The following is a 57,315-nucleotide window of genomic DNA, read 5'->3' as shown; positions in this document are numbered from 1 at the left end:
GGGACGGCTTCATCACGGCCGCCGAGTACAAGCACGTGATGGCCGAGATGGGCGACTTCCACGTGACCGAGACCGTCGCCGAGGCGCTCATCAAGCAGCGCGACGCCAACGGCGACGGCAAGCTCTCCTGGGACGAGTTCTGGTCCCACCTCAGCAAGGCCTGAGCCGACCGGGGCACGGGCGGGCGGAGCCGTACGACCACGCGTACGTACGTGAGCCGCCGTCCGTCCGGCCCCCGGTGACCTCACGGGGCGCCCCTCCCTCCCTGACGCGCGACGATCCGTCAGCGGGAGGACAATGGGAGTGACCCCACCCCCCTCACCCCCCCCATGTCCACTGCCCTGCGGTTGGTACGTCGATTGCTGACGGCGGTGCTCCTGAGCGCGGCGATCAGCGTGGGGCCGGTCGCTCTCTCCCCCCTGACGGCGCTGTTGCCGCGGGCGGCGGCGGCCTCCCTCACCCTCGACCCGGCCACGGGGCCGCCCGGCCGGTACGTGACGCTCCACGGGTCCTTCCCGGCGTGCGGGGAGGCGACGGTCACCTTCGACGGGGCCGGGGTCGGGGGCGCGGTCCACGACCCGGACACCCAGGAGCTCGACGGGTCGTTCACGGTCCCGCAGGACGCGCAGCCGGGCCCGCACCCGGTCACGGTGACCTGCCGACCGGAGGGCACGTCCGCCTCGGCCTCCTTCACGGTGACCGGCGAGCCGGACGGAGGCGGCACGACCACCACCCCGCCGCCCGCCGGGGACCTGACGCTCCGGCTCGTCCCCGACCACGCGTCGATCGGCGACGTCATCGACGTCCAGGGCACGGGCTTCGACGCGTGCTCGCCCCGGACCGTCGACCTCTACGTCGTCGACGGGCCCGACATCGCGTCCGGGATCGAGGTCTCCGAGACCGGCCACTTCTCGTACCAGGAGACCGTCCCGGACCGGACCGCCCCCGACACGTACACCTTCCGGGCCGCGTGCAGCGCGGACCCGTCCCTGTACGCGGACGCCGACCTCGTCGTCGGCGCGCCCGCGCAGCGGTCCCTCGCCCTCGACCCGGGCCAGGGCACCGTGGGGACGACGGTCACGGCGAACGGAAGCGGCTTCTCCTGCCCGGAGGTCCAGCTCCTGTGGGACGGCTCCGAGCAGCTCGCCACCACCCTCGTCGACGCCTCCGGCACCTTCGGCACCGACTTCCCGGTCCCCACGGGCTCGGCCGAAGGCGCGCACCCGGTACGGGCGGTCTGCACGGACGATCCGGAGCAGTACGCCGACGCCACGTTCACGCTCACACCGACGGGCGGGGGGACGGACAACGGGGGCACGCAGAACGGCGGCAACCAGAACGGCGGCACGGACAACGGCGGCACGGACAACGGGGGCACGCAGAACGGCGGCACGAACAGCGGCGGTGGCACCGACGGCGGGGGCGGAGGCGGTGGCGGCGGCTCCGCCACCCCCGTCGGGGTGGTCGTCGGGTCGACGACCGGTGCCGCGTTCGCCCTGGCCGCCGCGGCGGCCGTGTACTTCGGGCGGCTGCACCGCGGGCCCCGCTGGGTGCACAAGCACGTGCGCGCCGCCCTGCGGCCGGCGGGCGGTGCCACGGAGCTGATCGAGGACCGGGGCCCGGGCGAGCCCCCGACCCACACCACCCGGCTCGACCCGCACCCGGACCCCGGCCGGCAGACCCTCGACGAGGAGGAGCGATGACGACGACCACGACCATCCCGCCCCTGACGGCGCCGACGACCGTCCGCTCGTTCCTGCTGGGGCCGGGGGAGGGCCTCGACGGCCCGCTGCGGGCCCGGGGCACGGCGGGGCCGCTGCTCGCCCCGGTCCGGGGCCGCACGACGCCGGCCGCGGACCGGGCCGTCGAGCACGAGCTGGCGACGGTCGTGGACGACTTCCTGGGACTCGACGTGATCGATCTCGCGGCCGGCGGATGGCGCGGCCACTCCGCTCTGAAGGCCGCCGCGCGCCGCACCCGGGACCTGCCGGGCAGCGAGGAGGTCGTGGCGCTCGCGCGCCACCGGATCACGTCGACGCACCGGCCCACCGTCGACCTCTACGTGGACGGCGCGAAGCTCGGCACGGTCGCGGTGGAGCTGAACCTGGTCCTGTGGGTCTCCGGGCTCGTCTGCGTGGTCCGCGACGCGTGTCTGACCGGGGTGCGCTCGGGGGACTGCGCGGTGGACGTGAGCCTCGCCGTGCAGGGCGCGACGGTCGCCGAACGCAAGGGCGGCCGTCTCGACCTCCCCGGGGCCCTGGCCCCCCGCGGCCCGGTCCCCCTCCTCCGGGACGAACCGAGACCCCAGGAGACCCCGACCGTCCCGGGCGCCGGCCTACGGTGACCGGCGCGCGGTGACGGGAGTGCGGTGACCGGCGCGCGGTGATCAGTACGCGGTGACCGGTACGTGCTGATCAGCGCGCGGTGATCAGCACTCGATGATGTTCACCGCGAGGCCGCCGCGGGCCGTCTCCTTGTACTTCACGCTCATGTCCGCGCCGGTGTCCTTCATGGTCTTGATGACCTTGTCGAGGGAGACCAGGTGGCTGCCGTCGCCGCGCATCGACATCTTCGCGGCCGTGACGGCCTTGACCGCCGCCATGCCGTTGCGCTCGATGCACGGGATCTGTACCAGGCCGCCGACCGGGTCGCAGGTCAGGCCCAGGTTGTGCTCCATGCCGATCTCGGCGGCGTTCTCGACCTGCTCCGGGCTGCCGCCCAGGACCTCGGCGAGGGCGCCGGCGGCCATCGAGCAGGCGGAGCCGACCTCGCCCTGGCAGCCGACCTCGGCGCCGGAGATGGAGGCGTTCTCCTTGAAGAGCATGCCGATCGCGCCGGCGGCGAGGAGGAAGCGGACCACCCCGTCCTCGTCGGCCCCGGGCACGAAGTTCATGTAGTAGTGCAGGACCGCGGGGATGATGCCGGCGGCGCCGTTCGTCGGGGCGGTGACCACGCGGCCGCCCGCCGCGTTCTCCTCGTTCACGGCCATCGCGTACAGAGTGATCCACTCCATCGCGTGCGCGGCCGGGTCGCCCTCGGAGCGCAGCTTGCGGGCCGAGGTGGCGGCGCGGCGGCGGACCTTCAGGCCGCCGGGCAGGATGCCCTCGCGGGACATGCCGCGCGAGACGCAGGCCTGCATGACCCGCCAGATCTCCAGGAGGCCCTCGCGGATCTCCTCCTCGGTGCGCCAGGCCTTCTCGTTCTCCAGCATCAGCGAGGAGATCGACAGACCGGTCTCCTTGGTGAGGCGGAGCAGCTCGTCACCGGTGCGGAAGGGGTACTTCAGGACCGTGTCGTCGGGCACGATCGGGTTCTCGCCGGCCACGGCGTCCTCGTCCACGACGAAGCCGCCGCCGACCGAGTAGTACGTCTTCTCCAGGACGAGCGCGCCCTCGGCGTCGTACGCGAAGACCGTCATGCCGTTGGCGTGGTACGGCAGCGCCTTGCGGCGGTGCAGGATCAGGTCGTCGTCGAACGAGAACGGGATCTCGTGGGCGCCGAGCAGGTTGATCCGGCCGCTCTCCTTGATCCGCTCGAACTCGTCGTCGGCGGTCTCCACGTTCACCGTGCGCGGCGAGTGGCCCTCCAGGCCGAGCAGCACCGCCTTCGGGGTGCCGTGGCCGTGGCCGGTCGCGCCGAGGGAGCCGTACAGCTCCGCACGTACCGCGGCCGTGTGGGCGAGGAGCCCCTCGTTCTTCAGCCGGCGGGCGAACATGCGGGCCGCGCGCATCGGGCCCACCGTGTGGGAGCTCGACGGACCGATGCCGATCGAGAACAGGTCGAAGACCGAGATGGCCACGGGGGACTCCTTGTGGGGCTGGACGCCGTTGTCTGCCGGGGTGGTGCAGAACAGCAGGAAGAGCGGGAAGCGCGGAAAAGGGGTGGGGCACCGCGCTCACTGTCCAGTGTGCGCGGTGCCCCGGAGCTTTCGTACGAACGTGCGTCGTAACTAAAGCGTACGAAATTACTTCAGGCCGGGGTACAGCGGGTGCTTCTCGGCGAGAGCCGTGACCCGGGCCTTCAGGGCCTCGGCGTCGAAACCGGGCTTCAGGGTCTCGGCGATGACGTCGGCGACCTCGCGGAAGTCCTCGGCCTGGAAGCCGCGGGTGGCGAGGGCCGGCGTGCCGATGCGCAGGCCGGAGGTGACCATCGGCGGGCGCGGGTCGTTCGGAACGGCGTTCCGGTTGACCGTGATGCCCACCTCGTGGAGCCGGTCCTCGGCCTGCTGGCCGTCGAGCTCCGAGTTCCGCAGGTCGACGAGGAGCAGGTGCACGTCGGTGCCGCCGGACAGGACGGAGACGCCGTGCGCGGTGACGTCGTCCTGGACCAGGCGCTCGGCGATGATGCGGGCGCCGTCCAGGGTGCGCTGCTGGCGCTCCTTGAACTCCTCCGAGGCCGCGACCTTGAAGGAGACGGCCTTGGCCGCGATCACGTGCTCCAGCGGGCCGCCCTGGAAGCCGGGGAAGACCGAGGAGTTCAGCTTCTTCGCGAACTCCTTCTTCGCCAGGATGATGCCGCCGCGCGGGCCGCCGAGCGTCTTGTGCGTGGTGGAGGTCACCACGTCCGCGTACTCGACCGGGTTCGGGTGCAGACCTGCGGCGACCAGGCCCGCGAAGTGGGCCATGTCGACCCACAGGTAGGCCTCGACCTCGTCGGCGATCCGGCGGAACTCGGCGAAGTCCAGCTGGCGCGGGTAGGCGGACCAGCCCGCGATGATCACCTTCGGGCGGTGCTCCTTGGCGAGGCGCTCGACCTCGGCCATGTCGACCAGACCGGCCTCGTCCACGTGGTACGCGACCACGTTGAACTGCTTGCCGGAGAAGTTCAGCCGCATGCCGTGGGTGAGGTGGCCGCCGTGCGCCAGGTCGAGGCCGAGGATCGTGTCGCCGGGCTGGGCGATCGCGAACAGCGCGGCCTGGTTGGCGGAGGCGCCGGAGTGCGGCTGGACGTTGGCGTACTCGGCGCCGAACAGGTCCTTGATCCGGTCGATCGCGATCTGCTCGGCCACGTCGACGTGCTCGCAGCCGCCGTAGTAGCGGCGGCCCGGGTAGCCCTCGGCGTACTTGTTGGTGAGGACCGAGCCCTGGGCCTCCATGACCGCGACCGGAGCGAAGTTCTCCGAGGCGATCATCTCGAGGGTGGACTGCTGACGGCGGAGCTCGGCGTCGACGGCGGCGGCGACGTCCGGGTCCAGCTCGTGGAGAGGGGTGTTCAGAAGCGACATGAATCGATCCCTAGGGGGTCTCGGTTAGCCGGCGGTGAAGGCGGTGTACTCGTCGGCGGTGAGCAGGTCGTCCGGCTCGCCCGCGATGCGCACCTTGAACAGCCAGCCGCCCTCGAACGGGGCGGAGTTCACCAGCGACGGGTCGTCGACGACGTCCTGGTTCGCCTCGGTGACCTCACCGGTCACCGGGGAGTACAGCTCGCTGACGGACTTGGTCGACTCCAGCTCGCCGCACTCCTCGCCGGCGGTCACCGTGGCACCGACCTCGGGGAGCTGGACGTACACGATGTCGCCGAGGGCGTTGGCCGCGTGCTCGGTGATGCCGATCGTGGCGACGCCGTCCTCGACGGCCGACAGCCACTCGTGCTCCTTGCTGTACCGCAGCTGCTGGGGGTTGCTCATGGGGCTGATTCTCCTGGATCGGGGGAGTGCTGATGTACGTGGGTCTTGCGGGGTGAGACGTGTCCTGAGACGAATGCGTCACGTCCGGCGCCGGCGGTGCCGACGCCCCATGATCACTTCTGGCGCTTGTAGAACGGCAGCGCCACGACCTCGTACGGCTCGTGCGCGCCGCGGATGTCGACGCCGACACCCTCGGTGCCCGGCACGGCGAAGGCGGCGTCCACGTACGCCATGGCGATCGGCTTGCCCAGGGTCGGGGACGGGGCGCCGGAGGTGATCTCGCCGATGACCTCGCCGTTCGCGACGACGGACATGCCGGCGCGCGGCACCCGGCGGCCCTCGGCGACCAGGCCGACCAGCTTGCGCGGCGGGGCGGACTCGGCGCGCTCGGCGGCCTTCTCCAGCGCCTCGCGGCCCACGAAGCGGCCCTCGTTCGTGGTCTTCTCGAACTTCACGACCCGGCCCAGGCCGGCGTCGAAGGGGGTGAGCGCGGTGGTCAGCTCGTGGCCGTACAGCGGCATGCCCGCCTCCAGGCGGAGCGTGTCGCGGCAGGACAGGCCGCAGGGGATCAGGCCGACGCCCTGGCCGGCCTCGGTCAGCGCCTGCCACACGCCCTCGGCGTGCTCCGGCTTCAGGAACAGCTCGAAGCCGTCCTCGCCGGTGTAGCCGGTGCGGGCGATCAGCGCGGGGACGCCGGCGACGGTGCCGGGCAGGCCCGCGTAGTACTTCAGCCCGTCCAGGTCGGCGTCGGTGAGGGACTTGAGGATGCCGGGGGACTCCGGGCCCTGGACGGCGATCAGCGCGTACGCGTCGCGGTCGTCGCGGACCTCGGCGTCGAATCCCCCGTGAGCTGCCGCGCGGGCCACGAGCGCGTCGAGGACGACCTGGGCGTTGGAGGCGTTCGCGACGACCATGTACTCCGTCTCGCCGAGGCGGTAGACGATCAGGTCGTCGAGGATGCCGCCGTCCTCCTGGCAGATCATCGTGTAGCGGGCGCGGCCGTTGCCCACGGTGGAGATGTTGCCGACCAGGGCGTAGTCCAGGAGGTCCACGGCCTGCGGGCCCGTGACGGTGATCTCGCCCATGTGGGAGAGGTCGAAGAGGCCGGCCCGCGTGCGCACGGCGTTGTGCTCGTCGCGCTCGCTGGCGTAGCGCAGCGGCATGTCCCAGCCGGCGAAGTCGGTCATGGTCGCGCCCAGCGAACGATGCAGCGCATCGAGGGCGGTCAGACGGGGGGCAGTGCTCATGGGGTGGCTCCCGGGTCCCAGGGCGTGCAGGGCACGACGTGCATGACGGTGAGGACGATCCTCCCCATCTGTCATGGAACCTGAGAGGTTCACCGAGGGCATCCTCGGCTTGCACCTTGGGTGGGGACGCGACAGGGCGACCCGCTTTTCAGATCTGCCTCATCCACGCGGTACGGGGCCTGAGAGATTCAAGGGAGGTGCTTGCTCCTTCGGCGCCCGGGCGCACGGTGTGCCCCGGGACTCTCCCGCGCGGATTCGAGCGGCCGGTATGCGGTTGTGGGCGCTCGTGCGAGCGCCTGGCGCGCTCATCATTGCACGGCGGGTCCGCGCGGCAAATCGCTTGCGTCTCATTACCGTTTCTTTACACTTTATGGGCAAGGGTCTTTCGCGGACCCGACGGGGGGAGTGAGCGATGACGATCCAGCGCACCGGCGCCTACGCCACGAGTGCGGGCATACCCGTCCAGCGCGCGGGCGCCCGGGCCCGCGCCCGCACCCGCCGCCGCGTGCGGCTGCTGCGCGACCTGCGCGAGCGCGGCGGACGCAGTCCCCGGGTGCTCAGCTTCGCGGCCGGCGACGTGGTGGTGGTCTCCGGGCTGCCCGGGGCCGGCAAGTCGACGCTCATGCGCCGCGCCGCCGAGGGCCGCGCCGTCGACTCGCAGGACACCCGTGAGCGCTGGGAGGCCCGGCTGCCCCGCCTGCTGCCGTACGCGGTCTACCGCCCGCTGGCCCGCCTCGCCCACTACGCGGGCCTCCGCCGCGCCCTGCGTTCCGGCGCCGGCGTCGTCGTGCACGACTGCGGCACCCAGGCCTGGGTGCGCGGCTGGCTCGCCCGCGAGGCCCGGCGCCGCGGCGCGGCCCTGCACCTGATCCTGCTCGACGTCGACCCCGAGACCGCCCGGTCCGGCCAGCGCGAGCGCGGCCGGGGCGTCTCCGGCTACGCCTTCGCCCGGCACCGCCGGGCCGTCGGGCGCCTGGTCCGCACCGCCGAGGCCGGCGCCCTGCCGCCCGGCTGCGCCTCCGTCACCCTGCTCGACCGGGACGCGGCCGACACCCTGCGGAGGATCGGCTTCCGCGACGTGTCCTGAACCACTCCCGCCCTTTCACGCGTCCTTTTCGGTCACGGAGGTGCCGAGCCGCCGTTAAGGTGCTGACCGCACCGAGTGCCGGAAGGGGACGACAGAACCGTGGACGTGACGTGGCCGGGCAATGAGCTCGAGGAAGTACTGGCCGCCTCGCTCGGCAACCCCGGCGCCGGCGCCAGGCTGGTCGAGGTCCTCGGGCGCAGCCCCGTCTGGGTGCCCCTGCCCAACGGCGGCGGCCCCGACAGCCCCGAGCTCGACCTGCCCACCCTGGAGATCGAGGGCTCCCCGTACGTGCCCGTCTTCAGCTCCGAGCAGCAGTTCCTCGCCGTCGCCGGCGAGCACATGTCGTACACCGTGGCCCCCGCCCGTGACTTCGCCCGCGGTCTGCCGCCGCAGCTCGGCATCGCCGTGAACCCCGGCGGCACCGTCGGCGTCCCGCTGCCCCCGCCCGCCGTCGCCGAGCTCTGCCGGTCCGGCCGCACCGCCCTCGACGGGCCCGCCAGCGGCGGCCGCGTCCGCCTCTTCGAGCCCGACTGGCAGGACGACCCGGTCGACTTCCTCGCCGCCGCCTCCGCCGAGTTCGAGGCCACCGGCGTGGTCGCCACCGCCCGCCGCACGCTGGCCAGCGTCGAGGGCACCGAACCCGCCCTCTTCGTCGGCGTGCAGCTCACCGGCCCCGAGGCCGACCGCAACGCGCCGCTCGACGCCCTCGGCCGCGCCCTCGGCCGGGTCGAGGTCGCCTGGCCGGTCAACCTCATCCTGCTCGACGTGGCCCAGGACCCGGTGGGGGACTGGATGCTGGAGAAGGTGCGCCCCTTCTTCCAGCGCGCCGCCGTGTGACGGCCCCCCTGTTTAAGCTGAACTGATTCAGAAGTCGTTCGGAGCGATCCGGACGCCGATCCAGACCGCGTGACGGAAAAGAGGGGCGGAACCCACGGTGAGCGCGTCAGGCACCGCTGCGGCCGGGAAGGTCGAGCACACGCTGCGCCAGGTGGCGCCCGGGCGCCACGACGCCTACGAGGAACTGCTGCACGCCCTCACCGGCGGCGAGGTCTGGATGCTGCTCTGGCAGGGCGGCCCCGGCTCGCCCGACGCGCAGTACGGGAACATGGAGGTCGACGGCTACGGCTACGCGCCCTGTGTGACCTCCGCCCAGGAGCTCGCCGCCTCCGGCTGGAACCGCGCCCACGAGGTCGTCGCCGGTCTGGACATCGCCCGCGCCCTCTACCCCGACCGCTGGGGCCTCTGGCTCAATCCGCACGCCCCCGGCGGCGGTGTCGGCATCCCCTGGGCCGATCTGCGCCGCGTCGCCACCGGTCTGGGCCGGATGCCCGCCGGCCCCCTGCGGCTCTCCGAACCCGCGGTCGAGATCCCGCAGTTCTACGCCCTGCTCACGCAGAACGCCCACCGCACCCCGGCCGTCCGCTCCTTGCGCCGCGCCTGGGTGCAGCCCGTGATCGGCTCCCCGTACCTCGCCATCGGCCTCGACCTGTACGACTCCTCGCCGGCCTCCGTCGAGGCGGTCCGGGCGATGATGCACCGCACGGTGGCCGCCGTCCCCGACGGCCTGCCGGTCTCCACGGTCGCCATGTCCGACACGTACGACCCGGTCGCGATGTGGCTGCAGGCCCACGCGCGCCCCTTCTACGACCGTGACGCGCACGCCGCCCCGGCGGCTCCGCCCGCCCCCGGCTACGGCTACCCCCCGGCCGCGCCCCGCACGTACTGAAACGTCCCTTTCCGGCCTTCCTGCCCCCCTCGCCGCCCGCCCTGTCACCCCTATACGCTCACGCGCGGCAGGAGTTGGGGCACATGTCCGATCTGGTCGAATAGCGGCCGAGATGGTCCGCTCACGCGCGCGCGACGTCCGGATAACGGAAGACAACGCACCGCATCACGTTTGAGCAAACATTCCCCGCGGGGTCTGGCGGGTGATCGCGGGCGCATTGAAGACTCCCCGGAACACCAGGCGTTCGGCCCCTCAGGGCCGGTGCCAGCAGTTGTTCCACCGAGCCGCTACCCGCGGCGGGCAAGGGCCGGCGACCCGGCGGCCGAGAGGGGTCCTCACCACGATGACGGCACCACTGCACGAGACGAGTGCGGCCGAAGACGCCGCCGCCGTCGACGCCGTGCCCGACGCGCCGGCCAAGGCGATCGAGGGCCGTTCCCCCTGGCAGATCGCGTGGGCCAGGCTCAAGCGCGACAAGCTCGCCCTCGCGGGCGCGTTCATCGTCATCTTCCTGGTCCTGGTCGCGATCTTCGCCCCGGTCATCGTCGGCCTCCTCGGCCACCCGCCGGACGAGTTCCACGAGGACCAGATCGACCCGCTGTTCGGCACTCCGATCGGCTCCTGGGGCGGCGTGAGCTCCGACTTCCTCTTCGGGGTCGAGCCGGTCAACGGCCGCGACGTCTTCAGCCGGATCGTCTACGGCGCCCGGATCTCGCTGCTCGTCGCCTTCCTGGCCGCCCTCTTCGCGGTGGCCCTCGGCACCGTCCTCGGCATCATCGCCGGCTACTTCGGCGGCTGGATCGACGCGGCGCTCAGCCGGGTCATGGACGTGATGCTCGCCTTCCCGCAGCTGCTCTTCACCATCGCGCTGGTCTCGGTGCTGCCCAACCAGCTCCTCGGCCTCGACGGCTCGGGCGTCCGCATCGCCGCCCTGGTCCTCGTGATCGGCTTCTTCGGCTGGCCGTACGTCGGCCGCATCGTCCGCGGCCAGACCCTCAGCCTGCGCAACCGCGAGTACGTGGAGGCCGCGCAGAGCCTCGGCGCCGGCCGGTTCTACATCCTGCGCCGTGAGCTGCTGCCCAACCTGATCGCCCCGATCACCGTCTACGCGACGCTGATGATCCCCACCAACATCCTCACCGAAGCGGCGCTCAGCTTCCTCGGCGCGGGTGTGAAGCCGCCCACGGCCTCCTGGGGCCAGATGCTCTCGACGGCCATCACGACCTACGAGTCGGACCCGCTGTTCATGGTGATCCCCGGCCTCGCGATCTTCATCACCGTGCTTGCGTTCAACCTCTTCGGCGACGGCGTGCGCGACGCGCTCGACCCGAAGGGCTCCCGCTGACCGTACGCCGTTCACCGCAAGACCAGCCCCTGCCGCTGTCGACAGGAGGCACATCCCCCAACGGCGGACCACCGTAACGGCCGCCACTACTTCGGAGGTTGCTCGACCATGACTCTGAACAGCTCCCAGAGGCGCAGAATCGCCGCGGGCGCGCTGCTCGCCGCGGCCACGATGGTCGTCACCACCGCCTGTGGCGGCGGCAACGGCGGCAGCGGTGGCGGCAAGGGCAAGGACGGCGCGGCCGGCTTCAACGCCGGTGTGAACCAGGTCGCCAGCCCCTCCGACAAGAAGGGCGGCGAGCTGAAGTTCATCGGCTCGCAGGAGGCCGACAGCTGGGACCCGCAGCGCGGCTACTACGGCTTCGTCTGGGACTTCCAGCGCTACTTCACGCGTCAGCTGGTCACCTTCAAGGCCGAGCCGGGCGCCGCCTCCACCGAGCTGGTCCCCGACCTCGCCACCGACGCCGGCAAGGTCTCGGCCGACGGCCTCACCTACACCTTCACGCTGAAGGACGGCGTGAAGTGGGAGGACGGCAAGCCGATCACCTCCAAGGACATCAAGTACGGCATCGAGCGCATCTGGGCCCAGGACGTCATCTCCGGCGGCCCGATCTACCTGCAGCAGGTCCTGGACCCCAAGGGCGAGTACAAGGGCCCGTACAAGGACACCACCGCGGACAAGCTCGGCCTGAAGGCGATCGAGACCCCGGACGACAAGACCATCGTCTTCAAGCTGCCGGTCGCCAACGGTGACTTCCTGCAGATGCTGGCCATGCCGGCCGCCTCCCCGGTCCGCCAGGACAAGGACACCAAGGCCAAGTACGGCCTGGGCGTGTTCTCCTCCGGCCCGTACAAGTGGCAGTCGTACACGCCGAACAAGTCCATGAAGCTCGTCCGCAACGAGAACTGGGACGCCAAGACGGACAACGTCCGCAAGGCGCTGCCGGACACCATCTCCGTCACGTTCACCACGAACGCCGACGACATGGACAACCGCCTGGTCGAGGGCGAGTACGACCTCGACATCAACGCGACCGGTGTCGGCGCCTCCGCCCGCCAGAAGGTGCTCCAGCAGCACAAGGGCAACGTGGACAACCCGCAGACCGGCTTCATCCGGTACGCGGTGTTCCCGCAGACGGTGATCCCGAACATCGAGTGCCGCAAGGCGATCATCTACGCGGCCGACTCCAAGTCCCTCCAGACCGCCCGTGGCGGCCCGCAGGCCGGTGGCGACATCGCCTCCAACATGCTGCCGCCGGCGATCAAGGGTGCCGACCCGAAGGCCGACCCGTACGGCAAGCTCGGTGGCGCGCCCGACCTCGCCAAGGCGAAGGAGGCGCTGAAGAAGTGCGGTCAGCCGAACGGCTTCAAGACCACGATCGCGGTCCGCAACAACAAGAAGATCGAGATCGCCACCGCCGAGTCCCTGCAGCAGTCGCTGAAGGCCGTCGGCATCGACGCCCAGATCGACCAGTTCGACGGCGCCCAGACCTCCGGCATCATCGGTTCGCCGAAGGTGGTCAAGGAGAAGGGCTACGGCATCATCATCATGGGCTGGGGCGCCGACTTCCCGACCGGCCAGGGCTTCCTGCAGCCGCTCGTCGACGGTCGCTTCATCCTGCAGAGCGGTAACAACAACTTCTCCGAGCTGAACGACCCGGCCATCAACGGCCTGTTCGACCAGGCGCTGAAGGAGACCGACCCGAACAAGGCCGGCGAGCTCTACAAGCAGATCAACACGAAGGTCTCGGAGGCCGCGGTCTACCTGCCCTTCACCCACGAGAAGAACATCATCTGGCGCAGCTCGCGACTGACGAACGTCTACACGGCCGACGCCTACAACGGTCGCTACGACTACGCGTCGCTCGGCGTCGTGAAGTAAGCCGAGTCAGAAACCAACTCGCTCCAACGGCGCACCCGCCGCTAGGTCCGAAGGGCAGGTGATGGCCGTGCGCGGCGGCCGGGGGATCCGATCGGGTCCCCCGGCCGCCGACCGGCCGACCGCATGCTTGCATACATAATCCGACGGCTCTTCGCCGTCGTCGTGATGCTGCTCGTCGTCACCCTGGTGACGCTCAGCATCTTCTTCCTCATCCCCAAGATGACCGGCAGTGACCCTGCCGCGATGTTCGTCGGCAAGCAGGCGGATCCGGCTTCCATTGAGGGCATCCGTCAGAAGCTGGGCCTGGACGAGCCGATCCTGGTGCAGTTCTGGCACTTCGTCTCCGGAATCTTCGTCGGCCGTGACTACACGGGCGGCGGCGAGACCATCCACTGCGCGGCCCCCTGCCTCGGCTACTCGTTCCGCACCGAGCAGGACGTGTGGTCGATGCTGGTCGACGCCTTCCCGGTCACGCTCTCCATGGTGCTCGGCGCCGCGGTGCTGTGGCTGGTCATGGGCGTCTCCACCGGCGTCGTCTCCGCGCTCAAGCGGGGCACGATCGTCGACCGGGCCGCGATGATCACCGCGCTCGCGGGCGTCTCGCTCCCCATCTTCTTCACCGCCATGCTGGCGATGCTCGTCTTCCGCACGCAGCTGGGCTGGCTCAACGCCTCGTACGTGCCGATCACCGAGTCCTTCGGCGGCTGGTTCGGCGGTCTGCTGCTGCCGTGGGTCACCCTCGCCTTCCTCTACGCGGCGATGTACGCGCGGCTCACCCGCGCCACCATGCTGGAGGTCCTGGGCGAGGACTACATCCGCACCGCGCGGGCCAAGGGCCTGCCGGAGCCGGTGGTGCTCGGCAAGCACGCCATGCGCTCCACCATGACGCCCATCCTGACCATCTTCGGCATGGACCTCGGCGCCCTCATCGGCGGCGCGATCCTGACCGAGACCGCGTTCAGCCTCCACGGCCTCGGCGGCCTCGCCATCAAGGGCGTGAGCGAGCGCGACCTGCCGCTGATCCTGGCGGTGACCCTCGTGACGGCGTCCTGCGTGGTCATCGCGAACCTCGTGGTCGACCTCCTGTACGCCGTGATCGACCCCCGAGTGAGGCTCGCATGACCGACAAGCTGACGAAGACCGGCGCCGCGCTCGGCGAGCCGGTCGCGTCCGGCAAGGACGCCCCGTCGGACGCCTTCCTCGACGTCCGCGACCTCCGGATCCACTTCCCGACCGACGACGGTCTGGTGAAGTCGGTCGACGGCCTCACCTTCCAGCTGGAGAAGGGCAAGACCCTCGGCATCGTGGGCGAGTCCGGCTCCGGCAAGTCGGTCACCTCGCTCGGCATCATGGGCCTGCACACCGTCGGCCAGTACGGCCGGCAGAAGGCCCGCATCTCGGGCGAGATCTGGCTCAACGGCCGGGAGATGCTCACCGCGGACCCCGAAGAGGTGCGCCGCATGCGCGGCCGCGAGATGGCGATGATCTTCCAGGACCCGCTGTCCGCGATGCACCCCTACTACACGGTCGGCCATCAGATCGTGGAGGCCTACCGGGTCCACAACCAGGTCGACAAGAAGACCGCCCGCAAGCGGGCCGTCGAACTCCTCGACCGCGTGGGCATCCCCGAGCCGGCCAAGCGGTTCGACAACTACCCGCACGAGTTCTCCGGCGGCATGCGCCAGCGCGCGATGATCGCGATGGCGCTGGTGAACAACCCCGAGCTGCTCATCGCGGACGAGCCCACCACCGCGCTCGACGTGACCGTCCAGGCCCAGATCCTCGACCTGATCCGGGACCTGCAGAAGGAGTTCGGCTCCGCGGTCATCATCATCACCCACGACCTCGGCGTCGTCGCCGAGATCGCCGACGACATCCTCGTCATGTACGGCGGGCGGTGCGTGGAGCGCGGCTCGGCCGAGGACGTCTTCTACGAGCCCAAGCACCCCTACACCTGGGGACTGCTCGGCTCGATGCCCCGCATCGACCGCGAGCAGACCGACCGTCTCATCCCGGTCAAGGGCAACCCGCCCAGCCTCATCAACGTCCCGAGCGGCTGCGCCTTCAACCCGCGCTGCCCGTACGCGGACGTCCCCAAGGGCGGCATCACCCGGACCGAGCGCCCCGAGCTGACCGAGACCGGCAGCCGCCACTTCTCGGCCTGCCACATGTCGCCCGAGGAGCGGACCCGGATCTGGACCGAAGAGATTGCGCCGAAGCTGTGACCGACACCATGGAATCCTCGCCGGAGCCCCGCGAGCCCCTGCTCAAGGTCACCGGCCTGCAGAAGCACTTCCCCATCAAGAAGGGCCTGCTGCAGCGTCAGACCGGCGCCGTGAAGGCGGTCGACGGCATCGACTTCGAGGTCTACCCCGGTGAGACCCTCGGCGTCGTCGGCGAGTCCGGCTGCGGCAAGTCGACGATGGGCCGGCTGATCACGCGCCTCCTGGAGCCCACGGGCGGCCGGATCGAGTTCGAGGGCACGGACGTCTCCCACCTCGGGGTGGCGAAGATGCGTCCGCTGCGCCGCGACATCCAGATGATCTTCCAGGACCCGTACGGCTCGCTGAACCCGCGCCACACGGTCGGCTCGATCGTCTCGGCCCCCTTCAAGCTGCAGGGCGTGGAGCCCGAGGGCGGCGTGAAGAAGGAGGTCCAGCGCCTGCTCAGCCTGGTCGGCCTCAACCCGGAGCACTACAACCGCTACCCGCACGAGTTCTCCGGCGGCCAGCGCCAGCGCATCGGCATCGCGCGCGCCCTGGCCCTGAAGCCGAAGCTGGTCGTCGCGGACGAGCCCGTCTCCGCCCTGGACGTCTCCATCCAGGCGCAGGTGGTCAACCTCCTGGACGACCTGCAGGAAGAGCTCGGCCTCACGTACGTGATCATCGCGCACGACCTGTCGGTCATCCGCCACGTCTCCGACCGCATCGCGGTCATGTACCTGGGCAAGGTCGTCGAGCTCGCCGACCGCAAGTCCCTGTACGAGTCGCCGATGCACCCGTACACCCGGGCCCTGATGTCCGCGGTCCCGATCCCGGACCCGCGCCGGCGCGGTGCCAAGAACGACCGCATCCTCCTGACCGGCGACGTCCCGTCCCCGATCGCCCCGCCCGCCGGCTGCCGCTTCCACACCCGCTGCTGGAAGGCCACGGAGGTCTGCAAGACCCAGGAGCCCCCGCTCCTGGAGCTCCGCCCGGGCCAGCGCGTGGCCTGCCACCACCCGGAGAACGCGGACGGCCTGACGATCCCGGCGGCCCGCGAGTCGGTCGACGTCGTGATCACGAAGGCCCCGGCGCCGGACGCGACGGCCGAGCAGGACGAGACGGCCGCGACGGCCGAGGCGGAGGCGACGGCCGAGGCCGGCGAGTCCCAGGCCGCCGAGGCCGCCGGGACCGCCGACGCGGACGCTCCGGCGGAGCCGGAGAAGTCGCCCGAGGCGTGACCGCGCGGTGAGGCCCCCGTTGCCCTGGGCAGCGGGGGCCTCACGGCGTCTCCGGGCGCGACCGGGGCGGGGCGCCGAGCCCGTCCGGCGGACCGGGACAATGGGGCGGTGCTCCACGACCTGTTCAACCCCTCCGTCCAACACGCCCTCGACCTCGTCGGCATCTTCGTCTTCGCGATCTCCGGCGCCCTCCTCGCCGTGCGCAAGAACTTCGACGTCTTCGGCATCGCCGTGCTCGCCGAGGTCACGGCGCTCGGCGGCGGCCTCCTGCGGGACCTGATCATCGGCGCCGTTCCGCCCGCCGCGTTCACGGATCTCGGCTACTTCCTCATGCCGCTGGTGGCGACCGTGCTCGTCTTCTTCCTGCACCCGGAGGTCGAGCGCACCCAGACCGCGGTCAACGTCTTCGACGCGGCGGGCCTCGGGCTGTTCTGCGTGACCGGCACGACCAAGGCGTACGACTACGGTCTCGGCCTGACCTCGTCCGCGGCGCTCGGTCTCGCCACGGCCGTCGGCGGCGGTGTGCTGCGCGACGTGCTCGCGAACGAGGTGCCGTCGCTGCTGCGCTGGGACCGCGACCTGTACGCCGTGCCGGCCATCGTGGGTGCGACGCTGACCGTGCTCTTCATCCGCTTCGACGCGCTCAACGCGTACACCAGCGGCACCGCCGTCGCGACCGCCTTCCTTCTGCGCCTGCTCGCGATGCGGTACCACCTGCGGGCCCCGCGTGCCTGGAACCGCCGCTCCTCCGCCCGCGAGGAGCCCGAAAAAGCTACCGCTCAGTAGCTAAATCCTGTACCGTCGCCGACATGAGCACGAGCAGCATCGAGACGGTGAGCGAGTTCGACCGCGACACCGCCGTGACCCTTCGCGAGCCCGGCGTCTACGACGCCGAACTCTCCGCGGGCTGGACGATCATCCACGCCGTCAACGGCGGCTACCTCCTCGCTCTCCTCGGCCGCGCGCTCGGCGACCACCTGCCGCACCCGGACCCGTTCACGATCTCGGCGCACTACCTGACGCCCTCCGTGCCGGGTCCCGCGGTCATCCGCACCGAGACGGTCCGCACCGGCCGCACCCTCTCCACCGGCCAGGCCTCCCTCCTGCAGTACGCCGAGGACGGCACCGAGGTCGAGCGCATCCGCGTGCTCGCCTCGTACGGCGACCTGGACGCGCTGCCGGACGAGGTCCGCACCACCGCGACCCCGCCCGCCATCGCGCCGATCGACCAGTGCTTCGGCGCCTCCGACGGCCCCGCCCCGGCGATCCCCGGCTCCTCCGCGATCACCGAGCGGCTCGACATCCGCCTCGACCCGGCCACCGTGGGCTGGGCCGTCGGCGCCCCGTCGGGCAAGGGCGAGATGCGCGGCTGGTTCGGCCTGGCCGACGGCCGTCAGCCCGACCCGCTCTCCCTGCTCCTCACCGTCGACGCCCTGCCGCCGACCTCCTTCGAGCTGGGCCTCAAGGGGTGGACGCCCACCGTCGAGCTCACCACCCACGTCCGCTGCCGCCCGGCCCCCGGTCCGCTGCGCGTCTCCATCACCACCCGCAACCTCGCGGGCGGCTTCCTGGAGGAGGACGCCGAGGTCTGGGACTCCGCCGACCGCCTCGTCGCGCAGTCCCGCCAGCTGGCCCGCGCACCCCGCGGCTGAGCCGAGCCCCGAGGTCCTCGCCCCGCCCGTCGCCCGCGCCACCTCGCCGGGTGGCGGCCGGGGCGGCGCGCTGCGCGGCGTAAACAGGCCAGAAGGCGGCGGCGCCGGGGCCGCCTCGTAGAATCGTTCCCACCATGGCATACCTCGACCACGCCGCGACCACGCCGATGCTGCCCGAGGCGATCGAGGCGATGACCGCCCAGCTCGCCGTCACGGGCAACGCCTCCTCGCTGCACGCCGCCGGCCGTCGCGCCCGGCGGACCGTCGAGGAGGCCCGCGAGACCCTCGCGGGCGCGCTCGGAGCCCGGCCCAGCGAGGTGGTCCTCACCTCCGGCGGCACCGAGGCCGACAACCTCGCCGTGAAGGGCCTGTTCTGGGCCCGCCGCGCCGCCGACCCGCGCCGCACCCGCGTCCTGGCCAGCCCCGTCGAGCACCACGCCGTCCTCGACGCCGTCGACTGGCTCGCCGGCCACGAGGGCGCGACCGTCGAGTACCTGCCCGTCGACACCCACGGCCGGGTCCACCCGGAGGCCCTGCGCGAGGCTCTCGCGCGGGACCCCGGCTCGGTCGCGCTCGCCACCGTCATGTGGGCCAACAACGAGATCGGCACGATCATGCCGATCCGTGAACTCGCCGAGGTCGCCGCGGAGTTCGACGTCCCGCTGCACGCCGACGCCGTCCAGGCCTTCGGACAGATCCCGGTCGACTTCGCCGCCTCCGGGCTCGCCGCCATGACCGTCTCCGGACACAAGATCGGCGGCCCCTACGGCATCGGCGCCCTCCTCCTCGGCCGCGAGTACACCCCCGTGCCCGTCCTGCACGGCGGCGGCCAGGAGCGGCACGTCCGCTCCGGCACCCTCGACGTGCCCGCCGTCGCGGCCTTCGCCGTGGCCGGCCGGCTCGCCGCCGAGGGCCGCGAGGAGTTCGCCCGCACCGTCGGCGGCCTGCGCGACGAGCTCGTCGGCGCCGTCCGCGCCGCCGTCCCCGACGCGATCCTCGGCGGCGACCCGGTCGACCGGCTTCCCGCCAACGCCCACTTCACCTTCCCCGGCTGCGAGGGCGACTCCCTGCTGCTGCTCCTCGACGCGGTCGGCATCGAGTGCTCCACCGGCTCCGCCTGCACGGCCGGCATCGCGCAGCCCAGCCACGTCCTGCTGGCCACCGGCGCCGACCCCGACCTGGCCCGCGGCACCCTGCGCTTCACCCTCGGCCACACCTCCACCAAGGAGGACGTGGCGGCGGTCGCGGAGGCCATCGGCCCGGCGGTGGAACGGGCCCGGGCGGCCGGCCTGAGCTGACCGGTCCCGCCCCGGCGGGGCCGCCCGCCCCCTCGGGACCGCCTCAGCCCAGCCGCGCCCGCTCCTGCCGTACGAGGGCCAGATAGCGCTTCCAGTCCCAGTGCGGGCCCGGGTCCGTGTGGTCCGTGCCCGGCACCTCGACGTGCCCGATGACGTGCTCCCGGTCCACGGGGATCCCGTACCGCGCGCATATGTCGGCCGTCAGCCGCGCCGAGGCCGCGTACATCGCCGCCGTGAAGTCCTGCGGCCGGTCGACGAAGCCCTCGTGCTCGATGCCGATGCTGCGCTCGTTCATGTCCCGGTTCCCGGCGTGGAAGGCCACGTCGAGCTCGCGGATCATCTGCGCGACGTGCCCGTCCCTGCGGACGACGTAGTGCGCGGCGGCGCCGTGCCCCGGGTCCTTGAAGACCTTCAGGGCGGAGGCGTAACTGCCCTGGACGACGTGGATCACCACCCGGTCGATGACGTAGTCGTCCGGACGGTCCGCCCGCCGCCAGTTCGCCCGCGAGGCCGCCGACCACTCGGCGCCCTTGTGGTCCAGCTCGCCCTCGACCCGCTTCTTCTCCATCCCCGGCAGGCGCCAGTAGAGACGCGCCAGCTCGTCCCGGGCGAAGACGACCGTGCCGGCGACGGCGACGGTGCCGCCGAGCAGCACCGCCCGCCGCCCCGGCCCCTGACCGCCGCCCCTGCCCTTGCCCCCGGCCCCGGCGGCACCCTTGCCGCCGCCCTTGCCCCTGCCGCCGGCCCTGCCCGCGCCGCCGCCCTGTCCCTTGCTCCCCATGTGATCGAGAACGCTTACTCGGGCGACCGCGGTTCCCCCCGCCCCGTACCCTGGTAGGGCTATGACTCAGACCTCGCCGCAGCGCCCCCGCCCCCGCTCCCTCCGGGTCCTCGCCGCCATGTCCGGCGGAGTCGACTCCGCTGTCGCCGCCGCCCGCGCCGCCGAGGCCGGGCACGACGTCACCGGCGTGCACCTGGCCCTCTCCGCCAATCCGCAGTCCTTCCGGACCGGCGCGCGGGGCTGTTGCACCATCGAGGACTCGCGCGACGCCCGGCGGGCCGCCGACGTCATCGGCATCCCGTTCTACGTGTGGGACCTCGCCGAGCGCTTCCGCGAGGACGTCGTCGAGGACTTCGTCGCCGAGTACGAGGCGGGCCGCACGCCCAACCCGTGCCTGCGCTGCAACGAGAAGATCAAGTTCGCCGCGCTCCTCGACAAGGCGCTCGCGCTCGGCTTCGACGCCGTCTGCACCGGGCACTACGCGACCGTCGTCCTCAAGGACGACGGCACCCGCGAGCTGCACCGCGCGTCCGACCTGGCCAAGGACCAGTCGTACGTCCTCGGCGTCCTCGACGAGAAGCAGCTGGCGCACGCCATGTTCCCGCTCGGCGACACCCTCACCACCAAGGACGAGATCCGCGCGGAGGCGGAGCGGCGCGGCCTCGCCGTGGCCAAGAAGCCCGACAGCCACGACATCTGCTTCATCGCCGACGGCGACACCCAGGGCTTCCTGGCCCGGCACCTCGGCACGGCGGAGGGCGACATCGTCGACGAGTCCGGTACGAAGGTGGGCAGCCACCAGGGCGCGTACGGCTTCACCATCGGCCAGCGCAAGGGCCTGCGGATCGGCCACCCGGCCCCCGACGGCAAGCCGCGCTACGTCCTCGACATCTCCCCGGTGAACAACACGGTCACCGTCGGCCCGGCCGAGTCCCTGGACGTCACCGCCCTCACCGCGATCAAGCCCCGCTGGTGCGGCACCGCGCCCGAGGGCCCCGGCCGCTACACCGCCCAGCTCCGCGCCCACGGCGGCGAGACCCCGGTCACCGCGGTCATGGAGGCCGGCGAGCTGCGGGTCGCCTTCGACGAGCCGGTCCGGGGCGTCGCCCCGGGCCAGGCGATCGTCCTCTACGACGGCACGCGCGTGGTCGGCTCGGCCACGATCGCGACGACGGCACGCAAGACGGCGGCGCCGGCCGGCGCGTAGGGCTCACGGCGGAGTGAGGGCGCGGTCCCCGGCCGGGTCCTCCCCGTAGAAGTCGGCCAGGACCGGCGCCAGCACGTGCGGCGCCACCTCGTGCGTCTGGCCGGTCAGGGTGCGGTGCCGGCCGCGCGGGACGGCCGCCGCGACCGTCCGGGCCGCCCGCCGCGTCCCGGCGGGGCTCGCGCCGCCGTCGACCACCAGCACGCGCGCCCGCACCCGCCCGAGCCGGTCCGCCTGGTCCGCGCCGCACGTCGGCTCGTACACCGAGACCGGCCCCACCGGCACCCCGGCCGCCGCCGCGGCCAGCGCGAGCGCCCCGCCGGACGCCGTCCCGTGCACCGCCGCCGTCCCGCTCGCGCCGCCCACCGCGGTGACGAGCGCCGCCAGGTCCGCGATCTCCGACTCCCCGCAGTCCGCCGCGTCCCGCCGGTCGTACGCGACCACCGAGAAGTACCGGGCGAGCAGCCCGGCCAACGCCCGCTCCGCCCCCGCCGTACCCGGCGCCCCGCCCACCAGGATGACCGGCGGCCCCTCCCCGTAGCGCTCGTAGGCGATCCGGGTCCCGTCCTGCGCCCTGACCAGGCCCTTGGCCCGGCACGATGTGGTGTTCACCTCGTCCATGGAAGGGCAGACCGCGGCCGCCGCCGGAACTCATCGCTCCCGGCCGGAACTTCCCGGAGAAAAACGGGGCCGTCGGTGCCAGGGCCTACCGTGGGGCCATGAACATCTGCGTCTTCCTCTCCGCCGCCGACCTCGAGGAGCGGTACACGGCCCCCGCCCGTGACTTCGCCCGCCGCCTCGGAAAGGCCGGCCACACCCTGGTCTGGGGCGGCTCGGACACCGGCCTGATGAAGGTCGTCGCGGACGGCGTGGAGGAGGCCGGCGGACGCCTCGTCGGCGTCTCGGTGGACTTCCTCGCCGCCAAGGCCCGCCCGGTCGCGGACGAGATGGTGATCACCAAGGACCTGGCCGAGCGCAAGGCCCTGCTGCTCGCCAAGTCGGACGCGATCGTGATCATGGTCGGCGGCACCGGCACCCTGGACGAGGCCACCGAGATCCTGGAGCTGAAGAAGCACGGCCGGCACACGAAGCCGGTCGTCCTGCTCAACACGGCCGGCTTCTACGACGGCCTCGAGATCCAGTTCCGCCGCATGGAGGAGGAGGGCTTCCTGCCGCGCCCGCTCGGCGAACTGGTCCACTTCGCCGAGGACGGGGCGGCCGCGCTCGCGTATCTGGAGCAGGACATCGCCTCCCGCGGATGATGCGAGCATGGGGCCCATGGCTACTCATGTGATCACCGGAGCCGGCTCCGGCATCGGCGCGGCCGTCGCGCGGCGCCTGCACGCGCGCGGGGACGAGCTCGTGCTGCACGCGCGCGACGCCGGGCGGGCGAAGGAGCTGGCGGCGGAGTTCCCCGGGGCGCGGACGCTCGTCGGCGACCTCGCCGACCCGGACCGGCTCTCCTGGGCGTTCTCGCACCAGAGCCTGCCCGAGCGGGTCGACACCCTGCTGCACATCGCCGGCGTCGTCGACCTCGGCCCGGTCGGCGACCTCACCCCGAAGACCTGGCACCACCAGCTCAACGTCAACCTGGTCGCGCCCGCCGAGCTGACCCGCCACTTCCTGCCCCAACTGCGGGTCTCCAAGGGCCACGTCGTCTTCGTGAACTCGGGCGCCGGGCTCAACGCGCACGCCGAGTGGAGCGCCTACGCCGCCTCCAAGCACGGCCTGAAGGCGCTCGCCGACTCGCTGCGCCACGAGGAGCACGCCAACGGCGTGCGCGTCACCTCCGTCTACCCGGGCCGGACCGCGAGCCCCATGCAGGCGAAGGTGCACCAGCAGGAGGGCAGGGAGTACGACCCCGAGAAGTGGATCGACCCCGAGTCGGTGGCCACCACGATCGTCATGGCGATCGACCTGCCGCGCGACGCCGAGGTCAACGACCTGACGGTGCGGCCGGGGCGCTGACGCCGGGACGACGGGGACGGGCGCGTGGGGCGGGTCGCCCGCTCCCCGTGCTCACCGCTCCCCGTGCTCACCGCCCCCCGTGCTCACCGCTCCCCGTGCTCACCGCTCCCCGTGCTCACCGCTCCCCGTGCTCACCGCCCCCGGGCGGCGGGCAGCGGGGGCCACCAGGGTCACCGGGGTCACCCGGGCCCGCCGGCGCCTCCGTGCCCCGGGGTCACCCGGCCGTCGGAGACGCCGTGCGACGTACGCTTCCCGGGTGAGCGACGAGAGCGACAAGAACGAGAAGACCGCGTTCCCCTGGGGCCCCGCCACCGGCGTCGGGTCCATGCCCGGCGGGGACGCCCGAGAGGCCGCCAAGACCGTGACGGGGTCCTTCGAGGACTTCCCGTTCCTCGCGGAGCTGCCCGCCCGCGGTCCCGGCGCGGACATGATCGGGCGGACCGCCGGGATGCTCGTCGAGCTGTACGCGCACGTGGAGCCCAGCGGCTGGCGGATCAGCGACCGGCCGGGCCGGGACACCCGGCGGGCGGTCTCCTGGCTGGGCGAGGACCTCGACGCCCTGGAGGAGTTCACCCAGGGGTACGAGGGACCGCTCAAGGTGCAGGCGGTGGGCCCGTGGACGCTCGCCGCCGCCCTGGAGCTGCGCGGCGGCGAGGCGGCGCTCGGTGACCCGGGGGCCTGCCGGGACCTGACGGGCTCGCTCGCCGAGGGACTGCGCGGGCACCTCGCGGAGGTGCGCAAGCGCGTGCCCGGCGCCCGGATCGCGCTGCAGCTGGACGAGCCCTCACTGACCGCCGTCCTCCTCGGCCGGATCCGGACCGCCAGCGGCTACCGCACCCACCGGGCCGTCGACCGGCAGATCGTGGAGAGCGCGCTGCGCGAGGTGATCGAGGCGCACGACGGCCCGGTCGTCGTGCACTCCTGCGCGCCCGGCGTGCCGTTCGGGCTGCTCCGCCGGGCCGGTGCCGCCGGGGTCTCGTTCGACTTCGGGCTTCTCACCGAGCGTGACGAGGAGCCGATCGGGGAGGCCGTGGAGGCCGGGACCAAGCTCTTCGCCGGTGTGGTGCCGTCCACGGACCCGGCCTCGGGGGCATTGTCGGACCCGGGAGGTAGCGTCATGGGTGTCAGGACGCTGTGGCGCAGGCTGGGGCTGAATCCGGGGACTCTGGCGGAGTCCGTGGTGGTGACCCCGACCTGCGGTCTCGCGGGTGCCTCGCCGGCGTACGCCCGCAAGGCGCTCGCACACTGCGCCCGGGCGGCGAGATCGCTCGCGGACAACCCAGAGTGACCGGGTTTCAGGCATCGGGAGGACGAGAAACGGTGGCAGTCGAACAGGGGGCCCCCGCCGAGGCGCGGGAGAAGCACGCCGAGCTGGCGGAGCAGGTCGAGGAGCACCGCTTCCGGTACTACGTGAAGGACCAGCCGGTCATCAGCGACGCGGAGTTCGACAAGCTCCTGCGGTCCCTGGAGGCCCTGGAGGAGCAGTACCCGGACCTGCGGACGCCGGACTCGCCGACCCAGAAGGTCGCCGGGACGTACGAGACGGACTTCACCTCGGTCGAGCACCGCGAGCGGATGATGTCCCTGGACAACGCGTTCGACGACGGGGAGCTGTCCGCCTGGGCCGAGCGCGTCGCGCGGGACGTCGGCACCTCCGACTACCACTACCTGTGCGAGCTCAAGGTCGACGGCCTCGCGGTGAACCTCACGTACGAGCACGGCCGGCTCACCCGGGCGGCCACCCGCGGCGACGGCCGCACCGGCGAGGACATCACGCCGAACGTGCGGACGATCGCCGACATCCCGGACCGGCTGCGCGGCGAGCGCATCCCGGACCTGGTGGAGATCCGCGGCGAGGTCTACTTCCCGATGGAGGCCTTCGAGGGGCTCAACGCGCGCCTGGTCGAGGCCGGCGACAAGCCCTTCGCCAACCCGCGCAACGCGGCGGCGGGTTCGCTGCGCCAGAAGGACCCCAAGGTGACGGCGACCCGCCCGCTGCACATGGTGGTGCACGGCATCGGCGCCCGCGAGGGCTTCGACATCTCCCGCCTCTCGGAGACGTACGAGCTGCTCCACGAGTGGGGCCTGCCCACCGCCCGGCACAACAAGGTCGTCTCGTCCCTCGACGAGGTCCGCGCGTTCATCGCCTACTTCGGCGAGAACCGGCACTCGGTCGAGCACGAGATCGACGGCGTCGTCGTCAAGCTCGACGAGATCGCCCTCCAGGGCCGGCTCGGCTCCACCGCGCGCGCCCCGCGCTGGGCGATCGCCTGGAAGTACGCGCCGGAGGAGGTCAACACCAAGCTGGTCGACATCAAGGTCGGCGTCGGCCGCACCGGGCGCGTCACGCCGTACGCCCAGGTGGAGCCGGTGACCGTGGCCGGTTCCGAGGTCGAGTTCGCCACCCTGCACAACCAGGAGGTGGTGAAGGCCAAGGGCGTGCTGATCGGCGACACGGTCGTGCTGCGCAAGGCCGGTGACGTGATCCCGGAGATCCTCGGCCCGGTGGCGGACCTGCGGGACGGCACCGAGCGCGAGTTCGTGATGCCCTCCGAGTGCCCGGAGTGCCACACGCCGCTGAAGCCGATGAAGGAGGGGGACATCGATCTGCGCTGCCCCAACGCGCGGACGTGTCCCGCCCAGCTGCGTGAGCGGGTGTTCTACCTGGCGGGCCGCCAGTCCCTGGACATCGAGAACTTCGGCATGGTCGCCGCGGCGGCGCTCACCCGCCCGCTGGAGCCGGCCGAGCCGCCGCTGCGCGACGAGGGCGATCTGTTCGACCTGACGATCGAGCAGCTGCTGCCCATCAAGGCGCACGTCCTCGACCCGGACAGCGGGCTGCCCAAGCGCGACCCGAAGACGGGCGAGGAGAAGGTCGTCTCGGTCTTCGCCAACCAGAAGGGCGAGCCGAAGAAGAACGCGCTGGCCATGCTGGCCAACATCGAGGCCGCCAAGACCCGGCCGCTGGCCCGGTTCATCAACGGCCTGTCGATCCGGCACGTCGGCCCGGTCGCTGCCGAGGCGCTGGCCCGCGAGTTCCGCTCGCTGGAGCGGATCGAGCAGGCGACCGAGGAGGAGCTGGCGGCCACCGAGGGCGTCGGCGGGATCATCGCCGCCGCGGTGAAGCAGTGGTTCTCCGAGGAGTGGCACCGCGAGATCGTGCGCAAGTGGCGCGCGGCCGGGGTGAGCTTCGAGGACGAGGGCGCCGGGGAGGAGCAGGGGCCGCGCCCGCTGGACGGCCTCACCGTGGTCGTCACGGGCACCCTGCAGAACTTCACCAGGGATGGCGCAAAAGAGTCGCTGCAGGCCGTGGGTGCGAAGGTCACGGGTTCCGTTTCGAAGAAGACGGCCTTCGTCGTCGTGGGGGACAACCCGGGCTCCAAGTACGACAAGGCGATGCAGCTGAAGGTTCCGGTTCTGAACGAGGAAGGCTTCGTCATCCTGCTCGAACAAGGGCCCGAAGCCGCTCTGGAGGCCGCTCTCCCCGCCGAGGGCTAGTCCCCCGAACGCCCGCGGAAGTTCACCCGTTCAGCGCATACCAGATCGTTACGGGTGGCCGGGTCGCATTCGGGCAAGACATGGAGAGCGCTGCCCGTCGGAGCCCTCCGCGGCCTAGTGTGGTGACCGTGCGTCCGCCGCGCACGGCCGTGTGAGGGCCCTGCCGGCGCGAGCAGGAGCAGGACACGCGGTACGGCACGCGGCGGGACGACGGCCCAGTGGCATGACGACGGCCCCGCGATGCGACGCACCGCCGGCTGTGAGAGGGACGGGAATGAAACCGACCGAGAGTGCCGCCCCGGTCGCACGGCCCCAGGGCCGAGCGGCGTTCGTGGGCATCACCTCCGGGCTGCCCGGAGCTTTGGTGGGCATCGCCGCCGTCGCGCTCGCCGCCGGTCTCTACCGGGCGCTGAGCACCGGGGAAGGCCTCTTCCCCGGCGGCGCCGCCGGCTGGTCCCTCGCCGTCCTCACCGGACTCATCGTCGGCCACCTCGTGGCCCTCGGCCGCGACCGCTGGTGGGGCGGCACCGGCTCCGGCGCCGCCCTCACCCTCGCCGTCCTGCTCCTCTACGGCTGGGTGCCGGCCTCCCTGGTCTCGCTCACCGTCGTCCTCCTCGTCGCCGCCGCCCGCCGGCACCGCTGGCGACAGGGCCTGCTGCACGGCGCCGTGGACGTCATCGGTACCGGCGTCGCCGCCCTCGTGCTCGCCACCTTCGGGGACGTCCCCACCGTCGCGGAGCCCTGGCGGCCCCTCGACTGGGGGATCGCGGACGTACCGGAAGTGATGCTCGCCGCCGTCTCCTACCTCGTGGCGACCCGGCTCATGCTGTGGTATGCGCTGGCCCCGCAGAGCAGCGGACTGCCCACGGCCGCCCGCACCGCCCTGCTCCGGCAGGGCCTCGTCGCCGTCGCCCTGCTCGGCATCGCCCCCCTCATCTGCGTCGTCGCCGCCGCCGGCCCCGCGCTCCTGCCGCTCTTCGCCGTCCCGCTCATCGCCCTCGACTCCACCCTGTGGATCGCCCGCGCCCGCGCCGAGGAGCAGCTGCGCGACCCGCTCACCGGACTGCCCAACCGGCAGTGGCTCCTGGAGCGCACCTGGACCGCCCTGGAGGAGGCCGAGGGCGAGGGCGTCCGCTCCGCCCTCGTCCTGATCGACCTCGACCGCTTCCGCTCGGTCAACGACACCCTCGGGCACCTCGCCGGCGACCGGCTGCTCCTCCAGATCGCCGAACGCCTCCGGCTCGCGCTGCCGCGCGGCGCCGAGGCGGCCCGGCTCGGCGGCGACGAGTTCGCCGTCCTGCTGCCCACCGCCGACTCCACCACCAGCGCCCAGCGGGTCGCCCGGCACCTCGTCGCCGAGCTGTCCTCCCCGCTCGACCTCGACGGGCTCACCCTCGTCCTGGAGGCCAGCGCGGGCGTCGCCGTCTTCCCCGAGCACGCCCTCGACGCCGAGGGCCTGCTGCGCCGCGCCGACGTCGCGATGTACCAGGCCAAGCGGGACCGCACCGGCGTCGAGGTGTACGAGTCCAAGCGCGACTCCAACACCCCCGACCGCCTCGGCCTCCTCGGCGACCTGCGCCGCGCCCTCGACGCCGGCGAGGTCGAGCTGCACTACCAGCCCAAGGTCCGCTTCGACGGCCAGGTCGCCGGCCTGGAGGCGCTGGTCCGCTGGGTGCACCCGGAGCGCGGAAAGGTCCCGCCGGACGAGTTCATCGCCATCGCCGAGTCCTCCGGCCTGATGCCCCACCTCACCGAGTACGTCCTGGAGACCGCCCTCGCCCAGGTGGCCCGCTGGCGCGCCCAGGGCCTCGACGTGCCCGTCGCCGTCAACGTCTCGCCGCGCGACGTGCACACCCCCGGCTTCGCCGGCGCCGTCGCCGCCCGGCTCGCCCGGCACGGTGTGCCGGCCGGCGCGCTCCAGCTGGAGATAACGGAGCACGTGCTCCTGGAGGACCCCCAGCGGGCCGCCGACACCATGGCCGGGCTCACCGGCCACGGCGTCAAGATGTCCCTCGACGACTTCGGCACCGGCTACTCCTCGCTCGTGCACCTGCGCCGCCTCCCGGTGAGCGAGCTGAAGATCGACCGCTCCTTCGTCGCCCGGCTCGCCGTCGACACCGAGGACGCCGAGATCGTCCGCTGCACCGTCGACCTCGCCCACTCCCTGGGCCTGCTCGTCGTCGCCGAGGGCGTCGAGGACGACGAGACCTGGGAGCGCCTGCGCGACCTGGGCTGCGACGCCGTGCAGGGCTGGCTGGTCGCCGCCGCCATGCCCCCCGGCGAGACCACCGCCTGGCTCCTCGCGCGAGGGGAGCACGGCTGGCGCCGCCCCTCGGAGCTCGCCGCGAACGCGGCGCTCGTCGAGGTCGAACACCCCTCGGACCACGTCGTCCAGTAGGCGTGCGGACAGCCGCGCCGACCGCCGTGACGACGCCGTACGGACGGCGTACGGGCGGCGCGCGGATCACGGGAGGCCCCCGCGGGGGCAAACCGTTTCACGGGTTCCGGTGCGGGCCCCATAGGATTGGGGCCAACACCATCAGACTCACCCCGTGAGGATCCGCATGCCTGGCATCACGCGCGAGGAGGTCGCCCACCTCGCACGGCTGGCACGTCTGGAGCTCAAGGCCGAAGAACTCGACCACTTCGCCGGACAGCTCGACGACATCATCGGCGCGGTCGCCCGCGTCTCCGAGGTCGCAGACCAAGACGTACCGCCGACCTCCCACCCGCTGCCGCTGACCAATGTCATGCGCGCGGACGAGGTCCGTCCGTCGCTCACCCCCGAGCAGGCGCTCTCCGGCGCCCCGGCCCAGGAGCAGCAGCGTTTCAAGGTGCCGCAGATCCTGGGGGAGGACTAAGAACGTCATGACGGACAACAGCACCATCATCAAGCTCACCGCCGCCGAGATCGCGGCGAGGATCGCCTCCGGCGAGCTCACCGCCGTCGAGGTGACCGAGGCCCACCTGGCCCGCATCGACGCCGTCGACGAGAAGGTCCACGCCTTCCTGCACGTCGACCGCGAGGGCGCCCTCGCCCAGGCCCGCGCCGTGGACGAGAAGCGCGCCCGCGGCGAGAAGCTCGGCCCGCTCGCCGGTGTGCCGCTGGCGCTCAAGGACATCTTCACCACCCAGGGCGTGCCCACCACGGTCGGCTCGAAGATGCTCGAGGGCTGGATCCCGCCGTACGACGCGACGCTGGTCAAGAAGCTCAAGGCCGCCGACGTGGTCATCCTGGGCAAGACCAACATGGACGAGTTCGCCATGGGCTCCTCCACCGAGAACAGCGCCTACGGCCCGACCGGCAACCCCTGGGACCTGACCCGGATCCCCGGCGGCTCCGGCGGTGGCTCCTCGGCCGCCCTCGCCGCGTACGAGGCCCCGCTCGCCATCGGCACGGACACCGGCGGCTCGATCCGCCAGCCCGCCGCCGTCACCGGCACCGTCGGCGTCAAGCCGACCTACGGCGCGGTCTCCCGCTACGGCATGGTGGCCTTCTCCTCCTCGCTCGACCAGGGCGGCCCGTGTGCCCGTACGGTCCTCGACGCGGCCCTGCTGCACGAGGCCATCGCCGGCCACGACCCGCTCGACTCGACCTCGATCGACGCCCCGGTCCCGCCGGTCGTCGAGGCCGCCCGCAACGGCTCGGTCGCCGGGATGCGCGTCGGCATCGTCAAGCAGTTCCGCGGCGAGGGCTACCAGGCCGGTGTCGTGCAGCGCTTCGACGAGTCCGTCGAGCTGCTGAAGTCGCTGGGTGCCGAGATCGTCGAGCTGGACTGCCCGTCCTTCGACCTCGCGCTCTCCGCGTACTACATCGTCGCGCCGTCCGAGTGCTCCTCGAACCTGGCCCGCTTCGACGGTCTCCGCTACGGCCTGCGCAACGGCGACGACGGCAGCCGGTCCGCCGAGGACGTCACCGCGCTCACCCGCGAGGCCGGCTTCGGCCCCGAGGTCAAGCGCCGCATCATCCTCGGCACGTACGCGCTGAGCTCCGGCTACTACGACGCGTGGTTCGGCTCGGCCCAGAAGGTCCGTACCCTCATCACCCGTGAGTTCGAGCAGGCCTTCGAGCAGGTCGACGTGATCGTCTCCCCGACGACGCCGACCACCGCCTTCCCGATCGGCGAGCGCGCCGACGACCCGATGGCGATGTACCTCGCGGACCTGTGCACCATCCCGACCAACCTGGCCGGCAACGCCGCCATGTCGCTGCCCTGCGGCCTGGCGCCGGAGGACGGTCTGCCGGTCGGTCTGCAGATCATCGCCCCCGCCCTGAAGGACGACCGTCTGTACAAGGTCGGTGCCGCGGTCGAGGCCGCCTTCGTGGAAAAGTGGGGCCACCCGCTGCTCGAGGAGGCTCCTTCACTGTGAGCGACGCACGCGCGGCCGCCGGGCCGCAGACAGCGACGATGGCCGCACCTCTGCGCCGCGAGGGCGGAGAAGCGAACGGAGAGATGCTGTGAGTGCCATGGCAAAGAAGGCCAAGAACTTCAAGAAGTCGAAGACGGGCATCTACGTCTCGCTGGCGACGACCGCGTTCGGCGCCGTCAGCGTCGCGAAGCAGGCCAAGCTGGCCCGCAACGACAACGACGTGCTGCGCCTGATCGACTCCGCCGTGTCCGCCGCCGCCATCGTCACCGGCCTCGCGATCCTGTACCGCGAGCTGAAGCGCCTCGGCGACGACGACGTCCTGCTGGGCTGAGAGGGAAAGTTCCACCGTGACTGTCACTGAACTGCTGTCGTACGAGGCGGCGCTCGCCGCGTACGACCCCGTCATGGGCCTGGAGGTCCATGTCGAGCTCGGCACCCGCACCAAGATGTTCTGCGGCTGCTCGACCGAGCTCGGCCAGGACGCCAACACGCAGACCTGCCCGACCTGCCTCGGCCTGCCGGGCTCGCTCCCGGTCGTCAACGCGGTCGGCGTCGAGTCCGCCATCAAGATCGGTCTCGCGCTGAACTGCGAGATCGCCGAGTGGTGCCGCTTCGCCCGGAAGAACTACTTCTATCCGGACATGCCGAAGAACTTCCAGACCTCCCAGTACGACGAGCCGATCGCCTTCGACGGCTACCTGGACGTCCAGCTGGAGGACGGCGAGATCTTCCGCGTGGAGATCGAGCGCGCCCACATGGAGGAGGACACCGGCAAGTCCACCCACATCGGTGGCGCGACCGGCCGCATCCACGGCGCCTCGCACTCGCTGCTCGACTACAACCGGGCCGGCATCCCGCTGATCGAGATCGTCACCAAGCCGATCGTCGGCGCGGGCGAGCGGGCCCCCGAGGTCGCCAAGGCGTACGTGGCGGAGCTGCGCGAGCTGATCCGTGCCCTGGGCGTCTCCGAGGCGCGCATGGACAAGGGCCAGATGCGCTGCGACGTCAACCTGTCGCTGATGCCGAAGGGTTCCGACACCTTCGGTACGCGCTCGGAGACGAAGAACGTCAACTCGCTCCGCTCGGTGGAGCGCGCGGCGCGCTTCGAGATCCAGCGGCACGCGGCGGTCCTCTCCTCCGGCGGCTCGATCGTCCAGGAGACCCGTCACTTCCACGAGGACGACGGCACCACCACCTCGGGCCGCATCAAGGACAACGCCGAGGACTACCGCTACTTCCCGGAGCCGGACCTGGTGCCGGTGGCCCCCTCCCGCGAGTGGGTCGAGGAGCTGCGGAAGGGACTGCCGGAGCTGCCGCGCGTGCGGCGCAACCGGCTGCGCGAGGAGTGGGGCCTGTCCGAGCTGGACATGCAGTCCATCCTCAACGCGGGTGCGGTCGACCCGATCGTCGCCACGATCGAGGCGGGCGCCGACGCGGCGTCGGCCCGCAAGTGGTGGATGGGCGAGCTGGCCCGCAACGCCAACGAGCAGGGCGTCTCGCTGGACGAGCTCCCGATCACCCCGGCGGACGTCGCCCGCGTGTCGGCCCTGGTCGCCTCCGGTGACCTGAACGACAAGCTGGCCCGCCAGGTCATCGAGGGCGTCCTCGCGGGCGAGGGCACCCCGGACGAGGTCGTCGAGAAGCGCGGTCTGAAGGTCGTCTCCGACGACAGCGCGCTCGGCGCGGCGGTCGACGAGGCCATCGCAGGCAACGCGGCCATCGCCGACAAGATCCGCGGCGGCAAGGTCGCCGCGGTCGGAGCCCTGGTCGGCGCGGTCATGAAGGCCACCCGTGGCCAGGCCGACGCGGCGAGGGTCAAGGACCTGATCCTGGAGCGGCTCGGCGTCACCGAAGGCTGATCCCCGCCCCTGCCCGTAGGGTCAACGCAGCGGCCCCGCACCGGAGTTCGTCCCGGTGCGGGGCCGCTGCTATACGATCATGATGATCGGACAACTGACCGTATGGGGGAATACATGTCTGTTTTTCGAAGAGCCCTGGCGCTTGCCGCCGTCGGCTCGCTCGCGCTGATCGGCCTCCAGGCCGGTCCGCTCGCGACCGAGGCGGCCGCGGCGGGCGCACCGGACGGCGGTCGGTTCCAGGGCGTCAACTGGGCGGACCCGCGTGACAACTTCGCCGTCGACGCCGTCGTGCCGACCGGCCTGTCGGCCGAGGACGACTACCTGACGACGTACTACAAGTCCACCGCGGTCGTCGGGCAGTTCCAGAGCAAGTTCGGGATCAACACCCTCCGCCTGCCGGTCAACCCGGCCTCCGTGAACGGCGCTTGGTGGGACTCGTACCGCGGTGCGATCGACGCGGCCGTCGCCAGGAACGTCAAGGTCGTCCTCGCCTACTGGGAGGGCCCCGGAGCCGCCAGGAACGGCCGGATCGACGACAAGGCCGCGTACGACGCCATGTGGGGGACGCTCGTCGAGCGCTACGGCGACACCGACCGGGTCTACTTCGAGCCGATGAACGAGCCGTACGGCTACTCCGCGACCGAGTGGGCCGACCTCTCCGCCGAGTGGCTGGGCTCCCACGGCGCCGTCCCGCGCGAGCGCGTCTTCGTCGGGGGCGTCGGCGTCAGCGAGGACGTCCGGCCCGTCTGTGCCGACCCGCGGCTGAGCGGCACCCACCTGTCCCTGCACCACTACGGCTTCTGGCACACCGACTGGACCGATCCGGCCCGCTGGGCCGCCGACCTGCGGACCAAGGTCGGGAACTGCGCGTCCCGGACCGTGCTGACCGAGTTCGGCGCCGACCTCGGCACCGGAATCGACTACAACGGGCCGGTCGGCGGGCGCTGGCAGACCGCCGCGCTCCAGGCCCAGACGGACACCGTGCGCGAGCTGGGCATCGGCGCGGTCTACTGGCCCGGTCTGCGTGCCGGCGACGGCTACAGCCTCACCGAGCTGCAGGGCACCGGCACGGACCTGACCCTGCGCACCACCAACACCTCGGCGGCCGACCGGCTCGCCTGGGCCTGGTGGGGCACCGGCCGTCCGGCCACGACCTCGGGCCCGCTGCGCGGCGTGGGCTCCGGCCTCTGCCTGGACGTCCCCGGGGCCTCTCAGGAGCCGGGCACCAAGATGATCATCTGGTACTGCAACGGCCAGGAGAACCAGCGCTGGACGTACACCGCCGCCAAGGAGCTCCGGGTCTACGGGAACATGTGCCTGGACGTCGACCACGGCGGCACCGCGGGCGGCACGCCGCTGATCCTGTGGCCCTGCAACGGCGGCAGCAACCAGAAGTGGAACATCAACGCGGGCGGCTCGATCACCGCGCAGGACTCCGGCCTGGCGCTGGACGTCGGCGGCAAGGCCACGGCTGCCGGCAGCGCGGTCGGCCTCTGGTACGCCAACGGCGGCACCAACCAGCAGTGGCAGCGGCTCTGAGCGGGTGACGCGCGGAGCTGACGCCTGATCCCTCGCCCGTACGGGCAGCGGCCCCGCACCGGTGTTCCGGTGCGGGGCCGCTCTCCTGCGCCGAGGCGCGGGGTGATCAGTGTGCGAACTCGGGCCTCTCCTTGGGCTTGAGGCCCTTCAGGAGGTTGCGTCGGAGCCATCTGCTCAGGGGCTTCTCCGCCCAGCGGTAGACGGCGTAGGAGAGCAGCAGCATGGCGGTGGTCGTCACGGCCATGGTGCCCCAGGGGCCGAGCCCCGGCACGTGCCGCGTGAGGCCCTTCGCCAGGGGGATGCCGAGGCTCATGTGCACCAGGTAGAAGGGGTACGTCAGCGCGCCCGCGGTGACCAGCCAGCGCCAGCGGATCTTCTTCAGGGGGCCGAGGGAGGCCAGCATCAGGATCGCGAGGAACCCGGTGACGAGCAGGGCGCACAGGGTCCAGGAGACGGTCTTGTCCGTGTTCGACGTGGCCGGGTGCCAGTTCACGCGGATCTGGAGCACGCTGAGCTGGTAGGCCCAGGCCATGGCGAGCAGGAACCACAGCATCAGGTTCTGGCCGAAGCGGCACATGAGGTAGACCGCGATGCCGGCGATGAAGTAGCCGGCGTACGGGCTGAGCACGAACTGGTCGAGCAGCTTGTTCTGGGTGGAGTGGGTGACGAACGCCGCCACCAGCCACACCGTGCAGAAGCCCATCATGCGCTGATAGGTGGTGCCGAACTTCAGGACGACGGCCATCAGCAGGTAGAACCGGGCCTCGACGTCCAGCGTCCAGGCGACGCCGTCGAGGAGGTCGACCTTGAGCGGCCCGGGGAACATCGTCAGGTTGGAGACGACGACCCGCGGATGGACGAGCGACCCGAGGTCGCCGGTCTGCACCGGGATGATCGCCAGGCGCGCGACGAGCAGCAGGATGACGAACCAGTAGGCGGGGAACAGCCGGGAGATCCGGGAGACCGCGAACTGACCCGGGGTGCGGCCCCAGGCGCTCATGCAGATGACGAATCCGCTGATGAGGAAGAACATCTCGACGCCGAGCCAGCCGTACATGGAGGCACGGTGCGCGAGGTACGCGAAGACCTTGGGGGACTCGCCCCAGATGGCCGGATTCGTCGTCCCCAGGAAGTGGAACGCGGCGACGAAGAGACAGGCCGCGAGTCGCAGCCCGTCCACGAGGGCCAGACGCGGCGGCCGTGGCCTGGCGGGGGTGGCGACGGGCGTCGGTTCGCCGCTGCCGACGGCCGGCGGCGGGCCGGGCTTCGGGTCCGCGACGGGTGCCGCGGTGTGGATGGTCATGAGCCCCCCCAGGGATCGGCCGGTCACAGGTGGCCGCCCCTTCCGTCGGCACGCGGACGGCATCCCGGCGCGGACTGGCGGGCGTGGATGAGTGACCGGTGCGAATGGAGGCCTGACTCGTCACAGGATCGGCTGGCCGCGCAGCGCGGAACCGGGCCCGTTATTTGAACGTGGAACCGAAAACCGCGCGGCGCTACTTTTCCCTCCTTTGGACCTCCTGTCAAACACATGTCCTCCCCATGCGGAGGACCCGCCACGTCCTGTGAGGATCGCCACGAAAGGGACAAACGATCACGTTTGGCTGCGAGAGTGGGCGGCGGAGCCCGAACCACCCGAGGAGCACGTCCTTTGGCAGCCATCGCACGATGGTGCATCAAGCACCGCCTCGTCACCGTCCTGCTCTGGCTCCTCGCCCTCGGCGGAGCCGTCACGGGCGCGGCGCTCGCCGGGAACGCGTACTCGAACGACTACGACGTCCCCGGCACCGAGTCCGGCCGTGCCGTCGCCCTCCTCGACAAGGGCTTCCACGGCGCCGGCGGTGACACCGACACCATCGTCTGGCACACCGAGCGCGGCAGCGTGACGGCCCCCGACGTCGAGCAGCGCATGTCCGCGATGCTCAAGAAGGTCGAGGACCTCCCCGGCGTCGCCTCCGTCACCTCCCCGTACGGATCCCTACCGGGCCGGATCAGCGAGGACGGGCACACCGCCTACGCCTCCGTGACCTTCGACGCCAAGGCCTCCGACATCCCGCAGGCCCGGTCCGAAGCCCTCGTCGACACCGCCAAGGCCGCCGCCACGGACACCGTCCAGGTCGAGCTCGGAGGCGAGGCCGTCGGCTCCACCGAGGCCCCCACCGCGCACACCGCCGAGATCGTCGGCGTGGCCGTCGCCGCCGTCGTCCTCTTCCTCGCCTTCGGCTCCCTCGCCGCCTCCGCGCTCCCCATCGCGACCGCCCTGGTCAGCGTGGGCATCGCGTACTCCGGGATCGTGCTCCTCGGCCACGTCATGACGGTCGCCGACTTCGCCCCCATGCTCGGCATGCTCGTCGGCCTCGGCGTCGGGATCGACTACGCGCTGTTCATCGTCACCCGGCACCGCAAGGGCCTGAAACGCGGCCTGCCCGTGGCCGAGGCCGCGCGGACCGCGGTCGCCACCACCGGCCGGGCCGTCGTCTTCGCCGGTGCCACCGTCTGCATCGCCCTGCTCGGCATGCTGATCCTGCGGCTCACCTTCCTCAACGGCGTCGCCATCGCCGCCTGCCTCACCGTCGTCCTCACCGTCGCCGCGTCCGTCACCCTGCTGCCCGCGCTGCTGTCGTTCATCGGCATGCGCGCCCTCAGCCGCAAGGAACGCCGCCGGCTCACCGAGCACGGCCCCGAGCCCGAGCTGCCCACCACCTTCTCCGCCCGCTGGTCCCGCTTCGTCGAGCGCCACCCCAAGCTCCTCGGCGCCGTCGCCGCCGTCGTCATGGCGGTCCTGGCCCTGCCCACCTTCTCGCTCCACCTCGGCAGCTCCGACCAGGGCAACAACCCGGCCACCGCCACCACCCGCAAGGCCTACGACCTGATCGCCGAGGGCTTCGGCCCCGGCACGAACGGGCCGCTCACCCTCGTCGCCCAGCTCGACGGCGCCGACGACCGGGTCGCCCTCGACGCGCTGCCCGCCCAGCTGGCGCACACCAAGGGTGTCGCGTCCGTCTCCCCGGTCACGTACAACCACGGCGGCGACACCGCCGTCCTCACCGTCGTACCCGACTCCTCGCCCCAGTCCGAGGCGACCAGCGGGCTCGTCGACCGGCTCCGCGACGACGTCCTGCCGACCGCCGCGGACGGCACCTCGCTCCAGGTCCACGTCGGCGGTGTCACCGCCTCCTACGACGACTTCGCCGAGATCATCGTCGGCAAGCTGCCGCTCTTCGTCGGCGTCGTGATCGCGCTCGGCTGCGTCCTGCTGCTGCTCGCCTTCCGCTCCCTCGGCATCCCGCTCAAGGCCGCGCTGATGAACGTCGCCGCCGTCGCGGGCGCCTTCGGCGTGGTCGTCACGATCTTCCAGTGGGGCTGGGGCAGCGAGCTGCTCGGCCTCGGCAGCGCCGGGCCCATCGAACCCTTCCTCCCCGTGATCATGGTCTCGGTACTCTTCGGGCTCTCCATGGACTACCAGGTCTTCCTGGTCAGCCGGATGTACGAGGAGTGGCTGGAGACCGGCGACAACCGTCGCGCCGTACGGGTCGGCCTCGCCGAGACCAGCCGGGTGATCAACTCGGCCGCGGTCATCATGATCTCCGTCTTCCTCGCCTTCGTCCTCTCCGGCGACCGACGCGTCGCGATGTTCGGCATCGCGCTCGCCGCCGCCGTCGCCCTGGACGCCTTCGTCCTGCGCACCCTCCTCGTCCCCGCCCTCATGCACATGCTGGGCGGTGCGAACTGGTGGCTGCCGCGCTGGCTCGACCGCCGGCTGCCGCGGATCAGCATCGAGCCGCCCGAGAGCCGGGTCGCCGCCGACGCCCGCGCCGTCGACGCCGGCGCGAAGATACCCGTCCAGCGGGTGATCATGGGCGAGGCGGAGGAGCCCGAGGGGGTCCGCGACCCCGCCGGGTGACGGACCCACCGCCTCCGGCGGCCGGGTGGCCGTGCGGATGAGGCATTCGGGGGCCCGGGTGGCCTGGGTGAGGCATTCCGGGGCCCTCCCTAAGGACCCTCCCGGGGCGCCTAAGGCCCCCCGTACGCCGAACATGCGGCACTCTCCCCATGTGGCCGCACCCCCTGGGAGACGAAGGTAGAGGCATCGCGAGGAGCGATACCGAAACCGGGATCACCCAGGGAGAACACGATGTTCCTGTACGAGCTGCACCGCGCCGAGCACGCCGAGCTGATCCGCCAGGCCGCCACCGCCCGCCTCGCCCGCGAGGCCGTCCGCGCCGCCAGGGCCCGCCGGGCCACCAGGCGCCAGGATCCGGAGGGGCGGGTGAGCGCCGACCGGAACCACTTCACCCGGGCGGCGTGAACCCCGGTGAGCACGTTCCGCGAGACCGGCACCCGCCCGGGCGTCACCCGTAGGGGCGGACCGACGGACGCCTGTGCGATGCTCGGCGCCGTGGAGACCAGGTCAGTCAGCCCCGTCTTCGTCGGCCGCGCCGGCGAACTCACCGCCCTCACCGAGGCGCTCTCCCGCGCGACCGCGGGAGAGCCCCAGGCCCTCCTCGTCGGCGGCGAGGCCGGCGTCGGGAAGACCCGCCTCATCGAGGAGTTCATCGACGCGGCCTGCGCCCAGGGCGCCGTCGTCGCCCTCGGCGGCTGCGTCGAGATCGGCGCCGACGGGCTCCCCTTCGCCCCCTTCTCCACCGCCCTGCGCGCCCTGCACCGCCGGCTCCCCGAGGAACTCGCCGCCGCCGCCGAAGGGCACGTGGGCGAGCTCGCCCGCCTCCTGCCCGAGCTCGGCGACCTCGCCGGCCACGAGCCCGCCGCCGAGGACGCCACCGCCCGTCTCTTCGAGCTGACCGTACGGCTCCTGGAACGCGTCGCCGCCGAACGCACCGTCGTGCTCGTCCTGGAGGACCTGCACTGGGCCGACGCCTCCACCCGGCACCTGCTCGCCTATCTCTTCCGCACCCTGCACCGCGGCCGGATCGTGGTCGTCGCCACCTACCGCGCCGACGACATCCACCGCCGCCACCCGCTGCGCCCCCTGCTCGCCGAACTCGACCGGCTGCGCTCCGTCCGCCGCGTCGAACTCGCCCGCTTCACCCGCGCCGAGGTGCACCGCCAGCTCACCGGCATCCTCGCCGCCGAACCCGACCCCGCCCTCCTCGACGAGGTCTTCGAACGCTCCGACGGCAATGCCTTCTTCGTCGAGGAGCTCGTCGCCTCCCACCACTCCGGCTGCCACGCCGGCTCCCTCAGCGCCTCCCTCCGCGACCTCCTCCTGGTCCGCGTCGAGACCCTCCCCGAGGACACCCAGCGGGTCGTGCGGATCGTCGCCGAGGGCGGCTCCACCGTCGAGTTCGACCTGCTCGCCGCCGTCGCCCGGCTCTCCGAGGACGCCCTCCTCGACGCGCTGCGCGCCGCCGTCGGCGCCAACATCCTGCTCGCCACCCCGGACGGCGACGGCTACCGCTTCCGTCACTCCCTGGTGCGCGAGGCCGTCAGCGACGACCTGCTGCCCGGCGAGCGCTCCCGGCTCAACCGCCGCTACGCCGAAGCCCTGGAGAGCGACCCCGGCCTCGTCCGCGCCGACGAGCGCGCCAACCGGCTCGCCACGTACTGGTACCACGCCCACGACGCCGCCCGCGCCCTGCCCGCCGTCCTGCGCGCCTCCGTGGAGACCCGCAAGCGCTACGCCTACGCCGAGCAGCTGCGGCTCCTGGAACGGGCCATGGAGCTGTGGGACGAGGTTCCCGACGAGGTCCGCGGCGGGCTGCGCCCCATGGACTACGCCGAGGCCTATCCCGCCTGCGGCTGCGACCCCGAGACCCCGCTGCGCTTTCTCGACCTGCTCGCCGAGGCCGCCGTCGCCGCCCGGCTCAGCGGTGAACGCGAACGCGCCCTGCAGATCGGCCGCACCGCGCTGCGGCTGCTCGACGGCGACGAGGAGAGCGACCCGCTGCGCGCCGCCTGGTTCTCCGTCGAGCGGGCCCGCATCCAGTCCAACCTGGGCCGCGGCGACGGCTGGACCGAGATCGCCCGCGCCCAGGAACTCGTCCGCGGCCTGCCGCCGTCCGCCGTGCACGCCGTGGTGCTCGCCGTCGCCGCCGGCTGGGGAATGCTCCGCAACCCCGGCCCCGACGCGCTCGCCGCCGCCGAGCGGGCCGTCGAATACGCCCGCCTGGTGAAGGCCGAGGCGACCGAACTCAACGCCCGACTCACCCTCGGCACCCTCATGGTGGCCGCCGGCGACATCGAGCCCGGGCTCGCCGAGATGCACGAGGTCCGCGAACGGACCATGGCCCTCGGCCAGTTCCACGAGGCCTCCCGCGCCCATGTGAACATCTCCTCCTGTCTCGAAGCGCTGGGCCGCTCCCGCGAGGCCGTGGAGACCGCCACCGCCGGGATCGAGATGTGCGGGGCCCGCGGCCTGGTCGACAGCGCCGGCTGGATCCGCGCCAACCTCGCCGAGTCGCTCCACTCCCTCGGCGCCTGGGACCGCGTCCAGGAGGAGTGCGAACGGCTGCTGCGCACCGGCGCCGCCGGCACCAAGCCGGGCGGCACCGCGCTGCTGCTGCTCGCCCAGCTGGCCGTTGCCCGCGGCGAGCCCGCCGTCGCCGCCGCGCGCCTCGCCGAGGCCGCCGCCCGCTACGGCAGCCGCGACCCGATCCCGCAGTACACCCTGCCCATGGCACACGTCAGGGTCGCCGTCGCCGCGGCCGAGGGCCGCCTCGCCGACGTCCGGACCGAGCTCGCCGCCGCGGTCGAGGCCGGCTTCCCGCCCGGCACCCACCGCTACGGCTGGCCCCTCGTCCTGGCCGCCGTCACCGCCGAGGCCGACGCCCGGGGCCTCCCGGCCGCCGCCGAGGGCCGCGCCGCCGCTCTCGACGTGATCCGCCGCTGCGTCCGGGGCCTGGCCGCCCCCGCGCCCGTCTGGCAGGCCCACTCCCTGCACGTGTCCGCGGAGCTGGCCCGCGCCGAGGGCCGGGACAGCGCCGAACGCCGGGCCGAGGTCGTCGACGCCTTCGCCGCGCTCGACCGCCCCTACGACCTGGCCAGGGCCCGGCACCGGCTCGCCGACGTCCTCCTCGCCGAGGGCGGCCGCCGGGAGGAGGCCGCCGAGCTGCTCCGCGAGGCCCACGCCACCGCCACCGGCCTCGGCGCCCACCCGCTGCGCGAGGACGTCGAGCTGCTCGCGGCCCGGGCGCGCCTCGGCCGGCTGACCGCCGACCGCTCCGCCCCGGGGGAGCCGGGGCCCGGTGACGACGCCTCCGACGCCCCCGACGCCTTCGGCCTCACCCCGCGCGAGCAGGACGTGCTGCGGCTCGTCTCCGAGGGCCGCACCAACCGCCAGATCGCCGAGGAGCTGTTCATCTCACCGAAGACGGCGAGCGTCCACGTCTCCAACATCCTGGCCAAGCTGGGCGTCGCGGGCCGCGGCGAGGCCGCCGCCCTGGCCCACCGCCTGCGCCTCCTGGAGCCCCAGCCCCAGCCTTAGCCCTGGGGCGGCGTGTCCTCCCTGGGTCCTGGCGTCGAACTCCCCGTCGTTGCCCGCGGGGCAGGCGGGAGTTCGACAACAGGGCCTAGGAGCCCGGTTCGGTCGCTGCCTTCGGCTCGGGGGCCGCCTCGACCTCGGGCTCGGGTCCGTTCGCGGCCGCAGGGGCGGCCTCGGCCTCGGGCGCGGTGTCGGGGAGGGTCTCGGGCTGGGCGGCGGCCTCCGGCTCGGCGGCGGCCTCGGCCTCGGGCGCGGTGTCCGGGACGGCGTCCGGCGCGGGCGCGGCGCCCGGTATCCGGACCACGACCTTGCCCGAGGCCAGGTCTATCGGCCCCTTGTGCGGGGCGCCCTCGCCCAGGTCCTCCCTGGTCAGGGCCAGCCGCTGCCGCTCGTCCTCGGTGTGCTTCCGGCCGGGCGCGAACAGCTCTTCCATCAGGTTGAACATCGGTCTCGCCTTCCTACCCGACCTCCAGCCGGAGGATCCGGTCGTCACCGGGCCCGGGCGTGCCCCGGGTGTCGGTCTCGCTGGTCACCAGCCAGAGCCGGGCGCCGCCTCCGGTCGCCAGAACCGTGCGCAGCCGCCCGTACTCGTCCTTGAGGAACGCCCGCGGCTCCCCGGAACGTTCCGCACCGGAGAGCGGGATGCGCCACAGACGCTCGCCCCGCAGCGCGGCCATCCAGATCGCGCCGCGTGCGTACGCGATCCCGCTCGGCGAGGCCTGGTCGGTCGGCCACTGCGCCACCGGGTCCGTGAACCCCGCCCGGCCGGCCCGGCCCTCGACGACCGGCCAGCCGTAGTCGCGGCCGGGCTCGATCAGATTCAGCTCGTCCCAGGTGTTCTGCCCGAACTCCGACGCCCACAGCCGCCCGTCCGCGTCCCAGGCCAGCCCCTGCACATTGCGGTGCCCGTACGAGTACACCACCGAGCCCGGGAAGGGATTGCCGGGCGCCGGCCGGCCCTCCGGAGTCATGCGCAGGATCTTCCCGCCGAGCGAGCCCCGGTCCTGGGCGAGCCCGGTCCGCCCCGTCTCACCCGTCCCCGCGTACAGCATCCCGTCCGGGCCGAAGGCGATCCGCCCGCCGTTGTGGATCAGCCCCTTCGGGAGGCCGGTGAGCACCGGCTCGGGTGCCCCGAGCCGGTCGCCGGCCCCGCCCCCGTAGCGCATGCGCACGATCCGGTTGTCCGAGGCCGCGGTCAGATACGCGTAGACCCAGCCGTCCCGCACCGCGAGGCCCATCAGCCCGCCCTCGCCGCCCGGCACCACCCCCGGCACGACGCCCAGCGAGGTCTGCCGCCCGGTCCGCGCGTCGACGCGGGTGATCGTCCGCTCGTCACGCGAGGAGACGAGGAGGTCGCCGCCGGGGAGCTCGGCCAGGCCCCACGGCGATCGGAGGCCCTCGGTCAGCGTCCCCGCCACCCGGACCCCGCCCGCGGCGACCGACGGCGCCGCCGACGCGGCGGGCGGTGCCGACGAGACGGTCGTCGCAGGCGGGGCGGGCGGAGTGCCCGTCCGGCCTCCCTCCCCGCCCGAGCGCGACGAGCACCCGGTGACGAGCAGCAGCACCGCGGCGGCGCCCGCCGCGCCCGCCGCCCCGACTCGGCCTCGACCCATGGCTTCCGACCCCTTCCGGCGCTGATCCTCCCCTTCTGATACACCGCTCGCGCCGATCGGGTTCCCGGCCCCACGCCGGATCATGCGCTCAGTCCCACGACCCCCGGGGCGCCGGCAGCGCCGCGATCTCCCCGAGGTCCGCCGCGTCGAGCACCAGCTCCGTCGCCCGCGCGTTCTCCACGGCCCACCGTTCCCGCTTGGCGCCCGGGACCGGGATCACGTGCGGGCCCCGGCCGAGCACCCACGCGAGCGCCACCTGCGCCGGCGTCACCCCGTCGCCGTGCCGGGCCGCCACCCGGCGGAGCCCCGCCACCAGCGGCTGGTTGGCCGCCATCATCTCGGCCGTGAACCGGGGGTGCCGGGCCCGCGGGTCGTCCGCCTCGAAACCGCCCCCCGTCGTCAGCGTCCCGGTCAGATAGCCGCAGCCCAGCGGCATCGCGGCCAGGAAGCCCACCCCCCGCGCCGCGCACCAGGGCAGCAGCCGCTCCAGTGCCTCGGGCGACCACACCGACAGCTCGGCCTCGACCGCGCTCACCGGGAAGACCTGCTGGATCCGCTCCAGCTGCCGGATCGTTCCCTCGTAGCCGCCGCCGGGAGCGCCCCGGCGCGTCGAGCGGGCGCCCACCGCGCACAGCCCGAGCGCCCGCACCTTGCCGGCCCGTACCAGCTCGGCCATCGCGCCCCAGGTCTCCTCCACCGGCACCTCGGGATCGGCCCGGTGCAGCTGGTAGAGGTCGATCACGTCCGTCTGCAGCCGGCGCAGCGAGGCGTCGCAGGCCCTGCGCACGTACCCGGGACGCCCGTTGGCCACGATGTGCTGGTCGCCCACGAGCAGTCCGACCTTCGTCGACACGAACGCGTCCGCCCGGCGCTCCTTCAACACCCGCCCGAGCAGCAGCTCGTTGGTGAAGGGGCCGTACATGTCGGCGGTGTCGAGCAGGTTCGCCCCGACGTCCAGGGCCGCGTGCACCGTCCGCAGCGAGCGGTCGCCCCGCCGCTGGGAGGCGCTGTACGCCCAGCTCATCGGCATGCATCCGAGGCCCACCGCACCCACACCGAGCGCCGCCGCCCCGATCGTCCTGCGCTCCACCTGCCGGTACCCCTCCCTGTGCCGCCCCCCAAAGTAACCAATGGCGCCCGGGATTCTTCGCATAGCCTCGCGGACATGACACTCGATGACACCGCCGCTGACGTGTGGCTTCCGATTCCGGCCGATGAGATCGACGGCCTCCCCGCGCCGGGCACGTCGGGCCTGAACTACCGTTTCTGGGACGGCGGTCCCGACTTCCCGGCCGATCCCGCGCGCTGCGCCTTCTACGTCGTGCCGTACATGAAGGGCGAGCGGATCGCGGTGCGCCCGCTGGCCGGGATGAGCTCGCTGCGGGCCGTGCAGACGCTCTCCGCCGGCATCGACCACGTCACCCCCGGCATCGATGCCCTGCGCCCCGGCGTGCGGCTGTGCAACGCCAAGGGCGTGCACGAGGCGAGCACCGCCGAGCTGACGCTCGCGCTGATCCTCGCCTCGCTGCGCGGCATCCCCGGCTTCGTCCGCGGCCAGGAGGCGGAGGAGTGGCGGGCCGGCTTCTATCCGGCGCTCGCCGACAAGTCCGTGCTGATCGTGGGCTACGGGTCGATCGGGGCCGCCATCGAGGACCGGCTCGTTCCCTTCGAGTGCGCGCGGGTCGTGCGCGTCGCGCGCTCCGCGCGTGCCACCGAGCGCGGTCAGGTCCACGCCCTGTCCGAGCTGCCCGCCCTGCTGCCCGAGGCCGACGTGGTCGTGCTGTCCACGCCGCTCACGCCCGACACCCGTCACCTCGCCGACGCCGGCTTCCTCGCCCGGATGAGGGACGGTGCCCTCCTGGTCAACGTGGCGCGGGGCCCGGTCGTGGACACGGCCGCGCTCTTGAAGGAGGTGGAGACCGGCCGGATCACGGCGGCACTCGATGTCACCGACCCGGAACCGCTGCCCGCCGGGCACCCGTTGTGGCACGCTCCGGGTGTCCTGGTCAGCCCCCATGTGGGCGGCTCCACCTCGGCGTTCCTGCCGCGCGCGAAGCGCCTGCTCGCGGCCCAGCTGACCCGGTTCGCGGCGGGCGAGGAGCTGGCGAACGTCGTCCTGACCACCTGAACCGCCGCCCCGGGCCGCCGTCCCGGGCGGCGCCTCGGACGGTCGCCCCGGGCGGCGCCTCGGACGGTCGCCCCGGGCGGTCGCCGCGGGGCCGCCGCGCCCGACCCGTCGCCAGGGCGCGCGCCCCTCGAGTGCGCCGGTCACGAGCCCCCCGCCCGTCACGCAGAGTACTGCACCCCTGTCCCTGAGTGACGATCCTGGTGTATGGTCCCGGGGCGGGGGACTGCGTCGAGAACGGGCAGACGCTGGGGAGCGAAGTGACGGGACACCAGATTCCGAGGGGGGCGACGGGTGAAGCACGGCCGAGTGACCGACGATCCGACGCGGCGGTACCGCCGACGGCCATCCCCCCGCGCCTCGCGGCCGCCCTGCCGGACCAGCCGGTCCCGGACCGGCCCGCCCGCGCGACCGCGCCCGGCGCGACCGGCGTCGGGCACGGCCCGGCCGGCGGCCCCGGCGGCCACGCCGCCGTGCCCCTGCCCCGTGCCGGTGAGCCCCTCGCGGGGGACGACGGCGGTGTGCGGGCCGCGCCGCCGCCCCGCATCCCCGGCGACCCGGCCGGCGCCCGCTGCTCCGGTCACGAGGAGCTCTCCGGCGGCTGCGGCGGCCACGAGGCGGCGGGCTCGGGCCGGCAGCGGGACGCCCTCGGGGCGCAGCCCGCGCACGAGCACCCCGGCGAGGCCCCGGAGCGCGCGGTGACGACCGGGACGCTCGTCCGGCGCCGGCCCGTCACCGGCGGCGGGACCGGGCCGCGGCCCGGTCCCGCGCCCGAGTGGCCGGGCCCCGCCGCCGGGGGAGTGCTCGCCCAGATCGGGCTCGGACTCGTCTGCGGGGGGTACGCCACCGGTGCCGCGCTCGGCTGGGGATCTCCGCAACTCTCCGTCGTGATGGGTGACTTCGGGCTGAGCGCCGCCGCGCTCGCCGCCGCCGTCTCCTGCCTGCTCTACGCCCGCGGGCACCACCGCAGCTTCCGTCCCGCGTGGCTCCTGTTCGCCTTCTCCTCCTTGATGGCCGCCGCCGGGAACGCGGTCTGGGGGTGGTACGAGGTCGTGCTGCGGACGGAGGTGCCCAGCCCCTCCGTCGCGGACGTCTGCTTCCTGCTCTTCGCCCCGCCCGCCATCGTCGGCCTGCTCGTCCTGGCCAAACGGCCCGTGACCCGGGCCGGCTGGGTGTGCCTCGGGCTCGACGCCTGGCTCATCGGCGGCTCGCTGCTCACCCTGTCGTGGAGCCTCGCCCTCGCGCAGACCGCGTACGTGCCGGGCGAGAGCGTGGCCCGCGCCGCGCTCTCCCTCGCGTACCCGCTCCTCGACATCGTCCTGGTCAGCATGGTGCTCGCGCTGCACTTCCGGCGCTCGCACGTCAACCGCTCGGCGATCAACACGGCCATCGCGGCGCTCGCCCTCACCGTGCTGTGCGACGCGCTGTTCACCTCGCCGCTGCTGCGCGAGCACTACAGCTCGGGACAGCTCCTGGACGCCGGCTGGTTCGCCGGCTCGCTGCTGCTCGCCTACGCGCCCTGGGGCGTGCGCCGCCCCGTCGACGTGCCGCCCGCCGCCCGCGTCCGGCAGCCGCACAGCCGCCCGCTGGCGGGCTCGCTCGCCGCCCTCACGCCCTACCTCGCGGCGGCGGTCTGCACCCTCGGCATCCTGTACAACGTCGTCGAGGGACGCAGGGTGGACCGCGTCGTCGTCCTCACCGGCTGCGCGGTCGTGCTCGCCCTGGTCGTCCGGCAGGGCATCATGCTGCTCGACAACATCGCCCTCACCCACGAACTGGCCCAGAAGGAGAACCACTTCAGGTCCCTCGTGCAGGGCTCCAGCGACGTCATCATGATCGCCGCGCCCACCGGCATACTCCGCTACGTGAGCCCCGCCGCCTCCGGCGTCTACGGCCGCGAGGCGGAGGAGCTCATCGGCTCCGAGCTGGCCTCCCTCATCCACCCCGACGACCTGGGCGGCGTGGTCCACGAGGTACGCCGTTTCCTGGCCGCCCCGCCCGCGGAGGAGCCCACCACCCGGATCGAGTGCCGCTTCCGCTCCGGCCGGGGCGAGTGGCTCAACGTGGAGTCCACCGTCAACCGCCACCAGGGCGGACTGATCTTCAACAGCCGTGACGTGACCGAACGGGTCCGGCTCCAGGCCCAGTTGCGGCACAACGCGGAGCACGACCCGCTCACCGACCTGCCCAACCGGGCCCTGTTCACCGAACGGGTCCGGGGCGCGCTGAGCGGCCGCCGGGCCTCCGACCCCGGCACCGCCGTGCTCTTCATCGACCTGGACGGCTTCAAGGGCGTCAACGACCGCCTCGGGCACCAGGCCGGCGACGAGCTGCTGATCCAGGCCGCCCGCCGGCTCCAGGAGTCCGTACGCGCCGGGGACACGGCCGCGCGGCTCGGCGGCGACGAGTTCGCCGCCCTCATCCTCGGCGACGGCACCCGCGACCGGGCCGACCGCGAGTGCCGCGTGCACGAGATCGCCGACCGGCTCCGGCTGAAGCTCTCCCAGCCGTACCGCCTGGAGGGCGGCAACGAGGTGCGGGTCGCCGCCTCCATCGGCGTCGCCTTCGCCGAGCCCGGCCTCGGCGCCGGGGACCTGCTGCGGAACGCCGACCTCGCGATGTACCGGGCCAAGGCGGCCGGAAAGGACCGCGTCGAGCTCTACGCCCCGCAGATGCAGGCCGAGGTGGTGCGCCGCACCGAGCTCGCCGCCCGGCTGCGCACCGCCCTGCACGACGGCGAGTTCGCCCTGCTGCACCAGCCCGTGGTGGACCTCGCCACCGGCCGGATCGCCGCCGTCGCCGCCCAGGCCCGCTGGCGCTCCGCCCAGGGCATCCTCTTCACCCCGGCCGAGTTCCTGCGGGCCGCCGACGACGGCGAGCGCACGGCCGAGCTGGGCCGCTGGCTGCTCGAAGAGGCCGTCGAGCAGGCCGCCGAGCGGGCCGGGATCGGCCATCGCACCCCGGTGACCATCCGGCTGTCCGCGCGCCGGCTGCTCGACCGCTCGCTGCCGCTCGGCTCCGTCGAGTCCCTGCTCACCCGGCACGGGCTGCCGTCCGGGTCGCTGATCATCGAGCTCGCCGACAGCGACCCCCGGGACCCCCGGGTCACCTTCGACGAGCTGGAGCAGCGCCTGGCCGCGCTGCGCCGACTCGGCGTCAAGATCTCCCTCGACGGATTCGGCAGCGGACACGCCGCGATCAACGCCCTGCGGCGCCTCCCGGTCGACATACTGAAACTGGACCGGGGTCTCGTCGAGGGCATCGTGGAATCGGCCAGACTGCGCAAGATCACCAGCGGCCTGCTGCGCATCGCCGGCGACCTCGGGATGCAGTCGGTCGCCGACGGGGTGGACATGCCCGAGCAGGTGCTCGCCCTGCGCGCCATGGGCTGCACCCATGGTCAGGGCATGGCCTTCTCCGGTCCGCTCGACGAGTACCGGCTGCGCCGCGCCCTCGTCAGGGACGAGTACCCGCTGCCCCGGCCCGTCCCGGTGACCGCCGGAAACCGTCCCCCGTTGCGCTCAAATAATGAGACGCCCGTCCCACCCACTTGACAGTGACGGCGCGTCGGGGGGAGGGTCAGTGCCATGCGCACCCGAATTCTCGTACTTGGAAAGCGCGTCGGCTGAGGCAGGCCAAGAGAAGGCCCGCCTGAAACGCTCCCGACGCGCTCCCCTCGCTTGCCTCCCGGCACGAGGGGTTTTTTGTTGCACCGGCTCACCCCGAAGTCGTACCAAACCCTCGCAAAACGCCTCGCACACCACCTGGCACCAACCCTCTGCTTCGAGAAGAGAACGCTGATGACCGAGCAGGCCACCGGGCACCATCCGCAGCCGCGCACCCGCAGCGGCGCACCGTCCGCCACCACCGTCGAGCACGTGACGGGTGCGCAGTCCCTCATTCGCTCTCTCGAGGAAGTGGGCGCCGACACCGTCTTCGGCATCCCGGGCGGCGCGATCCTCCCGGCGTACGACCCGATGATGGACTCGAAGCGGGTGCGCCACATCCTGGTCCGCCACGAGCAGGGCGCGGGCCACGCCGCCACCGGTTACGCGCAGGCCACCGGCAAGGTCGGCGTCTGCATGGCGACCTCGGGCCCGGGTGCCACCAACCTGGTCACGCCGATCGCCGACGCCCACATGGACTCCGTCCCGCTGGTCGCGATCACCGGCCAGGTCGCCTCCAAGGCGATCGGCACGGACGCCTTCCAGGAGGCGGACATCTGCGGCATCACGATGCCGATCACGAAGCACAACTTCCTGGTGACCAAGGCCGAGGACATCCCGCGGACCATCGCCGAGGCCTTCCACATCGCCGCCACCGGCCGTCCCGGCCCGGTCCTGGTCGACATCGCGAAGGACGCCCTCCAGGCGAAGACCGTCTTCAGCTGGCCGCCGCAGACCGACCTGCCCGGCTACCGCCCGGTCACCAAGCCGCACGCCAAGCAGATCCGCGAGGCGGCCAAGCTGATCACCTCCGCGAAGCGGCCGGTCCTCTACGTCGGCGGCGGCGTCCTGAAGGCCGGCGCCACCGCCGAGCTGAAGATCCTCGCGGAGCTCACCGGCGCCCCGGTCACCACCACCCTGATGGCCCTGGGCGCGTTCCCCGACAGCCACCCGCTGCACGTGGGAATGCCGGGCATGCACGGTGCGGTCACCGCCGTCACCGCGCTGCAGAAGGCCGACCTGATCGTCGCCCTCGGCGCCCGCTTCGACGACCGCGTCACCGGCAAGCTGGACAGCTTCGCCCCGTTCGCCAAGATCGTCCATGCCGACATCGACCCGGCCGAGATCGGCAAGAACCGCGCCGCCGACGTCCCGATCGTCGGTGACGCCCGCGAGGTCATCGCCGACCTGGTCCAGGCCGTCCAGGCCGAGCACAGCGAGGGCCACAAGGGCGACTACACCGCCTGGTGGAGCGACCTCAACCGCTGGCGCGAGACCTACCCGCTCGGCTACGACCTGCCGGAGGACGGCAGCCTCTCGCCGCAGCAGGTCATCGAGCGCATCGGCAAGCTCGCGCCCGAGGGCACGATCTTCGCCGCCGGCGTCGGCCAGCACCAGATGTGGGCCGCCCACTTCGTCGACTACGAGAAGCCGCGCACCTGGCTCAACTCCGGCGGCGCCGGAACGATGGGCTACGCGGTCCCGGCCGCCATGGGCGCCAAGGCCGGCGAGCCGGACCGCACGGTCTGGGCGATCGACGGCGACGGCTGCTTCCAGATGACCAACCAGGAACTGGTCACCTGCGCGCTGAACAACATCCCGATCAAGGTCGCCATCATCAACAACGGCGCCCTCGGCATGGTCCGTCAGTGGCAGACCCTGTTCTACAACCAGCGCTACTCCAACACGGTGCTGCACTCCGGCCCGGACGACGTCAACCCGGACGCGCGGGGCACCCGCATCCCGGACTTCGTCAAGCTGTCCGAGGCCATGGGCTGTGTCGCCCTGCGCTGCGAGAGCCCGGCCGACCTCGACAAGGTCATCGAGGAGGCCAACGCCATCAACGACCGCCCGGTCGTGATCGACTTCATCGTCCACGAGGACGCCCAGGTCTGGCCGATGGTCGCCGCCGGCACCTCCAACGACGAGGTCATGGCCGCCCGGGGCGTCCGCCCCGACTTCGGCGACGGCGAAGACGACTGAAGCGCAGAGCGAAGGAAGAGACCCACACCATGTCCACCAAGCACACGCTCTCGGTCCTGGTCGAGAACACGCCCGGCATCCTCGCCCGGATCGCCGCCCTGTTCTCCCGCCGCGGCTTCAACATCGACTCGCTCGCCGTCGGTGTCACCGAGCACCCCGACATCTCCCGCATCACCATCGTGGTCAATGTCGAGGACCTGCCGCTGGAGCAGGTGACCAAGCAGCTCAACAAGCTGGTCAACGTCCTGAAGATCGTCGAACTCGAGCCCAGCGCCGCGATCCAGCGCGAGCTCGTCCTGGTGAAGGTCCGCGCCGACAACGAGACCCGCTCCCAGATCGTCGAGATCGTCCAGCTGTTCCGCGCCAAGACCGTGGACGTCTCGCCCGAGGCGGTCACCATCGAGGCCACCGGTTCGAGTGACAAGCTCGAGGCGATGCTGAAGATGCTGGAGCAGTTCGGCATCAAGGAGCTCGTCCAGTCGGGCACGATCGCCATAGGGCGCGGTTCCCGGTCCATCACGGACCGGTCCCTGCGGGCCCTCGACCGCAGCGCCTGACAGAGAGCCTTACCGTCACGACGGGTCGACCGCCGGTCCATTCGGCGGTCCGCCTGGCGAGACCCGAAAACCTTCCTCCCGCACCCCGCCGTACGGTGGGAGCAACACCAGCACCTCAAGGAGATTCCCAGTGGCCGAGCTGTTCTACGACGACGACGCCGACCTGTCCATCATCCAGGGCCGCAAGGTCGCGGTGATCGGTTACGGCAGCCAGGGCCACGCCCACGCGCTGTCGCTCCGTGACTCGGGTGTCGACGTCCGCGTCGGTCTGCACGAGGGCTCCAAGTCCAAGGCGAAGGCCGAGGAGCAGGGCCTGCGCGTGGTGACTCCGGCCGAGGCCGCCGCCGAGGCCGACGTCATCATGATCCTGATCCCGGACCCGATCCAGGCCCAGGTCTACGAGGCGTCCATCGCCCCCAACCTGAAGGACGGCGACGCGCTGTTCTTCGCCCACGGCTTCAACGTCCGCTTCGGCTTCATCAAGCCCCCGGCCGGCGTCGACGTCGCCCTGGTCGCCCCGAAGGGCCCGGGCCACCTGGTCCGCCGCCAGTACGAGGAGGGTCGCGGCGTCCCCGCGATCGCCGCCGTCGAGCAGGACGCGACCGGCAACGCCTTCGCCCTGGCCCTGTCCTACGCCAAGGCCATCGGCGGCACCCGCGCCGGCGTCATCAAGACGACCTTCACCGAGGAGACCGAGACCGACCTCTTCGGCGAGCAGGCCGTGCTGTGCGGTGGCGCCAGCGCCCTGGTCAAGGCCGGCTTCGAGACCCTGGTCGAGGCCGGTTACCAGCCGGAGATCGCCTACTTCGAGTGCCTCCACGAGCTGAAGCTGATCGTGGACCTCATGTACGAGGGCGGCCTGGAGAAGATGCGCTGGTCCGTCTCCGAGACGGCCGAGTGGGGCGACTACATCACCGGCCCGCGCATCATCACGGACGCCACCAAGGCCGAGATGAAGAAGGTCCTCACCGACATCCAGGACGGCACCTTCGCCAAGAACTGGATGGACGAGTACCACGGCGGTCTGAAGAAGTACAACGAGTACAAGACCCAGGACGAGAAGCACCTCCTGGAGACCACCGGCAAGGAGCTGCGCAAGCTCATGAGCTGGGTGAACGACGAGGAGGCGTAAGCCTCCGGGCACGGGGCCGGACATGCTGTCCGGCCCCGCGCCACTTCCTTGGACACCCCGTCCAACCACGGACGGGTGATCCTTCCAACGAGGCGTACGAGCGGCGCCGACGCACCACTACACTGCTCAACAACATCGCGTCTGGCCCACAGCGTCGTGCGCTTTCACGCGGCAAGCCCCCTCCACCGCTGCGGCCGTCGGGACGGCCGTCCGCACTGCCTTTGTGAGGACTCACGTGAGCTCGAAACCTGTCGTACTCATCGCTGAAGAGCTGTCGCCCGCCACCGTCGACGCGCTGGGACCGGACTTCGAGATCCGGCACTGCAACGGCGCCGACCGCGCCGAGCTGCTCCCCGCGATCGCCGATGTCGACGCCATCCTGATCCGCTCCGCGACCAAGGTCGACGCGGAGGCCATCGCCGCCGCCCGGAAGCTGCGGGTCGTCGCCCGCGCCGGTGTCGGCCTCGACAACGTGGACGTCTCCGCCGCCACCAAGGCCGGCGTGATGGTCGTGAACGCCCCGACCTCCAACATCGTCACCGCCGCCGAGCTCGCCTGCGGTCTGCTCGTCGCCACCGCGCGCAACATCCCGCAGGCCAACACCGCGCTGAAGAACGGCGAGTGGAAGCGCTCGAAGTACACCGGCGTCGAGCTCAGCGAGAAGACCCTCGGTGTCGTCGGCCTCGGCCGCATCGGCGTCCTGGTCGCCCAGCGGATGTCGGCCTTCGGCATGAAGATCGTCGCGTACGACCCCTACGTGCAGCCGGCCCGTGCCGCCCAGATGGGGGTGAAGCTGCTGGCCCTGGACGAGCTCCTGGAGGTCGCCGACTTCATCACCGTCCACCTGCCCAAGACCCCGGAGACCCTCGGTCTCATCGGTGACGAGGCGCTGCACAAGGTCAAGCCCTCGGTCCGGATCGTCAACGCCGCGCGCGGCGGGATCGTGGACGAGGCGGCGCTGTACTCGGCGCTGAAGGAGGGCCGGGTCGCCGGCGCGGGCCTCGACGTGTACGCCAAGGAGCCCTGCACGGACTCCCCGCTCTTCGAGCTCGACCAGGTCGTCTGCACCCCGCACCTGGGCGCCTCCACGGACGAGGCCCAGGAGAAGGCCGGTATCGCGGTGGCCCGCTCGGTGCGCCTGGCGCTCGCGGGCGAGCTGGTCCCGGACGCGGTCAACGTCCAGGGCGGCGTCATCGCCGAGGACGTGAAGCCGGGTCTGCCGCTGGCCGAGAAGCTCGGCCGGATCTTCACGGCGCTGGCCGGCGAGGTCGCGGCCCGTCTCGACGTCGAGGTCTACGGCGAGATCACCCAGCACGACGTGAAGGTGCTCGAACTCTCCGCGCTCAAGGGTGTGTTCGAGGACGTGGTCGACGAGACCGTGTCGTACGTCAACGCGCCGCTGTTCGCGCAGGAGCGCGGTGTCGAGGTGCGCCTGACCACGAGCTCCGAGTCGCCCGACCACCGCAACATGGTCACCGTGCGCGGCACGCTCGGGAACGGCCAGGAGGTCTCGGTCTCCGGCACGCTGGCGGGTCCGAAGCACCTGCAGAAGGTCGTCGCGGTCGGCGACTACGACGTGGACCTGGCGCTCGCCGACCACATGGTCGTGCTGCGCTACGAGGACCGGCCCGGTGTGGTCGGCACGGTCGGCCGGATCCTCGGCGAGGCCGGTCTGAACATCGCGGGCATGCAGGTCTCCCGTACGGAGGAGGGCGGCGAGGCGCTGGTCGTGCTCACCGTCGACGACACGGTCCCGGCGAACGTGCTCTCCGAGATCGCGGAGGAGATCGGCGCGACCTCGGCGCGCTCGGTCAACCTGGTCTGATCACACGGAGCGGTCCCGTCGCGGCGCCCCGCCCGTCGAGCCGCTGAACGGCTACCCGTACCCGCCCCCTAGACGCACGTCTTAGACAAGCGTCTAGGGGGCGGGTACAGTGCTGTCCATGGGACACAAGGAAGATCTGCTCGAAGGCGCCAAGCGCTGCCTCCTGGAGAAGGGCTACACCCGGACGACCGCCCGTGACGTGGTCGCCGCCTCCGGCACCAACCTCGCCTCCATCGGCTACCACTACGGCTCCAAGGACGCCCTGCTCCAGCAGGCCTTCCTCGCCCTCACCGAGGAGTGGGGCGAGGCCGCCTCGGCGGCGGGCGCGGAGGGCGAACGGCCCCTGCCCGCCGACCCGTACGAGCGCTTCCGCGCCGTCTGGGAGCAGGTCATCGCCGGCGCCGAGGCCGCCCGCCCCGTCTGGAAGCTCCAGACGGAGATCGTCACCCGCCTGGACGACGACGAGAAGCTGCGCGAGGCCATCAAGGAGCCCCAGCGCGAGGGGCGCCTCGGCATGGCCCAGGGCTTCCTCGGCATCGACCCCGAGAAGGACCCCGAGAAGGCCCGCCTGGCCGGACTGCTCTGCCAGGCCCTCGCGACCGGGGTCATGATCCAGTGGCTGGTCGACCCGGAGACCGCCCCCAGCGCCGACGACCTCACGGCCGGGCTCAAGGTGCTGATGGGGCAGGACAGCTGATCACCACCTTCGCCCGCGGGTGCTCGCCCTCGACGTACCGCAGGGCCCGGTCCGTCTCGGCCAGCGGATAGCTCCGCTCGACCACGGGGACGATCCGGCCCTCCTCGGCGAGCTCCCGCAGCGTCGCCAGGTTCTCCGCGCTCGGCGCCGCGGTGAGCACCCGGATCCGCCCGCGGGTGAACAGGGACGCCGTCTGCCCCTGGACGATGAGCCCCAGGGGCCCGACCAGACTGCCGCCCTCGAAGACGCCCCCGCCCGCCAGGACGAGCGTCCCCTCCGGCGCGAGCGCCCGCCGGTACTCGCCCAGGGAGCGGTTGCCCACGAGGTCGAGGAGCAGGTCGTAGCGCTCGGTCCCCTGGGTGAAGTCCTCCCGCGTGTAGTCGATCACCCGGTCCGCGCCGAGCCCGCGGACCAGCTCCGCGTTCCGCGTACTGCACACCCCCGTCACCTCGGCGCCGTACGCCTTCGCGATCTGCACGGCGAAGGTGCCGACCCCCCCCGACGCGCCGTTGACCAGCACCTTCATGCCCGGTCGCAGCCGGCCGAGGTCGCGCAGCCCCATCAGTGCGGTGTTGCCCGCCAGCGGTATCGCCGCCGCCTGCCCGAAGCTCAGGCCGGCGGGTCTTCGCCCCACCACGTCCTGCGCCGCGCACACGTACTCGGCGAAGGCGCCGTCGGCCTCCCCGAACACCTCGTCACCCGGCCTGAACCGGCTCACGCCCCCGCCCACCGCCGTGACCACCCCGGCGAAGTCCCTCCCCCTGATCCGCGCCTTCGGCCGCCGCAGCCCCAGCGCCAGCCGCGCCACGTACGGGTCGCCCCGCATCAGATGCCAGTCCGCCGCGTTGACCGAGGCCGCGTGCACGCGCACCAGCACCTCGTGCTCCCCCGGCACCGGCGCGTCGATCTCCCGGAACTCCAGCACGTCCGCCGACCCGTACCGGTCCTGCACCCACGCCTTCACCGCAACCGCCCCCTCCGACTCCCCGGCTCCCGGCACCCGGACGCCCCTGCACCCGGACGCCCTGGCACCCGACTTCCGGCACCCCGACTTCCGGCACCCCGGCACCAGGCTCCCCGGCACCAGGTTTCCCGACTCCCCTCGACGGTAGGGGTCCTGACATGCCGTGGGATATCGGGGACACCCCCCAAAGACCCCCGATCGCTCCCTAGGGGGCCTCTCGCCGTTCCCGCCCGGTGCCCGGCGAGGCCGCCTCGACGGTCACAGCTTCGCCGCCTTCAGTGCCATGTGCAGCAGCAGGCGGTCCTCGCCCGCGTCCAGGTCGAGACCGGTGAGCTGTTCGACGCGGGAGAGGCGGTAGTAGAGCGTCTGGCGGTGGATGCCGAGGGCCGTCGCCGTGCGGCCCGCCTGACCCGCGTGGTCCAGGAACACCTCGGCCGTGCGGGCGAGTTCGGCGTGCGCGGGGGCCAGCAGGCCCCGGACGGCCGGGTCGGGCTCGGTCGTCGGGAGCGCCGTCAGCATCCGGTACGGGCCGAGGGCCGCCCACTCGGCGAGCGGGCCCAGGTGCGGCTGGGCGGTCGCCGCCCGGGCCGCCGAGACGGCCTCGCGCCAGGACACGTCGAGGTCCGCGAGCCCGCGGCGGGGCGCGGCGATCCCGGCGACCGCCGTCGGCCCCGCCGTACCGCGCAGCCGGCCGGCGGCTCCGGCGGCGGGGGAGAGGTTGTCGGCCGACCGCAGCCGCACGAGCGCGGCGAGCGCCCGCGCGGCGCCTCCCTCGCCCGCCCCGGCCAG

At 72.5% G+C, this 57,315-nt stretch carries 47 protein-coding genes and 1 riboswitch (2 of these 48 only partly in view); of the genes, 35 read left to right on the top strand and 12 right to left on the bottom strand.

The features are described from left to right. The 3 genes from ACIGXE_RS22750 to ACIGXE_RS22740 all read left to right on the top strand — a co-directional run. A protein-coding gene (locus tag ACIGXE_RS22750; RefSeq protein WP_356068135.1) for an EF-hand domain-containing protein crosses the window boundary here: on the top strand, positions 1–164 show its 3' portion. It extends 52 nt beyond the left edge of the window; 164 of the gene's 216 nt are visible here — the last part of the coding sequence; the start codon falls outside the window, past its left edge; the stop codon is at positions 162–164. Positions 165–329: 165 nt separating this feature from the next. Continuing rightward, positions 330–1,703 carry a hypothetical protein gene (locus ACIGXE_RS22745; protein ID WP_399750101.1) on the top strand — a complete coding sequence of 458 codons (1,374 nt, stop codon included), beginning with the start codon at positions 330–332 and terminating at the stop codon, positions 1,701–1,703. Beyond that, complete coding sequence (locus ACIGXE_RS22740; protein WP_399750099.1) at positions 1,700–2,344, top strand: hypothetical protein; 645 nt, start codon at positions 1,700–1,702, stop codon at positions 2,342–2,344. The genes ACIGXE_RS22745 and ACIGXE_RS22740 overlap by 4 nt, the downstream gene beginning before the upstream one ends. A gap of 84 nt (positions 2,345–2,428) precedes the next feature. Here ACIGXE_RS22740 and ACIGXE_RS22735 read toward each other — a convergent pair whose 3' ends face one another. From ACIGXE_RS22735 to gcvT, 4 genes are all read right to left on the bottom strand, one after another. Then, positions 2,429–3,799 (bottom strand): L-serine ammonia-lyase, encoded by a 1,371-nt coding sequence (locus ACIGXE_RS22735; RefSeq protein ID WP_399750097.1) that lies wholly within the window; start codon positions 3,797–3,799, stop codon positions 2,429–2,431. Positions 3,800–3,964: 165 nt separating this feature from the next. Next, the gene (glyA, locus tag ACIGXE_RS22730; protein ID WP_399750095.1) at positions 3,965–5,224 is read right to left on the bottom strand and encodes a serine hydroxymethyltransferase; all 1,260 of its coding nucleotides are present in this window, start codon (positions 5,222–5,224) and stop codon (positions 3,965–3,967) included. 24 nt (positions 5,225–5,248) lie between these two features. Continuing rightward, on the bottom strand, positions 5,249–5,626 hold the full coding sequence (gcvH, locus tag ACIGXE_RS22725) for a glycine cleavage system protein GcvH (protein ID WP_399750094.1): 378 nt from the start codon (positions 5,624–5,626) through the stop codon (positions 5,249–5,251). Positions 5,627–5,739: 113 nt separating this feature from the next. Continuing rightward, on the bottom strand, positions 5,740–6,873 hold the full coding sequence (gene gcvT, locus ACIGXE_RS22720; protein WP_399750092.1) for a glycine cleavage system aminomethyltransferase GcvT: 1,134 nt from the start codon (positions 6,871–6,873) through the stop codon (positions 5,740–5,742). Between the two features lie 158 nt (positions 6,874–7,031). Next, positions 7,032–7,131, bottom strand: a riboswitch (glycine riboswitch). 154 nt (positions 7,132–7,285) lie between these two features. Between gcvT and ACIGXE_RS22715 the strand changes: the two genes are divergently transcribed. From ACIGXE_RS22715 to ACIGXE_RS22665, 11 genes are all read left to right on the top strand, one after another. Beyond that, positions 7,286–7,960: an AAA family ATPase gene (locus ACIGXE_RS22715; RefSeq protein WP_399750091.1), complete on the top strand. Its 675-nt coding sequence runs from the start codon at positions 7,286–7,288 to the stop codon at positions 7,958–7,960. Positions 7,961–8,059: 99 nt separating this feature from the next. Then, a complete protein-coding gene (locus tag ACIGXE_RS22710) occupies positions 8,060–8,797 on the top strand; it encodes an enhanced serine sensitivity protein SseB (RefSeq protein ID WP_399750089.1) in 738 nt (245 codons plus the stop codon). A 97-nt stretch (positions 8,798–8,894) separates the two neighbouring features. Then, positions 8,895–9,686 (top strand): enhanced serine sensitivity protein SseB C-terminal domain-containing protein, encoded by a 792-nt coding sequence (locus ACIGXE_RS22705; RefSeq protein WP_399750087.1) that lies wholly within the window; start codon positions 8,895–8,897, stop codon positions 9,684–9,686. A 343-nt stretch (positions 9,687–10,029) separates the two neighbouring features. Beyond that, positions 10,030–11,031, top strand: coding sequence for an ABC transporter permease (locus ACIGXE_RS22700; protein WP_399750085.1), 1,002 nt, complete (start codon positions 10,030–10,032; stop codon positions 11,029–11,031). A gap of 108 nt (positions 11,032–11,139) precedes the next feature. Continuing rightward, the gene (locus ACIGXE_RS22695) at positions 11,140–12,912 is read left to right on the top strand and encodes an ABC transporter substrate-binding protein (RefSeq protein ID WP_399750083.1); all 1,773 of its coding nucleotides are present in this window, start codon (positions 11,140–11,142) and stop codon (positions 12,910–12,912) included. Between the two features lie 123 nt (positions 12,913–13,035). Then, positions 13,036–14,034 carry an ABC transporter permease gene (locus ACIGXE_RS22690; RefSeq protein WP_399750081.1) on the top strand — a complete coding sequence of 333 codons (999 nt, stop codon included), beginning with the start codon at positions 13,036–13,038 and terminating at the stop codon, positions 14,032–14,034. Continuing rightward, a complete protein-coding gene (locus ACIGXE_RS22685; RefSeq protein WP_399750079.1) occupies positions 14,031–15,137 on the top strand; it encodes an ABC transporter ATP-binding protein in 1,107 nt (368 codons plus the stop codon). The genes ACIGXE_RS22690 and ACIGXE_RS22685 overlap by 4 nt, the downstream gene beginning before the upstream one ends. A gap of 8 nt (positions 15,138–15,145) precedes the next feature. Further along, a complete protein-coding gene (locus ACIGXE_RS22680; RefSeq protein ID WP_399750077.1) occupies positions 15,146–16,354 on the top strand; it encodes an ABC transporter ATP-binding protein in 1,209 nt (402 codons plus the stop codon). Between the two features lie 108 nt (positions 16,355–16,462). Then, the gene (locus ACIGXE_RS22675; protein WP_399750075.1) at positions 16,463–17,140 is read left to right on the top strand and encodes a trimeric intracellular cation channel family protein; all 678 of its coding nucleotides are present in this window, start codon (positions 16,463–16,465) and stop codon (positions 17,138–17,140) included. Between the two features lie 23 nt (positions 17,141–17,163). Then, positions 17,164–18,006 carry a thioesterase family protein gene (locus tag ACIGXE_RS22670; RefSeq protein WP_399750073.1) on the top strand — a complete coding sequence of 281 codons (843 nt, stop codon included), beginning with the start codon at positions 17,164–17,166 and terminating at the stop codon, positions 18,004–18,006. Positions 18,007–18,140: 134 nt separating this feature from the next. Further along, positions 18,141–19,304 (top strand): cysteine desulfurase family protein, encoded by a 1,164-nt coding sequence (locus tag ACIGXE_RS22665; RefSeq protein WP_399750071.1) that lies wholly within the window; start codon positions 18,141–18,143, stop codon positions 19,302–19,304. A 43-nt stretch (positions 19,305–19,347) separates the two neighbouring features. Here the strand turns inward: ACIGXE_RS22665 and ACIGXE_RS22660 are convergent, their stop codons facing one another. Then, positions 19,348–20,085 carry an N-acetylmuramoyl-L-alanine amidase gene (locus ACIGXE_RS22660; protein ID WP_399750069.1) on the bottom strand — a complete coding sequence of 246 codons (738 nt, stop codon included), beginning with the start codon at positions 20,083–20,085 and terminating at the stop codon, positions 19,348–19,350. A gap of 61 nt (positions 20,086–20,146) precedes the next feature. Here ACIGXE_RS22660 and mnmA point away from each other — a divergent pair, with 61 nt between their 5' ends. Next, complete coding sequence (mnmA, locus tag ACIGXE_RS22655; protein WP_399750066.1) at positions 20,147–21,292, top strand: tRNA 2-thiouridine(34) synthase MnmA; 1,146 nt, start codon at positions 20,147–20,149, stop codon at positions 21,290–21,292. A gap of 3 nt (positions 21,293–21,295) precedes the next feature. On the opposite strand, the gene ACIGXE_RS22650 is transcribed toward mnmA, so the two are convergent. Next, positions 21,296–21,910, bottom strand: coding sequence for an alpha/beta fold hydrolase (locus ACIGXE_RS22650; RefSeq protein WP_399750064.1), 615 nt, complete (start codon positions 21,908–21,910; stop codon positions 21,296–21,298). 98 nt (positions 21,911–22,008) lie between these two features. Here ACIGXE_RS22650 and ACIGXE_RS22645 point away from each other — a divergent pair, with 98 nt between their 5' ends. The 10 genes from ACIGXE_RS22645 (at position 22,009) to ACIGXE_RS22600 (ending at position 34,524) form a co-directional block, all read left to right on the top strand. Continuing rightward, positions 22,009–22,551 carry a TIGR00730 family Rossman fold protein gene (locus ACIGXE_RS22645; protein WP_399750062.1) on the top strand — a complete coding sequence of 181 codons (543 nt, stop codon included), beginning with the start codon at positions 22,009–22,011 and terminating at the stop codon, positions 22,549–22,551. Positions 22,552–22,558: 7 nt separating this feature from the next. Then, positions 22,559–23,257, top strand: a complete 699-nt coding sequence (locus ACIGXE_RS22640; RefSeq protein ID WP_399750060.1) for an SDR family oxidoreductase — start codon at positions 22,559–22,561, stop codon at positions 23,255–23,257. Positions 23,258–23,582: 325 nt separating this feature from the next. Further along, complete coding sequence (locus ACIGXE_RS22635) at positions 23,583–24,545, top strand: methionine synthase (protein ID WP_399750156.1); 963 nt, start codon at positions 23,583–23,585, stop codon at positions 24,543–24,545. Between the two features lie 32 nt (positions 24,546–24,577). Continuing rightward, positions 24,578–26,755 (top strand): NAD-dependent DNA ligase LigA, encoded by a 2,178-nt coding sequence (gene ligA, locus ACIGXE_RS22630; RefSeq protein WP_399750059.1) that lies wholly within the window; start codon positions 24,578–24,580, stop codon positions 26,753–26,755. Between the two features lie 274 nt (positions 26,756–27,029). Continuing rightward, entirely contained in the window at positions 27,030–29,153 is a 2,124-nt protein-coding gene (locus ACIGXE_RS22625; protein WP_399750057.1) for a putative bifunctional diguanylate cyclase/phosphodiesterase, read from the top strand. 166 nt (positions 29,154–29,319) lie between these two features. Further along, complete coding sequence (gatC, locus tag ACIGXE_RS22620) at positions 29,320–29,616, top strand: Asp-tRNA(Asn)/Glu-tRNA(Gln) amidotransferase subunit GatC (protein ID WP_010984178.1); 297 nt, start codon at positions 29,320–29,322, stop codon at positions 29,614–29,616. A 7-nt stretch (positions 29,617–29,623) separates the two neighbouring features. Next, positions 29,624–31,126, top strand: coding sequence for an Asp-tRNA(Asn)/Glu-tRNA(Gln) amidotransferase subunit GatA (gene gatA / locus ACIGXE_RS22615; protein ID WP_399750055.1), 1,503 nt, complete (start codon positions 29,624–29,626; stop codon positions 31,124–31,126). A 97-nt stretch (positions 31,127–31,223) separates the two neighbouring features. Continuing rightward, positions 31,224–31,457, top strand: coding sequence for a hypothetical protein (locus ACIGXE_RS22610; RefSeq protein ID WP_360310704.1), 234 nt, complete (start codon positions 31,224–31,226; stop codon positions 31,455–31,457). Positions 31,458–31,473: 16 nt separating this feature from the next. Continuing rightward, positions 31,474–32,985, top strand: coding sequence for an Asp-tRNA(Asn)/Glu-tRNA(Gln) amidotransferase subunit GatB (gene gatB, locus ACIGXE_RS22605; RefSeq protein ID WP_399750053.1), 1,512 nt, complete (start codon positions 31,474–31,476; stop codon positions 32,983–32,985). A gap of 114 nt (positions 32,986–33,099) precedes the next feature. After that, positions 33,100–34,524, top strand: a complete 1,425-nt coding sequence (locus ACIGXE_RS22600; protein WP_399750051.1) for a lectin — start codon at positions 33,100–33,102, stop codon at positions 34,522–34,524. 106 nt (positions 34,525–34,630) lie between these two features. On the opposite strand, the gene ACIGXE_RS22595 is transcribed toward ACIGXE_RS22600, so the two are convergent. After that, positions 34,631–35,827: an acyltransferase family protein gene (locus ACIGXE_RS22595; protein WP_399750049.1), complete on the bottom strand. Its 1,197-nt coding sequence runs from the start codon at positions 35,825–35,827 to the stop codon at positions 34,631–34,633. 348 nt (positions 35,828–36,175) lie between these two features. Here ACIGXE_RS22595 and ACIGXE_RS22590 point away from each other — a divergent pair, with 348 nt between their 5' ends. The 3 genes from ACIGXE_RS22590 (at position 36,176) to ACIGXE_RS22580 (ending at position 41,968) form a co-directional block, all read left to right on the top strand. Beyond that, the gene (locus ACIGXE_RS22590) at positions 36,176–38,428 is read left to right on the top strand and encodes an MMPL family transporter (RefSeq protein WP_399750047.1); all 2,253 of its coding nucleotides are present in this window, start codon (positions 36,176–36,178) and stop codon (positions 38,426–38,428) included. A 231-nt stretch (positions 38,429–38,659) separates the two neighbouring features. Further along, complete coding sequence (locus tag ACIGXE_RS22585; RefSeq protein WP_399750046.1) at positions 38,660–38,833, top strand: hypothetical protein; 174 nt, start codon at positions 38,660–38,662, stop codon at positions 38,831–38,833. A 78-nt stretch (positions 38,834–38,911) separates the two neighbouring features. Next, positions 38,912–41,968, top strand: coding sequence for an AAA family ATPase (locus tag ACIGXE_RS22580; protein ID WP_399750153.1), 3,057 nt, complete (start codon positions 38,912–38,914; stop codon positions 41,966–41,968). 85 nt (positions 41,969–42,053) lie between these two features. Here ACIGXE_RS22580 and ACIGXE_RS22575 read toward each other — a convergent pair whose 3' ends face one another. From ACIGXE_RS22575 to ACIGXE_RS22565, 3 genes are all read right to left on the bottom strand, one after another. Continuing rightward, positions 42,054–42,410 (bottom strand): DUF6191 domain-containing protein, encoded by a 357-nt coding sequence (locus ACIGXE_RS22575; protein ID WP_399750044.1) that lies wholly within the window; start codon positions 42,408–42,410, stop codon positions 42,054–42,056. 13 nt (positions 42,411–42,423) lie between these two features. Beyond that, complete coding sequence (locus ACIGXE_RS22570; RefSeq protein WP_399750042.1) at positions 42,424–43,578, bottom strand: PQQ-dependent sugar dehydrogenase; 1,155 nt, start codon at positions 43,576–43,578, stop codon at positions 42,424–42,426. Between the two features lie 88 nt (positions 43,579–43,666). After that, entirely contained in the window at positions 43,667–44,668 is a 1,002-nt protein-coding gene (locus tag ACIGXE_RS22565) for an aldo/keto reductase (protein WP_399750040.1), read from the bottom strand. Positions 44,669–44,743: 75 nt separating this feature from the next. Between ACIGXE_RS22565 and ACIGXE_RS22560 the strand changes: the two genes are divergently transcribed. The 7 genes from ACIGXE_RS22560 (at position 44,744) to ACIGXE_RS22530 (ending at position 55,562) form a co-directional block, all read left to right on the top strand. Then, positions 44,744–45,706, top strand: coding sequence for a 2-hydroxyacid dehydrogenase (locus ACIGXE_RS22560; RefSeq protein WP_399750038.1), 963 nt, complete (start codon positions 44,744–44,746; stop codon positions 45,704–45,706). A gap of 797 nt (positions 45,707–46,503) precedes the next feature. Beyond that, complete coding sequence (locus ACIGXE_RS22555) at positions 46,504–49,257, top strand: putative bifunctional diguanylate cyclase/phosphodiesterase (protein ID WP_399750151.1); 2,754 nt, start codon at positions 46,504–46,506, stop codon at positions 49,255–49,257. Between the two features lie 246 nt (positions 49,258–49,503). Next, a complete protein-coding gene (locus ACIGXE_RS22550) occupies positions 49,504–51,351 on the top strand; it encodes an acetolactate synthase large subunit (protein ID WP_399750036.1) in 1,848 nt (615 codons plus the stop codon). 29 nt (positions 51,352–51,380) lie between these two features. Further along, complete coding sequence (gene ilvN, locus ACIGXE_RS22545) at positions 51,381–51,908, top strand: acetolactate synthase small subunit (protein ID WP_015036373.1); 528 nt, start codon at positions 51,381–51,383, stop codon at positions 51,906–51,908. 130 nt (positions 51,909–52,038) lie between these two features. Continuing rightward, complete coding sequence (ilvC, locus tag ACIGXE_RS22540; RefSeq protein ID WP_365338012.1) at positions 52,039–53,040, top strand: ketol-acid reductoisomerase; 1,002 nt, start codon at positions 52,039–52,041, stop codon at positions 53,038–53,040. 235 nt (positions 53,041–53,275) lie between these two features. Then, positions 53,276–54,865: a phosphoglycerate dehydrogenase gene (serA, locus tag ACIGXE_RS22535; RefSeq protein WP_399750033.1), complete on the top strand. Its 1,590-nt coding sequence runs from the start codon at positions 53,276–53,278 to the stop codon at positions 54,863–54,865. Positions 54,866–54,983: 118 nt separating this feature from the next. Further along, positions 54,984–55,562 (top strand): TetR/AcrR family transcriptional regulator, encoded by a 579-nt coding sequence (locus ACIGXE_RS22530; RefSeq protein ID WP_399750031.1) that lies wholly within the window; start codon positions 54,984–54,986, stop codon positions 55,560–55,562. On the opposite strand, the gene ACIGXE_RS22525 is transcribed toward ACIGXE_RS22530, so the two are convergent. Then, a complete protein-coding gene (locus tag ACIGXE_RS22525; RefSeq protein ID WP_399750029.1) occupies positions 55,534–56,526 on the bottom strand; it encodes an NAD(P)-dependent alcohol dehydrogenase in 993 nt (330 codons plus the stop codon). The two genes, ACIGXE_RS22530 and ACIGXE_RS22525, sit on opposite strands and share 29 nt — an antisense overlap. Positions 56,527–56,784: 258 nt before the next feature. Further along, positions 56,785–57,315, bottom strand: partial view of a PucR family transcriptional regulator gene (locus ACIGXE_RS22520; RefSeq protein WP_399750027.1) — the 3' end only. 639 nt of this gene lie beyond the right edge of the window; 531 of the gene's 1,170 nt are visible here — the last part of the coding sequence; its start codon lies off the right edge, out of view; it ends in the stop codon at positions 56,785–56,787.

Origin of the sequence: Streptomyces sp. NPDC053431 (assembly GCF_044544925.1) — a bacterium.
GTDB lineage: Bacteria > Actinomycetota > Actinomycetes > Streptomycetales > Streptomycetaceae > Streptomyces.
Note: the sequence above shows the minus strand (reverse complement) of the source record. Positions and strands in the feature narration are given on the sequence as shown.

Excerpts from the sequence above, each read along its gene's own strand:
- ACIGXE_RS22745 (WP_399750101.1), top strand. The coding sequence starts at position 330 with ATGTCCACTGCCCTGCGGTTGGTACGTCGATTGCTGACGGCGGTGCTC.
- ACIGXE_RS22740 (WP_399750099.1), top strand. The coding sequence starts at position 1,700 with ATGACGACGACCACGACCATCCCGCCCCTGACGGCGCCGACGACCGTC.
- glyA (WP_399750095.1), bottom strand. The coding sequence starts at position 5,224 with ATGTCGCTTCTGAACACCCCTCTCCACGAGCTGGACCCGGACGTCGCC.
- gcvH (WP_399750094.1), bottom strand. The coding sequence starts at position 5,626 with ATGAGCAACCCCCAGCAGCTGCGGTACAGCAAGGAGCACGAGTGGCTG.
- gcvT (WP_399750092.1), bottom strand. The coding sequence starts at position 6,873 with ATGAGCACTGCCCCCCGTCTGACCGCCCTCGATGCGCTGCATCGTTCG.
- ACIGXE_RS22715 (WP_399750091.1), top strand. The coding sequence starts at position 7,286 with ATGACGATCCAGCGCACCGGCGCCTACGCCACGAGTGCGGGCATACCC.
- ACIGXE_RS22700 (WP_399750085.1), top strand. The coding sequence starts at position 10,030 with ATGACGGCACCACTGCACGAGACGAGTGCGGCCGAAGACGCCGCCGCC.
- ACIGXE_RS22695 (WP_399750083.1), top strand. The coding sequence starts at position 11,140 with ATGACTCTGAACAGCTCCCAGAGGCGCAGAATCGCCGCGGGCGCGCTG.
- ACIGXE_RS22690 (WP_399750081.1), top strand. The coding sequence starts at position 13,036 with ATGCTTGCATACATAATCCGACGGCTCTTCGCCGTCGTCGTGATGCTG.
- ACIGXE_RS22685 (WP_399750079.1), top strand. The coding sequence starts at position 14,031 with ATGACCGACAAGCTGACGAAGACCGGCGCCGCGCTCGGCGAGCCGGTC.
- ACIGXE_RS22680 (WP_399750077.1), top strand. The coding sequence starts at position 15,146 with ATGGAATCCTCGCCGGAGCCCCGCGAGCCCCTGCTCAAGGTCACCGGC.
- ACIGXE_RS22670 (WP_399750073.1), top strand. The coding sequence starts at position 17,164 with ATGAGCACGAGCAGCATCGAGACGGTGAGCGAGTTCGACCGCGACACC.
- ACIGXE_RS22665 (WP_399750071.1), top strand. The coding sequence starts at position 18,141 with ATGGCATACCTCGACCACGCCGCGACCACGCCGATGCTGCCCGAGGCG.
- ACIGXE_RS22660 (WP_399750069.1), bottom strand. The coding sequence starts at position 20,085 with ATGGGGAGCAAGGGACAGGGCGGCGGCGCGGGCAGGGCCGGCGGCAGG.
- mnmA (WP_399750066.1), top strand. The coding sequence starts at position 20,147 with ATGACTCAGACCTCGCCGCAGCGCCCCCGCCCCCGCTCCCTCCGGGTC.
- ACIGXE_RS22650 (WP_399750064.1), bottom strand. The coding sequence starts at position 21,910 with ATGGACGAGGTGAACACCACATCGTGCCGGGCCAAGGGCCTGGTCAGG.
- ACIGXE_RS22645 (WP_399750062.1), top strand. The coding sequence starts at position 22,009 with ATGAACATCTGCGTCTTCCTCTCCGCCGCCGACCTCGAGGAGCGGTAC.
- ACIGXE_RS22640 (WP_399750060.1), top strand. The coding sequence starts at position 22,559 with ATGGGGCCCATGGCTACTCATGTGATCACCGGAGCCGGCTCCGGCATC.
- ACIGXE_RS22635 (WP_399750156.1), top strand. The coding sequence starts at position 23,583 with ATGCCCGGCGGGGACGCCCGAGAGGCCGCCAAGACCGTGACGGGGTCC.
- ACIGXE_RS22625 (WP_399750057.1), top strand. The coding sequence starts at position 27,030 with ATGAAACCGACCGAGAGTGCCGCCCCGGTCGCACGGCCCCAGGGCCGA.
- gatC (WP_010984178.1), top strand. The coding sequence starts at position 29,320 with ATGCCTGGCATCACGCGCGAGGAGGTCGCCCACCTCGCACGGCTGGCA.
- gatA (WP_399750055.1), top strand. The coding sequence starts at position 29,624 with ATGACGGACAACAGCACCATCATCAAGCTCACCGCCGCCGAGATCGCG.
- ACIGXE_RS22610 (WP_360310704.1), top strand. The coding sequence starts at position 31,224 with ATGGCAAAGAAGGCCAAGAACTTCAAGAAGTCGAAGACGGGCATCTAC.
- ACIGXE_RS22600 (WP_399750051.1), top strand. The coding sequence starts at position 33,100 with ATGTCTGTTTTTCGAAGAGCCCTGGCGCTTGCCGCCGTCGGCTCGCTC.
- ACIGXE_RS22595 (WP_399750049.1), bottom strand. The coding sequence starts at position 35,827 with ATGACCATCCACACCGCGGCACCCGTCGCGGACCCGAAGCCCGGCCCG.
- ACIGXE_RS22585 (WP_399750046.1), top strand. The coding sequence starts at position 38,660 with ATGTTCCTGTACGAGCTGCACCGCGCCGAGCACGCCGAGCTGATCCGC.
- ACIGXE_RS22580 (WP_399750153.1), top strand. The coding sequence starts at position 38,912 with ATGCTCGGCGCCGTGGAGACCAGGTCAGTCAGCCCCGTCTTCGTCGGC.
- ACIGXE_RS22575 (WP_399750044.1), bottom strand. The coding sequence starts at position 42,410 with ATGTTCAACCTGATGGAAGAGCTGTTCGCGCCCGGCCGGAAGCACACC.
- ACIGXE_RS22570 (WP_399750042.1), bottom strand. The coding sequence starts at position 43,578 with ATGGGTCGAGGCCGAGTCGGGGCGGCGGGCGCGGCGGGCGCCGCCGCG.
- ACIGXE_RS22560 (WP_399750038.1), top strand. The coding sequence starts at position 44,744 with ATGACACTCGATGACACCGCCGCTGACGTGTGGCTTCCGATTCCGGCC.
- ACIGXE_RS22550 (WP_399750036.1), top strand. The coding sequence starts at position 49,504 with ATGACCGAGCAGGCCACCGGGCACCATCCGCAGCCGCGCACCCGCAGC.
- ilvN (WP_015036373.1), top strand. The coding sequence starts at position 51,381 with ATGTCCACCAAGCACACGCTCTCGGTCCTGGTCGAGAACACGCCCGGC.
- ACIGXE_RS22530 (WP_399750031.1), top strand. The coding sequence starts at position 54,984 with ATGGGACACAAGGAAGATCTGCTCGAAGGCGCCAAGCGCTGCCTCCTG.